53 protein-coding genes (1 of these 53 running past the window's edge) are annotated in these 57,032 nt (G+C 67.9%); 21 read left to right on the top strand and 32 right to left on the bottom strand.

From position 1 onward, the window contains the following. The 5 genes from H9I38_RS07315 to H9I38_RS07335 form a co-directional block, all read left to right on the top strand. Positions 1-292: NlpC/P60 family protein (locus H9I38_RS07315; protein WP_226338115.1), on the top strand; the 292-nt coding region annotated here is incomplete at its 5' end. Positions 293-946: 654 nt separating this feature from the next. Beyond that, positions 947-2,176, top strand: a complete 1,230-nt coding sequence (locus H9I38_RS07320; protein ID WP_226338116.1) for a hypothetical protein — start codon at positions 947-949, stop codon at positions 2,174-2,176. 133 nt (positions 2,177-2,309) lie between these two features. Then, complete coding sequence (locus H9I38_RS07325) at positions 2,310-3,551, top strand: MFS transporter (RefSeq protein ID WP_226338117.1); 1,242 nt, start codon at positions 2,310-2,312, stop codon at positions 3,549-3,551. A gap of 36 nt (positions 3,552-3,587) precedes the next feature. Further along, positions 3,588-4,694 carry a hypothetical protein gene (locus H9I38_RS07330; RefSeq protein WP_226338118.1) on the top strand — a complete coding sequence of 369 codons (1,107 nt, stop codon included), beginning with the start codon at positions 3,588-3,590 and terminating at the stop codon, positions 4,692-4,694. Between the two features lie 526 nt (positions 4,695-5,220). After that, positions 5,221-6,633, top strand: a complete 1,413-nt coding sequence (locus tag H9I38_RS07335; RefSeq protein WP_226338119.1) for a hypothetical protein — start codon at positions 5,221-5,223, stop codon at positions 6,631-6,633. A 106-nt stretch (positions 6,634-6,739) separates the two neighbouring features. Here H9I38_RS07335 and H9I38_RS07340 read toward each other — a convergent pair whose 3' ends face one another. Together H9I38_RS07340 and H9I38_RS07345 are read right to left on the bottom strand one after the other, a co-directional pair. Next, positions 6,740-7,381 carry a hypothetical protein gene (locus H9I38_RS07340; RefSeq protein WP_226338120.1) on the bottom strand — a complete coding sequence of 214 codons (642 nt, stop codon included), beginning with the start codon at positions 7,379-7,381 and terminating at the stop codon, positions 6,740-6,742. Positions 7,382-7,659: 278 nt separating this feature from the next. Then, complete coding sequence (locus H9I38_RS07345; RefSeq protein WP_226338121.1) at positions 7,660-8,121, bottom strand: phage tail protein; 462 nt, start codon at positions 8,119-8,121, stop codon at positions 7,660-7,662. Positions 8,122-8,375: 254 nt separating this feature from the next. Between H9I38_RS07345 and H9I38_RS07350 the strand changes: the two genes are divergently transcribed. Continuing rightward, positions 8,376-9,623 (top strand): MFS transporter, encoded by a 1,248-nt coding sequence (locus H9I38_RS07350; RefSeq protein WP_226338122.1) that lies wholly within the window; start codon positions 8,376-8,378, stop codon positions 9,621-9,623. A gap of 27 nt (positions 9,624-9,650) precedes the next feature. Continuing rightward, a complete protein-coding gene (locus tag H9I38_RS07355; RefSeq protein ID WP_226338123.1) occupies positions 9,651-10,799 on the top strand; it encodes a hypothetical protein in 1,149 nt (382 codons plus the stop codon). On the opposite strand, the gene H9I38_RS07360 is transcribed toward H9I38_RS07355, so the two are convergent. Continuing rightward, complete coding sequence (locus tag H9I38_RS07360) at positions 10,796-13,438, bottom strand: replicative DNA helicase (protein ID WP_226338124.1); 2,643 nt, start codon at positions 13,436-13,438, stop codon at positions 10,796-10,798. The genes H9I38_RS07355 and H9I38_RS07360 overlap by 4 nt on opposite strands. 658 nt (positions 13,439-14,096) lie before the next feature. Between H9I38_RS07360 and H9I38_RS07365 the strand changes: the two genes are divergently transcribed. Beyond that, positions 14,097-14,510 (top strand): VanZ family protein, encoded by a 414-nt coding sequence (locus H9I38_RS07365; protein WP_226338126.1) that lies wholly within the window; start codon positions 14,097-14,099, stop codon positions 14,508-14,510. A 57-nt stretch (positions 14,511-14,567) separates the two neighbouring features. Then, positions 14,568-15,122 carry a VanZ family protein gene (locus H9I38_RS07370; RefSeq protein WP_226338127.1) on the top strand — a complete coding sequence of 185 codons (555 nt, stop codon included), beginning with the start codon at positions 14,568-14,570 and terminating at the stop codon, positions 15,120-15,122. A 156-nt stretch (positions 15,123-15,278) separates the two neighbouring features. Here the strand turns inward: H9I38_RS07370 and rplI are convergent, their stop codons facing one another. From rplI to rpsF, 4 genes are all read right to left on the bottom strand, one after another. Next, positions 15,279-15,728 carry a 50S ribosomal protein L9 gene (gene rplI / locus H9I38_RS07375; RefSeq protein ID WP_226338128.1) on the bottom strand — a complete coding sequence of 150 codons (450 nt, stop codon included), beginning with the start codon at positions 15,726-15,728 and terminating at the stop codon, positions 15,279-15,281. A 20-nt stretch (positions 15,729-15,748) separates the two neighbouring features. Further along, positions 15,749-15,988, bottom strand: a complete 240-nt coding sequence (rpsR, locus tag H9I38_RS07380) for a 30S ribosomal protein S18 (protein WP_226338129.1) — start codon at positions 15,986-15,988, stop codon at positions 15,749-15,751. 87 nt (positions 15,989-16,075) lie between these two features. Further along, on the bottom strand, positions 16,076-16,621 hold the full coding sequence (locus H9I38_RS07385) for a single-stranded DNA-binding protein (protein ID WP_226338130.1): 546 nt from the start codon (positions 16,619-16,621) through the stop codon (positions 16,076-16,078). 35 nt (positions 16,622-16,656) lie between these two features. Next, entirely contained in the window at positions 16,657-16,962 is a 306-nt protein-coding gene (rpsF, locus tag H9I38_RS07390) for a 30S ribosomal protein S6 (protein ID WP_226338131.1), read from the bottom strand. A gap of 205 nt (positions 16,963-17,167) precedes the next feature. Here rpsF and ppk2 point away from each other — a divergent pair, with 205 nt between their 5' ends. Continuing rightward, positions 17,168-18,103: a polyphosphate kinase 2 gene (gene ppk2, locus H9I38_RS07395; protein ID WP_226338132.1), complete on the top strand. Its 936-nt coding sequence runs from the start codon at positions 17,168-17,170 to the stop codon at positions 18,101-18,103. Positions 18,104-18,421: 318 nt separating this feature from the next. Here the strand turns inward: ppk2 and H9I38_RS07400 are convergent, their stop codons facing one another. The 10 genes from H9I38_RS07400 to H9I38_RS07445 form a co-directional block, all read right to left on the bottom strand. Next, on the bottom strand, positions 18,422-18,643 hold the full coding sequence (locus tag H9I38_RS07400) for a hypothetical protein (protein WP_226338133.1): 222 nt from the start codon (positions 18,641-18,643) through the stop codon (positions 18,422-18,424). A 393-nt stretch (positions 18,644-19,036) separates the two neighbouring features. Next, entirely contained in the window at positions 19,037-20,680 is a 1,644-nt protein-coding gene (locus tag H9I38_RS07405; RefSeq protein WP_226338134.1) for a collagen-like protein, read from the bottom strand. 71 nt (positions 20,681-20,751) lie between these two features. After that, positions 20,752-22,125 (bottom strand): M18 family aminopeptidase, encoded by a 1,374-nt coding sequence (locus tag H9I38_RS07410; RefSeq protein WP_226338135.1) that lies wholly within the window; start codon positions 22,123-22,125, stop codon positions 20,752-20,754. Beyond that, the gene (locus tag H9I38_RS07415; RefSeq protein ID WP_226338136.1) at positions 22,122-22,853 is read right to left on the bottom strand and encodes a response regulator; all 732 of its coding nucleotides are present in this window, start codon (positions 22,851-22,853) and stop codon (positions 22,122-22,124) included. The genes H9I38_RS07410 and H9I38_RS07415 overlap by 4 nt, the downstream gene beginning before the upstream one ends. Positions 22,854-22,926: 73 nt before the next feature. Continuing rightward, entirely contained in the window at positions 22,927-24,276 is a 1,350-nt protein-coding gene (locus tag H9I38_RS07420) for a sensor histidine kinase (RefSeq protein ID WP_226338137.1), read from the bottom strand. Positions 24,277-24,284: 8 nt separating this feature from the next. Further along, positions 24,285-25,334 carry an ABC transporter permease gene (locus tag H9I38_RS07425; protein WP_226338138.1) on the bottom strand — a complete coding sequence of 350 codons (1,050 nt, stop codon included), beginning with the start codon at positions 25,332-25,334 and terminating at the stop codon, positions 24,285-24,287. Between the two features lie 14 nt (positions 25,335-25,348). Continuing rightward, entirely contained in the window at positions 25,349-26,287 is a 939-nt protein-coding gene (locus H9I38_RS07430) for an ATP-binding cassette domain-containing protein (RefSeq protein WP_226338139.1), read from the bottom strand. Positions 26,288-26,438: 151 nt separating this feature from the next. Continuing rightward, on the bottom strand, positions 26,439-27,695 hold the full coding sequence (locus H9I38_RS10975; RefSeq protein ID WP_226338140.1) for an MFS transporter: 1,257 nt from the start codon (positions 27,693-27,695) through the stop codon (positions 26,439-26,441). Beyond that, positions 27,692-28,339: a LuxR C-terminal-related transcriptional regulator gene (locus H9I38_RS07440; protein WP_226338141.1), complete on the bottom strand. Its 648-nt coding sequence runs from the start codon at positions 28,337-28,339 to the stop codon at positions 27,692-27,694. The genes H9I38_RS10975 and H9I38_RS07440 overlap by 4 nt, the downstream gene beginning before the upstream one ends. Further along, positions 28,336-29,613 carry a sensor histidine kinase gene (locus H9I38_RS07445; protein WP_226338143.1) on the bottom strand — a complete coding sequence of 426 codons (1,278 nt, stop codon included), beginning with the start codon at positions 29,611-29,613 and terminating at the stop codon, positions 28,336-28,338. Before H9I38_RS07445 ends, H9I38_RS07440 begins: the two co-directional genes overlap by 4 nt. Before the next feature lie 186 nt (positions 29,614-29,799). On the opposite strand from H9I38_RS07445, the gene H9I38_RS07450 reads away from it, so the two are divergent. The 4 genes from H9I38_RS07450 (at position 29,800) to H9I38_RS07465 (ending at position 32,991) form a co-directional block, all read left to right on the top strand. Beyond that, entirely contained in the window at positions 29,800-30,852 is a 1,053-nt protein-coding gene (locus H9I38_RS07450; protein ID WP_226338144.1) for an ABC transporter permease, read from the top strand. After that, positions 30,849-31,589, top strand: a complete 741-nt coding sequence (locus H9I38_RS07455) for an ABC transporter ATP-binding protein (protein WP_226338145.1) — start codon at positions 30,849-30,851, stop codon at positions 31,587-31,589. The genes H9I38_RS07450 and H9I38_RS07455 overlap by 4 nt, the downstream gene beginning before the upstream one ends. Before the next feature lie 50 nt (positions 31,590-31,639). Next, on the top strand, positions 31,640-32,140 hold the full coding sequence (locus H9I38_RS07460; protein WP_226338146.1) for a hypothetical protein: 501 nt from the start codon (positions 31,640-31,642) through the stop codon (positions 32,138-32,140). A gap of 188 nt (positions 32,141-32,328) precedes the next feature. After that, positions 32,329-32,991 carry a hypothetical protein gene (locus tag H9I38_RS07465; RefSeq protein ID WP_226338147.1) on the top strand — a complete coding sequence of 221 codons (663 nt, stop codon included), beginning with the start codon at positions 32,329-32,331 and terminating at the stop codon, positions 32,989-32,991. Positions 32,992-33,077: 86 nt separating this feature from the next. On the opposite strand, the gene H9I38_RS07470 is transcribed toward H9I38_RS07465, so the two are convergent. The 7 genes from H9I38_RS07470 to H9I38_RS07500 all read right to left on the bottom strand — a co-directional run bounded on the left by H9I38_RS07470 (position 33,078) and on the right by H9I38_RS07500 (position 39,378). Further along, complete coding sequence (locus H9I38_RS07470; RefSeq protein ID WP_226338148.1) at positions 33,078-34,475, bottom strand: glycosyltransferase 87 family protein; 1,398 nt, start codon at positions 34,473-34,475, stop codon at positions 33,078-33,080. Between the two features lie 2 nt (positions 34,476-34,477). After that, entirely contained in the window at positions 34,478-35,677 is a 1,200-nt protein-coding gene (locus tag H9I38_RS07475; RefSeq protein WP_226338149.1) for a glycosyltransferase, read from the bottom strand. 183 nt (positions 35,678-35,860) lie between these two features. Continuing rightward, positions 35,861-36,013, bottom strand: a complete 153-nt coding sequence (locus H9I38_RS07480) for a hypothetical protein (protein ID WP_226338150.1) — start codon at positions 36,011-36,013, stop codon at positions 35,861-35,863. Positions 36,014-36,040: 27 nt separating this feature from the next. Then, a complete protein-coding gene (locus H9I38_RS07485; protein WP_226338152.1) occupies positions 36,041-36,232 on the bottom strand; it encodes a hypothetical protein in 192 nt (63 codons plus the stop codon). A 436-nt stretch (positions 36,233-36,668) separates the two neighbouring features. After that, positions 36,669-37,145, bottom strand: a complete 477-nt coding sequence (locus H9I38_RS07490; RefSeq protein WP_226338153.1) for a hypothetical protein — start codon at positions 37,143-37,145, stop codon at positions 36,669-36,671. A 166-nt stretch (positions 37,146-37,311) separates the two neighbouring features. Further along, positions 37,312-37,917 carry a histidine phosphatase family protein gene (locus tag H9I38_RS07495; protein WP_226338154.1) on the bottom strand — a complete coding sequence of 202 codons (606 nt, stop codon included), beginning with the start codon at positions 37,915-37,917 and terminating at the stop codon, positions 37,312-37,314. Further along, positions 37,918-39,378, bottom strand: a complete 1,461-nt coding sequence (locus tag H9I38_RS07500; RefSeq protein WP_226338155.1) for a CCA tRNA nucleotidyltransferase — start codon at positions 39,376-39,378, stop codon at positions 37,918-37,920. A gap of 110 nt (positions 39,379-39,488) precedes the next feature. Between H9I38_RS07500 and H9I38_RS07505 the strand changes: the two genes are divergently transcribed. The 5 genes from H9I38_RS07505 to trxA all read left to right on the top strand — a co-directional run bounded on the left by H9I38_RS07505 (position 39,489) and on the right by trxA (position 45,348). Further along, the gene (locus tag H9I38_RS07505) at positions 39,489-40,016 is read left to right on the top strand and encodes an NUDIX hydrolase (RefSeq protein ID WP_226338156.1); all 528 of its coding nucleotides are present in this window, start codon (positions 39,489-39,491) and stop codon (positions 40,014-40,016) included. A 60-nt stretch (positions 40,017-40,076) separates the two neighbouring features. Next, on the top strand, positions 40,077-41,966 hold the full coding sequence (murJ, locus tag H9I38_RS07510) for a murein biosynthesis integral membrane protein MurJ (protein WP_226338158.1): 1,890 nt from the start codon (positions 40,077-40,079) through the stop codon (positions 41,964-41,966). A 66-nt stretch (positions 41,967-42,032) separates the two neighbouring features. Next, positions 42,033-43,781 (top strand): hypothetical protein, encoded by a 1,749-nt coding sequence (locus H9I38_RS07515; RefSeq protein WP_226338159.1) that lies wholly within the window; start codon positions 42,033-42,035, stop codon positions 43,779-43,781. Positions 43,782-43,908: 127 nt separating this feature from the next. After that, positions 43,909-44,856: a thioredoxin-disulfide reductase gene (gene trxB, locus H9I38_RS07520; protein WP_226338161.1), complete on the top strand. Its 948-nt coding sequence runs from the start codon at positions 43,909-43,911 to the stop codon at positions 44,854-44,856. 165 nt (positions 44,857-45,021) lie between these two features. Continuing rightward, positions 45,022-45,348 carry a thioredoxin gene (trxA, locus tag H9I38_RS07525; protein WP_226338163.1) on the top strand — a complete coding sequence of 109 codons (327 nt, stop codon included), beginning with the start codon at positions 45,022-45,024 and terminating at the stop codon, positions 45,346-45,348. Between the two features lie 1,454 nt (positions 45,349-46,802). Here trxA and H9I38_RS07530 read toward each other — a convergent pair. The 8 genes from H9I38_RS07530 to rpmH all read right to left on the bottom strand — a co-directional run bounded on the left by H9I38_RS07530 (position 46,803) and on the right by rpmH (position 54,324). Next, a complete protein-coding gene (locus tag H9I38_RS07530) occupies positions 46,803-48,140 on the bottom strand; it encodes a ParB/RepB/Spo0J family partition protein (RefSeq protein WP_413463536.1) in 1,338 nt (445 codons plus the stop codon). A 1,853-nt stretch (positions 48,141-49,993) separates the two neighbouring features. Further along, the gene (locus H9I38_RS07535; RefSeq protein WP_319002217.1) at positions 49,994-50,896 is read right to left on the bottom strand and encodes a ParA family protein; all 903 of its coding nucleotides are present in this window, start codon (positions 50,894-50,896) and stop codon (positions 49,994-49,996) included. Positions 50,897-51,198: 302 nt separating this feature from the next. Beyond that, complete coding sequence (rsmG, locus tag H9I38_RS07540; RefSeq protein ID WP_226338165.1) at positions 51,199-51,876, bottom strand: 16S rRNA (guanine(527)-N(7))-methyltransferase RsmG; 678 nt, start codon at positions 51,874-51,876, stop codon at positions 51,199-51,201. A gap of 8 nt (positions 51,877-51,884) precedes the next feature. Continuing rightward, a complete protein-coding gene (locus tag H9I38_RS07545; RefSeq protein WP_413463532.1) occupies positions 51,885-52,427 on the bottom strand; it encodes a protein jag in 543 nt (180 codons plus the stop codon). Beyond that, on the bottom strand, positions 52,424-53,401 hold the full coding sequence (gene yidC, locus H9I38_RS07550) for a membrane protein insertase YidC (protein WP_226338166.1): 978 nt from the start codon (positions 53,399-53,401) through the stop codon (positions 52,424-52,426). The genes H9I38_RS07545 and yidC overlap by 4 nt, the downstream gene beginning before the upstream one ends. Then, on the bottom strand, positions 53,402-53,767 hold the full coding sequence (gene yidD / locus H9I38_RS07555) for a membrane protein insertion efficiency factor YidD (protein WP_226338167.1): 366 nt from the start codon (positions 53,765-53,767) through the stop codon (positions 53,402-53,404). Further along, a complete protein-coding gene (gene rnpA / locus H9I38_RS07560) occupies positions 53,764-54,129 on the bottom strand; it encodes a ribonuclease P protein component (protein WP_226338168.1) in 366 nt (121 codons plus the stop codon). Before rnpA ends, yidD begins: the two co-directional genes overlap by 4 nt. A 57-nt stretch (positions 54,130-54,186) precedes the next feature. Next, complete coding sequence (rpmH, locus tag H9I38_RS07565) at positions 54,187-54,324, bottom strand: 50S ribosomal protein L34 (RefSeq protein ID WP_226338169.1); 138 nt, start codon at positions 54,322-54,324, stop codon at positions 54,187-54,189. 282 nt (positions 54,325-54,606) lie between these two features. On the opposite strand from rpmH, the gene dnaA reads away from it, so the two are divergent. Both dnaA and dnaN read left to right on the top strand, forming a co-directional pair. Continuing rightward, entirely contained in the window at positions 54,607-56,085 is a 1,479-nt protein-coding gene (gene dnaA / locus H9I38_RS07570) for a chromosomal replication initiator protein DnaA (protein WP_413463533.1), read from the top strand. 541 nt (positions 56,086-56,626) lie between these two features. Then, positions 56,627-57,032: the 5' portion of a DNA polymerase III subunit beta gene (dnaN, locus tag H9I38_RS07575; RefSeq protein WP_226338170.1), read on the top strand. 722 nt of this gene lie beyond the right edge of the window; only the first 406 of its 1,128 coding nucleotides appear in the window; the start codon lies at positions 56,627-56,629; the stop codon falls past the right edge of the window.

Consider the following 57,032-nt stretch of genomic DNA (forward strand, 5'->3'; position numbering starts at 1 on the left):
CTCCGGCTTCACCCGCTGGGTCTACTCCAAGGCCTACGGCCGCGACGTCCTCGGCTCCGGCAGCGCCAAGACCCAGACCTACAAGGGCGCCATCACGAACAACCCGCAGCCGGGCGACCTCGTCTACTTCTCGCACGCCGGCCAGAGCGTCCACGCGGCTTACCACACGGCGATCTACCTCGGAAACGGCCGGATCGCCCAGGAGTTCCACACGGGCACGGTCATGCAGTACAACACCATCACGATGAGCAAGCGCTCCACCGACAAGGTCTACTACATGCACATGCAGTAGCCGGCGTCGGGGCGCCTGGCGCAGGCGGCCGCCGCCCGACAGCCGCCTGCGCCCCGTCCGCCTCACCCCGCCAAGAATGGAGCGATCCGTGCAGTCCCAGCCTCGGGATTGCACGGATCGCTCCATTCTTGTGTGGCCGCCATGGCTGCGGGCAGACGATGGGGCCGCTGCGCTCGGCCTCGGTTGGGACCGCTTTGGATGCGAGGGGAAGAGACTGGTCTCCGCAGGGACTCGGGCTCCGCGAAGCAAGTTTTCATTGACTGTCGTCGGGGCGCTCGCCCCGGTGTCCCCTTGGGCCGGGGAATGACCCCATCTGCGGCAGACAGTCCCCAGCGGCTCCCGAGGTGCCGTTGAACCCCTAGGGGCCCTGTCTTCAACTTGGGTTGAGGAATGAATTGGAGCAAGGACTCACCTCTTGACAGCCCCTTCCCACCGGACTAGCCTCACAGCAACAGACAAGACAAAACACTCGTTAGCAAGAGGCGCGCATGTCCATCACAGCCCCGCTCCCGCCCCTCGCCTGGGCCAAAACCGACTACCCCAACCCGGGCGCGGTTCTGGATTGGGCCCCTCAGCACTCTCTTGAATTTGCTCAGCGGCTGCCGGCGCTCCTTCGCTCCGAGTCCGCCCTCGTCGCAGAGAGGGATTCTCACCATGAGTGACCCCATCGACGTCGTCCTCTTCCGCTATTCACCTCGACCGGTCGAGCTCTGGCACCTGAATGATCTCAACGTGCGCATCCTGACCCTGGAGTCTGGGCGGGATCGGTACTTCACCGAGCCCAAGGTCGATGAGGAAAAGGTCACCTTCCTCGAGGACTTCGAGGTCCACACGCTCTTCCGGACGATCCGCTCAATTCGGGAGGAAGGGCCGATCCGGTCGATCTCCACCCTCGGTGAGGATGACATGGACATCGCGGGCCTGCTCCAGGAATTCTTTGTCTCCGGCCTGTCGGATTTCGCCGTGGGCACCCTGTTCAAGGACAAGCTGCTCATGCGCGCGGCGCTCGAAGGCGTCGTGCCTCAGCCCAGCTTCCGTGGGCTCAGCGAATTCACCGGCACCCGTACCGACCTCATCGACGCCGGTTTCGGGATCATCAAGCCGCGGCGCAGTGCGGGCGCCCAGGGCGTCGCCCGGCTCGAGGACCTGACCGACGAGGAGTTCACCGCCCTGAACCTTCGGGAGCTGCTGGCCGAGAGCTTCGTTGACACCCCTCGCATGGTGACCGGCGATGGCTTCGCAGTGGGCCACGAGATGCAGCGTTTCTGCGTCCACGAGTACGATGCCGGCGTCCTGAGCTCCTTGAAGGAGCGTCGGCACGGTATCGCTCTGGGCACGTCGCGCCTCTACGACGAGTCGGTCGAGACGGTGAAAACCCTGTTCGACCTGTCTTCGCGGGTGATCGAGACCATCGGGAGCAGCACAAGGGTCACTCCGTTCCACTTTGAGTGGTTCGTCCCGGCCGAGGGAGACCCCGTCTTCTGTGAGGTGGGGCTTCGCTTCGGCGGCATGTCCATCCCTCGCATGGTCAGCTATGCCTTCGACTGCCCCCTGATCGAGGAGTACTGGGCTGCGATGTTCTCGGGCCGCAAGGCCGAGCAGCCTCTCGATCGAGACCACCTGGACATGCCAGTCCGACGCGCCATCTGCTACGGCCGCTACCGCCGCAGCGGCACGGTGGTCTCGGCTCCTGCTCGCGAGGACTTCCCGATGGCGCACAACGTATGGATCTGGGTGAAGGCAGGCGACGAAGGCGGTCGCGACGCCTCCGTTGTCAGCGACAACGCCGGCATGGTGGAACTCATCGGTGACAGCCATGAGGATGTCCTCGCGAAGCTGGCGATGGTCGAGGCCATCATGGACGAGAAGCTGGTCGTCGAATGACCGGCTCCCGCCAGATCCGGTTCCCCATCGCGGCCCGAGCCTCCAACGCCACCCTGGCTTGCCGCTTCCGCGACGACGACGTCGGAGTCCGTCATACCGCCGATCACGCCATGCTCCACGGATCACTGCCTGCATGACGACGGCGCTGAGATCTTTTGGGCGTGCTCCCTGGCTGATCGCCGCCATCGCTTTGTCGAAGGCGGGCACGCTGGCATACACGACGGTCATGCTGTGGGCGGTCAACCAGTACGCCGGCGCCGGCGGGGTAGGTCTTGTCAACGCGTTGGGCGGCCTGACGTCGGTGCTCGCCGGGATCTCCGCGACGGTCTGGATCGATCGGTTCGACCGCCGAATGATCCTGCTGGTCCTCGATGGGATCACTGCGGCGTTGACCTTCCTCGCCGTGGGGGTCCTCGTGCTCACGCCATGGAATAACGTGACCGTGATCGCGGCCACGATTGCGATGGTTACTGCGGCGGCCGCCAGTCTCTATTCGCCGGCCAGTCGGTCGTTGGTGCCGGCGCTGGTTCCTCAGAGTTCGTTGGAGCAGTACAACAGCTTCTACACCTCCTTCACAGAGCTGTCGCGCGCGATCGGGCCGGCGCTCGGAACGATTCTGCTGGCAGTGGGAGGCTCTGATGCTTTCGCGCTGAGTCTGCTCGTCAACGGGCTCTCCTTCGCTTTCTCGTTCCTGTTCACCATGAACCTTCCAAGGGTGGAAGGGCACCGCGTCGAGGATCGGCGGCATGACCGGGCCTTCTCTGCGTACGCCTACCTTGCCGGCCAGCCTCATCTGCTCGGCGACCTGGCTGGTGCAATGGGCATCAACTTCGCCCTCTCCAGCCTCACGTATGTACTGCTGGGGCGACTCGCCGAGACGGGCTCACCCGCTTCGATGTTCGGTCTCGCCCACTCGATCGAGGCGATCGGGGTGGTCGTCTCCGCGCTGCTCGCGGCGAGACTGGGGGACTCTCTTCGGCTGATGCGAGCCCCCCAGCTGCTGGTGCCGGTCGCCCTCAGCCTTCTGATCGGGCTGTTGGCCGGCCCCTGGACCGTGACGGCCGCGATCACCGCAGCCGCGATCCTGGTGACGTTCTTCAACATCGTGCTGTTCAGCAGGCTTCAGCGCGAGATTCCTCGGGAGATCATCGGCCGCGTCGTCGCCGTGGTCACAACCAGTTCAGCGGCGCTCATCCCGCTCGGGAACCTCGTGTTCGCCTTCCTCGCCTCCCGGGTGACCAGCAACACGCTCATCCTCATCACCTGCGCTGGGCTGGTCGCGCTGCGGTTCATCGCCGCGCACTTGGGCCGCCGAACCCTCAAGGCAGGATCACCTAGCCTGCAGAATGGGAGCGCAGGGGCGTCGACGTCGTGAAGCGCCTTCAATCGGACATGGTCTGGAGTCTCTATCGTGTCGCGTGATCAAGACAGCTTCAGCTTCATCGAGGGCTGGGCTGAATGCGCGGGGGTCCACTGGGCGCCATCCCCGCCAACCCTGCGGGACGGATGGTTCTTGGGGTCGGCACTGCAGTTGTACGACCTCAAGACGCTCGACGTCCCGAAGGGGATGTGCCGGTTCGTCGACACGATCTGGACCCGGCACATCGATCTCCTGCCGCCTAACCTTTACTGGGAACTCCACAACGAGCTCTTCCACTCCATCTGGACGGGTCCCGCGCCGGCTTTCGCAGCGGTGGCCGAGTTCGTCGCCGGGCTTCGCTCGGCCTTCTCCATCGCCGCCGACGACCTGGTCCTCGTGAGCGAAGACGGTGATCTCTCCCGCATCCTCAATCCGGGGTCCGTCGTGCCTGCAAGCGTGCCGTTCGTCTTGAGCGGCGTGAAGGTGGGTGCCTACGCCAAGTTGTTCGTGCGTCGTCCAGACGGAACGTTTCCCCTGCTGGACCTGGTTGTCTTCGAATTCGGCGGCGGCGTCTGCACCGAGATTCACCTGAACGTGGCGCACGTCCGCGTGGCTGCGGGAGAGATCCCCACCATCTACTCGATGGCCTCCAAGCGGCCCACGATGGTCGCGCTGCGCCTGTCCGAGCAGCAATCCGCCTTGGCACGCAGCTCGCGAACGGTGCGAATCATCGCCTTGGCCGATGCGCTCCGCCACGCATCCGCGGAGGGCGCCCAGTTCTCGGGCACCAGGGCCGGCCACATCTACAAGCGGATGGCCAAGTCGTTGGCGGAGGACCTCATCGTGACTGAGAACGAGGGTGCGCTCGACACGCTTGGGCTTGCTGCTGGGGCGACGGCCTTCGTCGGGCGGGAGATGGACCAGATCCTACGGCTCGATGTGAACAAGCTGCGGTCGATGGCCCCCGAATACCGACGCGAGACTCTCGGGGTCTCCGACGCTCGCCTGGACGTCGCGGCCGGTTCTGCTGCGGATCCTGCGATCCGCCTCCCCGCAGCCAGAGCCCGCTACTTCACCGACCTGCCTCTGCTCGGGGCACGGCCTCGGGATGAGATCGAAGCCAATCTCGCAGAGCTCGTCGCTGCCCGCACGAACTGAGGCAGGGAGTCATGAAGACCTGATGCTGGGCGGCGGCTTGATGGCGCCCGGCGTGGCGAACAGTCTCACCCGACGCCATGACGTCACGGCGCCCAGTCTATTTCTAGAGCCGGATGCCCGGGCGCTCGAGGTGATCCACGTTCTCGACTCAGTGGGAGAAGGTCCTCACGCGGCGGTCATGTCTTGCGTAGCGGGCGGTCCCCGTCGCCGCGAATTCCGGAGTGGTGAACACATGCGGAAGCTGAGCCAGTTGGACGGTGACACAGACACCCGCCTCGCTCAGATCCGTCAGGAGTATGAGCGCCGCATGGACGCTACGTCTGCCGCGCTGGACTTCTCAGCGGTCACTCGTGCGGGTCGGCCTGAACGCGGCTCTTGCACACGTGCGGTAGAGAATGAGGTCTCTCCGCGGTCCACCCCTCCCACAAGGCCAGGTTTCTGCCAAGACAAATCACTACACCGTCCCGGAGATACAGAGTTGGCGAAGTTCTTCGCACATCTGAAGTGAGAGTGAAATTGGAAACGCGTGAATAAGCAAGAAAAACACCTCCCAGGGGTCCCCCGGGAAGCCAAGCTCGTCATCGCCATCGGCCTGCTCGAGGCATTCGCCGCGAACTTCTCCATGATGGCCTCCTTCATCTGGCTCACCACGCGCTTCCTTCCGCAGACCCAGTGGGACCCGGCCACCGCGTCCACCCTGTTTCTGGCGGTGACGGGGCTTTCGATCTTCCTTCTCATGAAACAGGTCGGCTCCCTTGTGGACCGCTTCAAACCGCATGGGCTGTTCCTCTCCGTCCAGGCCGCGAATCTCATCATGCTGCCCTTGATGGCGCTGACCATCGCCCTGGCCGATCCTCAGCGCCCATGGCTCACCCTGGCCGAGCTGTTCGTGTTGGACCTGCTCATCTCCGCCCGCGCCTCCACGTACAACAGCGCCGTGGATGTGCTCATCGCTCACGTCGTCCCCAAGGAGCACCGGGCCGACTACTACTCGCTGGACTTTCGCATCGGCCTCATCGCCGTCTTCCTCGCACCGGCGGCCGCATCCTACGCCGTGGAGCAGTCTGTGTACCTGGGCCTGGGCATCGCCGCCGCAATCACCGGGCTCAGTCTCGCGCTGCTGCTCACCCCGCCGTACCGCGGCCTGGAGGCCCTCTCCTACGGGCGCCGGGTCTCCTGGACGCCGCGCCTGGCTTGGCGAGAACCGCTCACAGCCCTGCGCCGCGTCGTCGCGCTCTTGAGGATCACGCGCGGACGTTCGCCAGATCCATCCACCGCTCCCGCGCCCCCGGCCAAACCCCGCCGGGGCACCCAGCGCAGGGGTCTGCGGTCCCTGAGGTACGTGAAGCACATCGGGATCATCCTCACGCTGATGACCACCGAGGCCTTGGGCAACAGAGCCCGCGAGTCCTTTGACATCTACTTCGTCACGGACACTCTCGGACGGACCGCGGGCGACTTCGGCCTGCTCGCCGTCGCCCTCTCCGTTGGGCTGACGTTCGGGTCTTTCGCCGCCGGATGGACGCGGCGGAAGATCCGCTGGCGGCTCTGGCCGAGCGCCTGCTACATGGGATTCGGGCTGTGCTTTGCCGCGAAAGGGCTGGCCCCGACGTGGGAGCTGGTGCTGCTGACCACCGCCGGGGAAGGGCTCTGCCTGGGCCTGATGTCCGGGATCTTCCAGGCCGCCAAGGTCCAGTTCACGCCACGCGCGCTCCTGGGCAGCACGTCGGCGGCTCTGGGGGCGGTGTTCCAGGGTGTGTCGACGGCGGGGCTGGCCTTGTGGGCCGCGTACGCCTGGGTCGGCTCCCGCCTCGGCGAGGAGTTCATGGGCGAGACGGGGTACAGGACGGCATTCGTCGTCGGCGGCGGACTCATCGCGTTGGCCGGCGCGCTCAGTCCGAGGTTCTACGCGGCGGCGCCGTGGAGGAAGGGGGCCTAGCTTCCCGCCCCTCAGCACACAGAACAGGCCCCGGAGGGACCCTCCGTCCCTCCGGGGCCTGCCCGTTCAGGCGGCTCCCCGCACGAGGCCGCCCGCTTCGGTCCCGCTACCGGATCGACTCGAGCGTGTCCGTCAGCGGGATGCCCTCCTCGGAGTTCTTCCACGCGTCGAGCATCTGCCGCTTCTCTGCGGGAGTCTTGCCCTGGAGCCCGTCGGCGGCCCTCGTGAACGTGGCCATCGCCCGCGTGCCGTCCGCCGTCGTGAAGGTCTGGCCGTCGCCGCTGCCGTCGGTCGCGAAGGCCGTGATCGCGCTCTCGCCCGAGCGGAGGGTCTCCCAGCCGAAGGCCATCCGAGTGCCGGGCACCGCGCTCTTCGGGAGCTCCGCGGTCCGGAAACCGGTCTCGTCCCACGTCACCGGGCGGTGGCCGCCCTCCTGCACGAGCGGCTGGTGCGTGGACACCGTCAGCGAATTGCCGCTCGGGGCCGTCAGGTAGAGCGTGTTCTCGTGCCGCTCCACGGTCCAGAGCCTCGGAACCTCCACGGAGAGGTGGCCGTCCTGCGTGCTGACGCGCGTCGGCTCCTTCATCGGCGCCGAGGGCCCGGAGTCGTGCGCCGCCGGCTGGGCTGCGCTCCCCGTGTCCGCCGGTGCGGTCGGAGCCGCGCCCGCCGTCGGCGCGGCCAGAAGAGCCCCGCCGGCCAGGGCGAGCCCAGCGGCCGTCGTCGTCATGGTCTTCGTGAACTGTCGCATCGTTGAGTCCTCCTGGGAGAATCGCGTGATGGAACGCGGTGAGACTTCCCCGTCACCGGGGCCTTCCGCGCCGCCTCAGCGAACGACGCCGCTCGACGGCGCTCGGGCCGGAAGCCGCTCGGCCGGTGGCCCGATGTTCTCCACGCTAAGAGGATTCACAGGAGATGCCGGTCACAATGCGGTTTCGATTCTGGGGCCGTCTCCCGGCTCGGACCTGCTCCCTCGGCTCGCGGCCGCCCGCAGCCCAGACCGCCCTTCAGCCCACACCGCCCTTCAGCTCAGTACTCGCCCTTGATGACGAAGTACGAGCCGCGGATCTCCCCCGCCAGCTTGGACTTCTGCCGCGCGAACTTGAACGCGGAGAGCTCCTCCGGGACCTCCATGCCCTGCGAGAGCTTGAAGCCGACGGCGCGCTTGCCGCCCTCCTCAAGCGTGTAGAGGACGTTGATGCTGAGGCCCGACTCGTAGAACACGTGCACCCACTTGATGCCGTCCACGTTGTTGAGGCTGATCTCGAGCGGCGTCGAGGCGATCTCCATGTCCCGCTCCTCCTTGAGGATGCGGTTGACCCAGGCGAGGAGCACGGGCTCCTCCTCTGCGGGCGAGACCTCGAACGGCTGCTTGTACTTGGTCCAGAAGTAGCGGGCCTCGTTGGCGCGCAGGCCCGCGAGCGCCTCTGAGACGGGCGAGGACTCGAGGCCCTCGGTGCTCACTTCGGCGAAATCGACTGGCTGGCCCATGGCGGCTCCTTCGGTTGTGTGGCCGCGGTCCCGGGTCTGCCGGGCGACCGCGGCGGGGATGTTCTGGGGCCATCCTCTCAAACGCCCCTGCGGCCCTGTGGTGTCTCTCGGCCCACATTCCGGGCAGCGCACTCCCCCGCCGAGGGCCGCATGTGATGGTCTGGAGGGGATCAGACACTCGGGCCGCCGCGCCTCCCCCGGAGCGCGCCCTCAGCACACGCGGCCCCAACCGGACAGCCGGAAGCGGAGGTGGGATGAAGAAGGACGTCAGGCACTGGCTGGCACCGGCCTACGGCATGTTCGCCGTGGCGTGGGGCGGCAACGAGTTCACGCCGCTGCTCCTCATGTACAAGGCGAACGACGGCCTCTCCCAGGTCGCCGTCAACGTCCTCCTCTTCGCGTACGTCCTCGGCATCGTCCCGGCGCTGCTGCTCGGCGGCCCGCTCTCGGACCGGTACGGCCGGCGCCGGCTCATGATTCCCGCCCCGGTCATCGCGGCGCTCGGCTCGCTCGTGCTCGCCGTGGCCCACGGCAGCGCGGGGGTCCTCTTCGCTGGGCGGGTGCTCTCCGGGATCGCGCTCGGGCTCGTCATGGCCGCGGGCAGCGCGTGGGTCAAGGAGCTCTCGGGGCCGCCCTATGAGGCCGCCCGCTCCGGGGACCAGGCCGTGGGCGCGCGGCGCGGCGCCATGTCCCTGACCGCCGGCTTCGGAGTCGGCGCGGGCGTCGCGGGAGCCCTCGCGGAGTGGGCTCCGCTGCCCGAGGTGCTCGCATTCCTCGTCAACGCGGCCGTCACCCTCCCGGCCGCCGTCCTGCTCCGGCGCACCCCCGAGACGGTGACGCTCAGCTCCTCCCGGCGCCTCGTCGACGACCTCAAGATCCCCGCTGTCGCCCACCGCCGCTTCCTCTTCGTCGTCCTCCCCGTGGCACCGTGGGTGTTCGGCACGGCCGCGTGCGCCTACGCGGTCTTCCCGTCCCTCCTCGCCTCGAAGGTGACCGCCGCGCCCGTCGCCTTCTCCGCACTGCTGTGCCTCGTGGGGCTCGGGTGCGGCTTCGCCATGCAGTCGATGGGCCGCCGGATCGACCGCCCGGGGACCGCCCGCGGCGTCGTCGTCGCCCTGGCCGCCGTGGCGGGAGGGATGGCGCTCGCCGCCGGCGTGGCGCTCGAGCGGAACGTCCTCCTCACGGTCCTCGGCGCGCTCGTGCTCGGCGGCGGGTTCGGCCTCTCGCTCGTGGGCGGGCTGACCGAGATCGAGCGGATCGCCCGGCCCTCGGATCTCGCGGGCCTCACGGCCGTGTACTACAGCGTGACGTACCTCGGCTTCGGCGTGCCGGCCGCGATGGCGGCCCTCGCCCAGGCCGCCGGGATCCGCTACTCCGCCATGTTCCTCGCGGGGGCGGTCTTCGCGCTCCTCTGCCTCGCGGTGGTCCTTCTGCACGACCGCCGCTCCCGGATCACGACGACGGCGGACGGCCCTGCCGGAACCCCTGTCCGGCGGCGGTGAGCGCCTCGCACGGTTAGGCTTCCTTCCATGGCGCATCTCGGCGAACCGGCCTCCGACTTCCCCACCCCGGGCGAGCTCCGCCTGACCCGGGAGTTCGATCCCCGGCAGACGCCGATCCTCCAAGGGATAACTCCGCGCATCGCTCTGAAGCTCACAGTTTTCCTGATCTCCGAGGCCTTCGGGAAATACCTCCCAGGGATCTGGCGAGGCACACGGATCAGCACGAAAGCGCTCATCGCGGTCACATCCGTCTTCGTCCTCCTCTCCGTGCCGGTGGCCTTCGGCACGAAGAGCTGGATTCCCCTGCTCATCGCCCTCGTCCTCTTCCCGGCGCTCCGGGCGGCCCTCGCAGTCTTGACGGCCACGGCGCTGCTGCTCGCGGGCCTGGTGCCCCTCGTCCAGTGGCAGTGGAAGCCGCGCGCACTGACGCTCCCGCCCGGAACCGTGAGGATGGACGTCTATGACCGGGCTCTTGTCCTCTCACAGAAGGGCACCCGGTGCCTGTGGAGCGGCGTCACCCGTGTCCGCAGAGGATCGCGGGACCGAACGCTTCTGAAGATCAGGGACGAAGTCCCTCTCCTCTTTCCCGCCTCCCTTCTGGCCGTCACGGACATCGAGCATCTCGAGGGAGGGCCCGCCCCCGTCCTCTGGCCCTCCGATGGCGGCCCTGAGGCACTGAAGACTCCGGCATGGGGGCAAGCACAGGCCGAAAGCATGCCGGACGATGAGATCGGGCGGCTCCTTGCGGAAAGCCTCGGACGCTCCTTCGAAGGACCATCGCCGAAGAGATGGGCCAGAGAACCCTCGGCTGCACGCTACGATCCCGCGCGATCAGTGCTGTGCGGCATTCGGGACAGGACCCGGATCGACATCGAACGCGGCACCACGCTCCTCGGCCGGAGAAGCGTCGTCCGCATCAGCTCCCCGCATTCCGACATGAACTGGATGCTCAACGTGGGCGAGTTCGTCCCGGAGGACCTGCGCCGCCTCGCCCGCGACCTCGGGCCGCACCGCTGCAATCTGGACATCGAGCTGGAGGGCGAGCGGTTCGTGTTCGGCGACAACCTCCCCAGCTTGCCGCCGTACTCGGACTACGAGGGAGGCAGGCCTCCGAGTCCGGCCCGCACGCATCTGGACGCGATGCGAGATCTGCGCGCCCGCCGCTGGAAGTTCTAGAACCCTCCGCTGTCCACGGCCGGGGACATGTTGTTGAACCGGGAGTAGTGGCCCTGGAACGCCACCGTGATGGTCTTCGTGGGGCCGTTCCGGTGCTTGGCCACGATCACGTCCGCCTCGCCGGCCCGCGGAGACTCCTTGTCATAGATGTCCTCGCGGTGGAGCAGGATGACCATGTCCGCATCCTGCTCGATGGAGTTGTGGACGGTGATGCCGTTGGCCACGAAGTTGTGGTGGCCGAGCACGGTGGCGTCGAACACCTCTTCCTCCCCCTCGTACTCGATGGAGGCCACGGAGTCCCAGAGGAGGTCATTCACGGCGAGCATCTCGAGCTCGGCGGATTCGAGCACCGTGGCGATCTTCGCCATCCGCTGCCGGGACGGAGCCCGCTTGAAGAGCGCGCTTTCGCAGTACTGCGTTCCCAGAGAGGCCTGAAACTGCCGATGGGTGACCTTCCGCTCCTGCAGGATCTCCTTGACGTCCTGCCAGACGTCCACGGGCACGGTGTCCACGTTCGTGTTGGAGACCACCGATTCGAGCGCGTCCAGCAGGCGCTGGCACTGCTCCCCACGCATGCCGTGCACGCCGATCTCGCGCAGGAAGCGCAGCTGCTCATCCCGTCCGGAGACGTCCAGGGTGTAGCCGGCGCGGTACTCGCCCTTGGGGCTCGCGGTCCGCAGCCTGGTGCTGATGCCGAACCGCAGCAGCAGAAGGGAGAGCCCTTCGAGCATCTGCTTGGAGGTGGAGCCGAAGTACACGCGGCCCGCCCGACCGTTTCGGCTGACCGTCACGGAGCCGTCCGTGGCCCAGATGTGCCGGAGGAACAGGGCGATCTGCGCCTTGGGGAGGGCGAAGACCTCGTCAGGGATGAACTTCTCCCAGGAGCGGAGCCCGTACAGCCCCAGCCCGTCCAGCCACTCGGCGATCGGATTGCGCCGCCCGCGGGCAAGTCTCTCCGGCGCAGGAAGCCGCAGAGTGATGCGCCGCGCGGCGGGATGCTCGTCACGGATTGCGGTGATTCCGAAGTGACGGGCAGCGTCAGTCACCGCCTTGACGTTGAGCTCGTCCTGGGTGGCGTAGCGGATCGGCTGCCGTCTCACGTCGGACCCGTCTCCGAGCATGTGGGCGAGCAGGATGACCTCGGCGTCGTTCCAGCACGCCCGCCGAGACGGTCCGTTGACGTGACGCGGCACCCCGAGGCGATCCCCTGCAGAGAGCTCCCCGAGAGGCGTCCATCCGCCGTACGTGTAGAAGGGGTGATTGGCTGTGGCCCGGATGGACTTGCCGGAGGCCAGCGTCAGTCTGTAGACCGGCTTCACTCCGGTGGAGAAGACGTGAGTGAGGTGGCGCTCCACGAAGCGCCCGTCCTCGCCGAGGGACCACACGGGCACGTCCTCGGCTCCGCTCGCGAAGAGTTCGCCCATCGTCGTCTCCGCGCCGGTGTCCGCCCGCAGCACCCTCGCATCCGCCGTGAGGCAGCCCGACTCGCGGAGGTCGCTCACCATCGGCTTCTTGTCCGTGCGCTGCTCCGAGCCGCGGTTCAGCTGCGAGAGCGCGATGAGCGGGACGTCCAGCTCCTTGGCCAGCAGCTTGAGCGAGCGGGAAAACTCCGAGACCTCCTGCTGACGGGACTCCACGCGCTTGCCGGAGCTCATGAGCTGGAGGTAGTCCAGCACGATCAGCTTGAGGTCGTGCTTCTGCTTCAGCCGGCGGCACTTGGCGCGGATCTCCATGAGGGACATGTTCGGGGAGTCGTCCACATACAGCGGCGCCCGGTCCAGCTCGCCCATGGTCTGCGCGATCTTGGACCATCCGTCCTGGTCCACCGTGCCCTTGCGGAGGTCCTGCAGCGGAATCGAGGCCTCGGCGGAGAGCAGGCGCATCGCGATCTCGTTGCGCCCCATCTCGAGTGAGAAGAAGACCGTGGTCATGTTGTGCTTGATCGCCGCCGAGCGCGCGAAGTCCAGCGCGAACGTGGACTTGCCCACCGCCGGGCGGGCCGCGATGACGATCATCTGGCCGCCGTGGAGGCCGTGCGTCAGCTCGTCGAAGTCGTAGAACCCCGTGGGCACGCCCGAGACCTCTTCACCGCGCGAGCCGGCCGCCTCGATCTCGTCCACGGCGCCCTCCATGAACTCGCTGAGGCGCACATAGTCCTCCGAGGAGCGGCGCTCCGCCACCTGGTAGACCTCCGCCTGGGCGCGGTTGACGATCTCCTCGACCTCGCCGTCCGTGCTGTAGCCCATCTGCACGATCCGCGTGCCCGCCTCCGCGAGCTTCCTCAGCACGGAGCGCTCCCGCACGATCTCCGCGTAGAAGTTGGCGTTCGCCGCCGTGGGCACGGACTGGATCAGCTGGTGCAGGTACGGCGCACCTCCCACCTTGGACAGCTCCCCCATCTTCTGGAGCTGGTCCGCCACGGTGACCGCGTCCGCGGGCATCCCGTGGCCGTAGAGGTCGATGATCGCGTCGAAGATCGCCTCGTGCTTCGGCAGGTAGAAGTCATTGCCGCGCAGCGTCTCCACCACGTCCGCGATGGCGTCCTGGGAGAGCAGCATGCCGCCGAGCACGGACTCCTCGGCATGGATGTCCTGCGGCGGCGTGCGCACCGCCTGGCTGCCGCCCTCGTACTCTGCCATGGTCTCCTCCGCCTGCTCGCTGACTGCTCGCTCCCCTGCCGTGTGAGCCTTCTGACAGCTCAGCCGCCCGCCGGTTCGGCCGTCTTCCGGACGGCCTTCCGCCGGCGCTTCTCCGGGGTGCCCATCCAGTCTAGGGGTCGCTCCCGCCCTCCGCTTTGGGCCCCTGCACTGCCGACGACGACGGCGCCCGTGCGTCCGCCCAACCCGGTGCGCACAGCAGACAGCCCCGCTTGTCCACGGAGTTATCCACAATCGCCGCCGGGCGTGTGTGAACAACGCGGCGTGTCGTGTGCACAACGATGGTCACTGCGTGTGGACAACATGATCACTTCACACCTCTCCCCCGAAATCATGCGGATGCACGCGCACGCCCACTGTGGACAACGCACGAGTTACCCACAGTTCGCTCTCGCCGCCGCTCGGTTGACAGCCGCTCTGTTCACCCACTACCCACCCGTAATTCACTCTGCTACAGAGTTATCCACAGGCCCTGTCCACAACTCTTCCCTTCGGCGGGGACAGCGGCTCCGAAGGAGGTCCTCCGAGCTCTGCGAGCGCGAAGGCCGGGGAGACAAACACCTTGTGGGTTGCGCCACGGCCGACGTCGTCGTCGCCCTCCCGAACGCCGCTCCCGAGATGAGCTCCATAAGATGGATGGATGCGCCACCCCGTCCTCTTCCGCTCTCCCGTCCGGATCGCCTTCCTCCTCCTGGCGGCCTGGGCCACGGTGCAGCAGGGGATCTCCCTGTACGGGCCGCCGAGCGACACCTCGGGTGTTCCTGAGATTCCCGGCATTCCGCTGGACAAGGCGGGGCACGTGGCCCTCTTCCTCATCCCCGTCTTCCTCTTCCGGTGCGCCGGCATCGGCTGGCGCCCCCTCGCGGCGGCCTTCGCCGTGCACGCCGTGGTCTCGGAGTTCGTTCAGGGCCTGTTCCTCCCCGATCGCAGCGGGGATCCGCTTGACGCCGTCGCGGACGCCGTCGGCATCACCGCAGCCCTGCTGGCGGCCGTTCGGCTCCCTTCGGTGTGGCCGGCGCCGAGGCGCCGAGCGGACAAACCGACCTCGCACTGAGCGTCCGTTCAGGAAGCAGTGAGATCCGACTGATCTCCTGTCCATATCGTGGGAGACATGACGCTCCGTGACGACTCCGCCAGCGCCAGCATGCCCGCCGACCTCCAGAACGCACCCTCCACAGCTCCCGCACCGGCCGCCAGCTCCGCCGCCGATCCCTCCGCGACTCCCTCAGACTCCGCTCCCCGCCGCCGCCTCCGTCTTCCCTTCGCCCTCCTCGGCGTCGCCTCCCTCGCCGGCCAGGCGTACGGTCTCTTCGGCGTCGAGAGCGTTCCCGATTCCGTGGGCCGCCTCAACGCGGACAAGCTCGCCCACGCCGTCCTCTTCGCCCTGCCCGTGGCCCTGTTCATCCTCGCGGGGGTCCGGCGCAGCGTGACCGTGGCCCTCGCCCTGGTCTTCGCCGTCGCCTCGGAGTTCATCCAGGGCGTCTTCCTTCCGCACCGCAGCGGGGACCCGTGGGACGTCGTCGCGGACACCGCGGGCGTGGCGCTGGCCCTCCTCGTGACGGCGCTCCCCGCTCTCGTCACGCAGCTCTCGCGGTGGGCCTCCCGGCAGAATATGCGCGAAAGCTCCGCGCCCCGGGCCGCCCTCGAGCCCTGCACGGCCCGCTGACCGAGTCAGCGGACCGCGTCGGCTCCGAGCCGCGCTCCGCGCCCGCTCCGCCGTCCTGCCCCACCGTCCTTCCCCCGGACGCGAAGAGGCCCCCTCCCGCCGAAGCGGGAGGGGGCCTCTTCTGCTCACCCGGCCTGCGCGGCCGGATGCCTCGCCTTACTTGGAGGCGATGACGTTGAGCTTGATCGTCGCGGAGACGTCCTCGTGGAGGCGGACGCTCGCCTGGTGGGCGCCGAGCGACTTCACATCGCCGAGCTCCACCTTGCGCTTGTCCAGCGTGCCGAGACCGGCGGCCTCGACAGCCTCGACGACGTCGGCCGGCTTGACCTTGCCGAACAGGCGGCCGGACTCGCCCGCCTTGACGGAGATGTTGACCGGAGCCTGCTGCAGCTTCTCAGCGAGAGCCTGGGCCTCCTCGAGGGAGGCGACGGCGCGGGCCTCACGGGCTGCGCGGATCGACTCGACCTGCTTCTCGCCGCCCTTGGTCCAGATCAGGGCGTAGCCGCGCGGGAGAAGGTAGTTACGGGCGTAACCGTTCTTCACCTCGACGACATCGCCCGGAGTGCCGAGACCGGTCACTTCGTGGGTCAGAATGAGCTTTGCCATTGGTGTTCTCTCCCTTTCCCTTAGCCGCGGCCCGCACCGGAGTACGGAAGAAGCGCGACCTCGCGGGCGTTCTTGATCGCCGCAGCGATCTTCCGCTGCTCCTGGACGGACACGCCCGTGACGCGGCGTGCACGGATCTTTCCGCGCTCGGAGATGAACTTGCGCAGCAGCGCGACGTCCTTGTAGTCGATGACGGTGACGTCAGCGGCCTTCAAGGGGTTGGACTTTGGTTTGGGCTTACGGAGTTCAGCCTTAGCCATCGTGGTGCTCCTCAATCTGGTTGGAGCCCGTGGATCTGTGTCCACGGGATGGTGGAACGGGGCCTCGAGTGCCCCGGGTGGGTGTGTTTAGAAGGGAGGCTCGGAGACGTCCGGGCCGTTGCCCCAGCCGCCGGAGTTCCCGCCGGGCGTGGCCCACGGGTCGCTCTGCGGCTGCTGCTGGCCGCCGCCCCATCCTCCGCCGGAGTTGCCTCCGCCGAAGCCGCCGCCCTGCTGGCCTCCGCCTCCGAAGCCGCCACCGCCGCCGCCGCGCTGAGTGCGCTTGACGGACGCGGTCGCGTACCGGAGCGAGGGGCCGATCTCGTCGACATCGAGTTCCATCGACGTGCGGCGCTCGCCTTCCTTGGTCTCGTAGGAGCGGCTCCGGAGACGGCCCTGCGCGATGACGCGGGTTCCCTTGGTCAGGGACTCTGCGACGTTCTCGGCAGCGTCGCGCCACACCGACGCGCGGAGGAACAGGGTCTCCCCGTCCTTCCACTCATTGGTCTGGCGGTCGAACGTCCGGGGCGTCGAGGCGATCGTGAAGTTCGCGACGGCGGAGCCGGACGGGGTGAATCGGAGTTCCGGATCGGCGGTCAGGTTGCCGATGACGGTGATGACGGTTTCGCCTGCCATGGTCTGCTCCTACTGAGTGGTGGTCAGAAGACGTCCTACTTGGAGGAGATCTTCTGGTCCTCCGGGCGGATGATCTTGGTGCGCATGATCATCTCAGAGAGCGAGAGCTGACGGTCAAGCTCCTTCGCCTCCGCCGGCTCGGCGGTGAAGTTGACGACCACGTAGATGGCCTCGTTCTTCTTCTGGATGTCGTAGGCCAGGCGACGACGGCCCCACACGTCGATCTTCTCGACAGTGCCGTTGGCCTTCGTGACGACGTTGAGGAACTTCTCCATCGTCGGCTGGACAGTGCGCTCGTCGACCTCGGGGTCGATCAAGGCCATAAGCTCGTATGCACGCATGTGAACCCACCTCCTTCGGGCTAAGCGGCCGCGGTCTCTCCGCGACAGGAGGTTCATGGTGTGCTGGCGCGACCGCCTCGGGGCCATGGGGCCTCAAGGCATGCGGACACGCCGGTCGTCCAGTCTATCAGCTGTCAGACGTTCACGGCTCGTTCACGCGGCCCGCCTAGGATTGGAGGAGACGCAGAGAAGCGAGGGGTGCACCATGAAGGACAAGGACCTGACCGCCGGCAGCCTGTCTGTGAACTCGAAGAAGGAGAACCTGCGCGAGTTCATCGACAAGCTCTTCAACGAGGGCTACTCCGTCCGCGAGGGCCACACCAACGACCCCGACCTCATCGACCCGATGGGCCGCGCCGTCGAGACCTGGCAGGAGGGCTACCCCTACGACGAGCGCCTCAGCCGGGACGAGTACGAGCTGGAGAAGTACTACCTCCAGATCGAGCTCCTCAAGTTCCAGTACTGGGTGGAGGACACCGGCCAGAAGCACATCATCGTCTTCGAGGGGCGCGACGCCGCGGGCAAGGGCGGCACCATCAAGCGCTTCACCGAGCACATGAACCCGCGCACCTCCCGCGTCGTCGCCCTCAGCAAGCCGAGCGACCGCGAACAGGGCCAGTGGTACTTCCAGCGGTACATCGACCACTTCCCCACCTCGGGCGAGATGGTCCTCTTCGACCGCTCCTGGTACAACCGCGCCGGCGTCGAGCGCGTCATGGGCTTCTGCTCCGACGACGAGTACGAGCGCTTCATGAACCAGGTCCCGAGCTTCGAGAAGATGCTCGTCGAGTCCGGCATCCACCTGACCAAGTTCTGGTTCTCCGTGACGCAGAAGGAGCAGCGCACGCGCTTCGCGATCCGCCAGCTGGACCCGGTGCGCCAGTGGAAGCTCTCTCCCATGGACCTCGAGTCCCTCGACCGCTGGGACGCCTACGGCGAGGCCAAGGAGGAGATGTTCAAGCGGACGGACACCGACTGGGCGCCGTGGACCACGGTCAAGTCCAATGACAAGAAGCGCGGCCGCCTCAACGCCATGCGCTTCTTCCTCAACCAGTTCGACTACCCGGGCAAGGACGAGAAGGTCGTCTACCCCGCGGATCCGCTCATCGTGCAGCGCGGCCGGGAGGCCGTCGGCGACTGACGCGGCGCCCGCCGCCGTCGCCGTCGTCCCCGCTTCCGCGCACCGCCGGGCCCACTCGCACCCCCGTCGCCGTGGTCCCTGCCGGGTCGTTCGCACCCGGTTCCGAGCGCTCCGTCCCAGGCTCCAGCCCGTTCGCACCCGGTTCCGCACACCGCAGCGAACCGCACCCGATTCTGCTCAAAATCCTGCTCGAAAACGGGTGTATTCACCCAAAACCGGGTGCGATGGCGAAAACGGGTGTCTCAGCCGCCGCCCGGATCCACTCCACCCCGAGTCCGGGCGCGCCAGCAGCGGTCAGGAGCCCAGCCGCCGCCCGGCTCAGCGCTCCGTCATCGTGCCGGGCTCGCCCATCTGACGGCCGCGGCTCTCCTCGTCCTCCGGGACGTCGCCGGGCTGGCCGAGCTGCGGGTCCGACGTCGCCGGCTGCCCCATGCTCCCCGGCTCGCCGAACTGGCCCTTGCCGAGCCCCATGCCCATGCCGCTGCCGTGGGTGCCGCGGCCCTCGTCGTCGAGCGATGCGTGCTTCGGATCCTCTGCCATGACTCCTCCTGTGACGGTCTGCCGATGACGGCCTGCCTGTCACGGTCCGGCCGCGCGGCCTCAACGCCGCACCGTCAGGCTAGACCACCCGGCATCCCGTGGCCAGACTCTCCTCCGGGGAACGACGACGACGGCGCCGTCGGCCACTCCGCAATGAGGGACGGAGCCTCGCGCTGCTCAGGGGAAGGGACGCGAGCTGCGCCAGGGGGTTTGCTCGGGGCTGTCCTCGGGAGTGGCGGGACCGCGAACCGTGCCCCACCCCCTTGAATGGGAAAGCGGCCGGGCAGCCCCCGCAGGGACCGCCCGGCCGCTTCACCGTGAAGACGTGCTGGCCGGAGAGCGCCGAGACCGAGAGGACTCAGCGCTTCACTGGCTCCGAAGAGCCGCGCCGGATCAGTAGATCTTCGCCTCCTTGACGCTGCCGTCCGCGGCGAGGACCACCGAGGCGATGACGCTGAGATCCTCGTCGTCGCTCGTGGGCTGGCCGTCGAGCTTGGCGTCGTAGTGGATCGAGCCGTCCTTCGTCGTGTCAACGCTGTAGCTGTTCGGCGTCGTGTCGTTCTTGATGGACAGCTGCGGCATCTTGCCGATGCTCACCTTGAGGTCCGTCAGCTTGCCCTCCGTGGAGTAGGCGTTGAACTTGCCGGAGCCGCAGGTCTTGGTGTCCTTGTCGGCGGCGCACTTCTTGAGCATGCCCTCGATCGTGGACTGGACCTTGGAACGGGCCTTCTCGCTGGACTTCACGGTGATGTCGCTCGTCTGCGAGTTGCCCTCGTCCGTGCCGTCGACCCACACGGTCTTCGTCACCTTGTTGGAGGTGAAGTACTCGTTGCTCACGCTGGAGAACTCGTAGTCGCCCGGAAGCAGATCGGAGACCGACGACGACGAGGAGGACTTGAGCGTGGTGCCGTTCATGATGAGCGGGAAGCCCTCCGGGCTGCCGTCGATGTTCGGGGCCGTCATGTAGGCCGACTTCGGAGAGACCTTCCACTCTCCGCCGACCTTGCGGACCGTGTACTCGGCGTCGAGGTCCTTGTTCTTCTGCTTGACCTTGCCGGTGACCTTGACGTAGTCGTCGCTGATCTTGTCCACCGAGGACTTCTCAAAGCTCTGCGGACGGTTCTTGGCCTGCGAGTAGACCTTGTCCGAGTACTGCGGCGCAGCCTTGTCGAAGCCCGACATCGAGGACGTGTCCATCTTGCTGATGGCGTCCTGGGCCTTGCCGTCCTTGAGGGCGTTGATGTAGTCGTTGACCGCGTTCTCGGCCTCGCCCTCGGGGCCGCTCGCCGCGGAGCCTCCGCCCTTGCCTCCCTTGATGGCCATCGGGATGAAGATGAGGAGGAGGATGAGCGCGAGGATGCCGGCGCCGATGCCGATCCACAGGCCCGTCTTCTTCTTTCCGCCCTGCTGCCCGTTCATGCCCGTGGCGCCGAACGCGCCCGGCTGACCGGGGCGGCCCTGGCCGAACTGGCCGTTCTGCGGCTGGCCGGGCTGGCCCGGACGGCCCTGCTGCCCTGCCCCGAAGGCGCCGGCCTGACCTGGCTGGCCCGGGCGGCCGTTCTGCTGACCGGGGAAACCCTGCCCCGGCTGGCCGTGGCCCTGCTGACCGGGCTGGCCCGGGCGGCCCTGGCCGAACTGGCCGTTCTGCTGACCCGGGAAGCCCTGGCCCTGCTGCGGCTGACCCTGACCCGGCTGACCCGGGCGGCCGTTCTGCTGTCCGAACTGGCCCGGCTGGCCCGGCTGCTGGCCCTGGCCCGCGCCCGGCTGCCCGGGACGCGCGTTCTGGCCCGGCTGGCCGTACTGGCCCCAGCCGCCCTGCGGCTGGCCCTGCTGCGGCTGACCCGGGCGGCCGTTCTGCTGACCGGGGAAGCCCTGACCCTGACCCGGCTGGCCGGAACCCGGCTGACCCTGACCCGGCCCCTGCTGGCCGAACTGGCCCGGCTTGTTCTGGCCCTCGCCCGGAACGCCCTGCTGGCCGTTCGGCGGGGTCACACCGTCACCGTTGTCTCCGCTGCCCGGAAAATCCTTGTGTGCCATCCTCATTCCCCCTGCCCCGCCACTGGTGTGGCCGATCTCTCACACGGTACTCAGACGACACTTAGGTTAGCTCAGGAAAGTGGCCGCCTGAAAAACTCTTTCACCATGTGAAGCAATTGCCAGAGGTCGTCCACAGCGGCCATTTCCCGAGCCGAGTGCATGGACAGCAGGGGAACGCCGACGTCCACGGTGCGAATGCCGAGCCGCGTCGCCGTGATCGGACCGATCGTGCTGCCGCACGGAATCGTGTTGTTGGAGACGAACTCCTGGTACGAGACACCGGCCTTCTGCGCCAGGTCCGCCACCTTCGCCGCGCCCTGCGCGTCCGTCGCGTAGCGCTGGTCCGCGTTGATCTTGAGGAGCGGCCCTCGCCCGAGCAGGGGCCGCACCGCCGGATCGTGGTGTCCGGGGTAGTTCGGGTGCACCGCGTGGCCCGCGTCCGAGGACAGGTGCCACGAGCGCGCCGTCGCCCGCGAGAACTCGGGCCCGCGCTCGCCGATGATCCGCACCAGAACGTCTTCGAGGAACGGACCGCCCGCGCCGGAGCGCGTCGAGGAGCCCACCTCCTCGTGGTCGAACGCCGCGAGCATCGGCACCCGGCCGACCCGCGCTCCTCCCCGGGAGCCCTCCTCCGCGGCGGCCGCAAGCGCGACGACGCCCGCGTGCACGCTTGAGAGGTTGTCCAGCCGGCCGGAGGCGAGCAGCTCCTCGGAGACGCCGAAGAGACGCGGACGCTGTCCGTCCGCGAAGGTCAGGTCATAGCCGCCCACCTCGGCGGGGTCCACGTCCGCGCGCTCGGCGAGCAGTCCGAGCAGGTCGGCGTCGTCGGCCGCCCCGAGGCCCCAGACCGGCTGGGTGTGCTGCTGCCGGTCCAGCCTGACGCCCTCGGCGTTGACGCCGCGGTCGAGGTGGATGGCGAGCTGGGGGATGCGGAAGAGCGGCTCGGTGGCCACGAGGTGCTCGCTGCCGTCGCGGAGCACGAGCCGCCCGGCGAGGCGCAGCTCGCGGTCCAGCCACGAGTTGAGCAGCGGCCCGCCGTAGACCTCCACGGCGGCCTGGAGGACGTTGGCGGAGCCGGTCGTGGACTGCGGCTTGAGCTTGAACCCGGGGGAATCGGTGTGGGCGCCGAGGATGTCGAACGCCTCGGCCCCGCCCTCCGGCTGGATCCACGCGATGAGGGCCCCGTCCCGGACCACGAGCTTCGGGCCAGGCGTCAGCTCCCAGGCGTCCTCCTCGCGCAGCCGCTCGAAGCCGGCGGCCTCGAGTCGCTCGGCCGCCGCGGCGGCCGCATGGAAGCTGGACGGCGAGTCCGCCGCGAAGTCCCCGAGGTCCAGCGCATGCCGCTGCTCGGGACTGAGACCCTCGGAGGTGAGATCGCGGCTCGGGCCACCAGACTGGCCGCTGCTCCGCTTCTGTGAAAGACCGGCTTCAGAACTCTGGCTCATGGCTCCATCCTAGGCTCGCCCTGTCCGGGCGTCACGAGGCCGTGCTCGTAGGCGAAGATGACGGCGTGCACCCGGTCCCGCAGCCCCAGCTTGGAGAGCACGCGTCCCACGTGCGTCTTCACGGTGGCCTCGGACACGAACAGCTGCCTCGCGATCTCGGCGTTCGAGCATCCGGAGGCGATCGCCTGGAGCACCTCCGCCTCCCGCCGGGTCAGGTCCTCGAGCAGCGCCGGGTCCCGCTCCGGCGCGGCGCCCGCGTCCCCCGGCTTCCGCACGAACTCCTCGAGCAGGCGCGCGGTGACCCGGGGCGCGACGACGGACTCCCCGCCCGCCACCACCCGGACCGCCCGGACGAGCTCCTCGGGGTCCACGTCTTTGAGGAGGAACGCGGACGCGCCCGCCTGGAGGCCCTCGAAGGCGTACTCGTCCAGGTCGAAGGTCGTGAGGATGATGACGTGCACGCCCGGCAGGTCCTCGCAGATCCGCCGCGTGGCCTCGATCCCGTCCATGGCCGGCATGCGGACGTCCATGAGCACGACGTCCGGCCGCAGCTGGGCCGCCATGGCCACGCCCTCGACGCCGTCGGACGCCTCGCCGACCACCTCCATCTCGTCCTCGCCCTCGAGGATGAGCCGGAAGCCGTAGCGCAGCAGGGGTTGGTCGTCCACGAGCATCACCCGCGTGGGCGCACCGCTCGCCTTCGCCTCGGGTGCGGTCTGCTCTTCCATGCCGGGTTTCCCTTCTGCTCGTCTCGCCGTCGTCGTCCCCGGACGCCCCGCCGGGTGTCCGCGCGGACGCGGCTCAGGCCTTCCTGCCGCCGCGGGACGCATCCACAGGCAGGACGGCTTCCACGAGCCATCCGCCCTGCGGGCACGGGCCCGCCGTGAGCGTGCCGCCGAACGCCTCGGCGCGCGTGACCAGGCCCTGGAGCCCGTTGCCGGTGCCGGGGATGGCCGCACCGGGCGCGTGGGGCGGACTCGCAGCGCCGGAGACTGCGGGGCGCCGCCGCCCCGATGCCGTCTCCTGCCCGCTCAGACCATTGTCCCGGACGGAGACCCGAACCTCCCGCAGGTCCGCGGAGATGAGCACCTCCACCGAGCTCGCGCTGCGCGCGTACCGCAGCACGTTGGTCAAGGACTCCTGCACGATCCGGTAGACCGTCTGCGCCATCGCGGGATCGGAGGGAAGCCGCCGGCCCTCCTCCGTGAGGACCACCGGAACGCCGGCGCGCCTGAACCCCTCGACAAGCTCTCGGACGGCCTCCTTCGCCGCGAGCGGCGAGCGCGGAGCCTCCTCCTCGCCGCTCGACTTCAGGATGCCGAGCACGCGGCGCATGTCCGCGAGCGCCGCACGCCCCGTCGTCGAGACCTCGGACATGACCTCGGAGCCGCGCTCGGGGTTCTTGCGGTTGACCACCCTGGCCCCGTCCGCGAGCGCGATCATGACGGTGAGGGAGTGCGCGACGACGTCGTGCATCTCCCGCGCGATCCGGGCCCTCTCCTCAAGCTGGGCCCGTGCGTTGTGGGCCTCCGCCCAGGCTTCGAGGTCCAGCTGGTGGAGGCGGTCACGGCGGACGGAGAGGCCCAGGATGATGCAGATGACGTAGACCGCCACGGTGAGGATGGCCGTCACGATCATGAGGGAGGGAAAGTCTCGCGGCAGCGAGCGCCCCGGGAGCATGACCAGGCCCGAGCCCAGCACAAGCGTGACGGCCACCGCGCCGAGAGTCCACGTGGTCCGGGGCCGCTTCCACTTGGCCACGGAGTACATGGCCACGAGCCCCGAGAAGGTGCCGGTCAGGTTCTCGCCGGGGCTCAGGAACTCGGTGTAGAGGACCAGCGAGCAGTCGATGGCGAGGATCGTGACGAAGATCCCGAGCGGAAACCGGTTCCGCCAGACGATGAGGAGGATCTGGAACGCCTCGAGCCCGAGGACGAGCAGCCACGGCCAGCCGCGCGGCTGGGTGGCGCTGACGTAGTCGAGGAAGGCGAAAAGGCCGCTCTGGAGGATGAGGAGGCCGAGCAGCACCGCGGTCCGGGCCGCGGGCCGCTCGACGAAGAACCGGGCAACGGGATTGCGCCGCCGGTTGATGAGCTCGCGCAGGGGGGTCTCCGGAGAGACCCCCCTGCGCGGCTCGGGAGTGCGGGACATCCCGTCCTTTAGACGTCGCGCTTCTTGGCGACGAGGAGGCCCGCGAGGAACACGACGAAGGACTCGATGCAGAGCCACATCGCGGCGATGTTCCAGGAGATATCCTTGGGACCGCCGTCTCCGCCCGGGGTGTCCAGTCCAATGGAGGAGTCTTCCACCGCACCCATGATGTTGCCGAGCCTGTTCGGCAGGAAGCGGGCGGCGTCGGCCACCCAGTCCAGCTGTCCGGCCATGAGCGCGACAATCGGCAGCGCGAAGAGAATGCCGATGATGGTGCAGATGCCGCCCGCGGAGTTCCGCAGAAGCAGGCCGAGCCCGAAGCCCATGATGACGATGAGCATGACGTACACCGTGTTCATGAGGATCACGCGCATGACATTGCCCTCGCCGAGACCGTAGTGGAGCCGCGGATCGAGGAGAGCCTGCCCCACGAGATAGGAGACGAGCATCGCGGCAAAAGCGACCGCGCCCGCAAGAATCGTGGCGACGAGCAGCTTGGCCACAATGGCGCCGATGCGCTTCGGCGCCGCCGTCATGGTCGACCGGATCATGCCGGTGCCGTACTCGCCGGCGATGACGACGACGGAGAACGCCGCGAAGATGAGGATGCTGAAGAAGATGCCCCTCATCGGCACGCTGTAGGCGATTTCCTTGACGGACTGGATCAGCTCGGCCTGATTCGCCGAGGGAAGCTTGTCCAGGCCTTTCTCCTGAAGGATCTTGACACTTTCATTGGGGACGAAAGCGAACAGCGCCGCCATGCCGACGGTCAGCACGAACGCGATGCCGAGCAGCCAGTACGTGCTCGCGAGCGAGAAGATCTTGATGACCTCACTGCGGACCAGCTTGAAGAAGCCGACCTTGTGGTCTGCGTACTTCGACCGGAACTCGCGGACGCCACCCTCTCGCGCGTGGCTTTCGCGGCCGGCAGGGCGGTTCTCCACTGCAGTGGCGCCGGCCGGCTCAGGGGCCGCTGCGCCGTGAGTGGTGTGAGCGGCCCGGCGCGGCTCGGCCTCGTGGCCTCGGCCGCCCGGGGTGCTGCCCTGGGGAGGAGTCATGGAGTGCGACATGGTTACTTGGCCTCCTGCGCGCCGTGGATCATGTTCGGATTGCCGGACTGGTACTCGACGGTGTTCTGGGTGAGGCGCATGTAGGCCTCCTCGAGGGAGAGCTCGCGCGGCGTCAGCTCGTAGACGAAGACGCGGCTGTCGAAGGCCGCCCGGGCGACCTCGTGCCCCGTCACGCCGGCCACCTCGACCGTGTTGTGGTCAAGCTGCTTGATCTGTGCCCGGCTGCCCGCGAGGGCCTGGGAGAGCGCCTCGACGTCGTCGGTGCGGACGAGCGTGCGGACCTCGCCCTGCCCGGAGATGATCTCGTTGATCGGGCCCTTGGCGATGATCTCGCCGCGGCCGATGATGACGAGGTCGTCCGCAGTCTGCGCCATCTCCGACATGAGGTGGGAGCTGAGGAACACCGTGCGGCCCTCGGAGGCGAGGAAGCGGCAGAGGTTGCGGACCCACGTGACGCCCTCGGGGTCGAGGCCGTTGACGGGCTCGTCGAAGATGAGCGTCTTCGGGTCGCCGAGCAGTGCGGAGGCGATGCCGAGGCGCTGCCCCATGCCCAGCGAGAATCCGCCGACCTTGCGCTTGGCCACGCGGTCCAGGCCGGTCATGGAGATGACCTCGTCCACGCGGGAGTTCGGGATGCCGTGCGTCGCGGCCATGGCGCGGAGGTGGTTCCGCGCGCTGCGGCCCGTGTGGACGGCCTTCGCGTCGAGGAGCGCGCCCACGGTGGAGAGCGGGGAGGCGCTGTGGGTGTAGGGCTTGCCGTCGACGAGCGTGCGGCCCTCCGAGGGGGCGTCGAGCCCCAGGATCATGCGCATCGTGGTCGACTTGCCGGCGCCGTTCGGGCCGAGGAAGCCCGTGACGCGGCCGGGACGGGCCTCGAAGCTGGCGTTGTTCACCGCCAGCTTCGAGCCGTACCTCTTGGAGAGGTTCTCTACCTGGATCATGGTTCCCCTGTCCTTGCGTGGGTTGCGGATCGGGATGGTGCTTTCAGTCTAGGAAGGCGAGGAAACGCGTGCGATCGCCCGAGGGGCGGATATTTGCGGCTCTGCCTCGAGCCCGGGTCATCCTCAGGGATGACCCAGGGGCGCGCCGGCGTCAGCTCCGGGCCGCCGTCGTCGCCCTGCCCGAGGGCGGCCGCGTGACCGGAGCCAGAAGGAACGCCGCGAGCACGGGGAGCGCGATGACGCCGAGCGCGGGGCGCACGCCCCACTGGTGGCCGAGCCAGCCGATGACCGGCGGCCCCAGGAAGAACGCCCCGTAGGCGATGAAGGAGACCGTGCTGACGCGCGCGGCGGCGCGGGCGGGCTCGTCCGAGGCCGTGGAGATGCTGAGCGGGAACCCGAGGGCCCCGCCCACGCCCCAGAGGAACGCGCCCGCGGAGAGGAGCGCCGCGTTCGGCGCGAGGACGAAGAGCACGAGGCCGGCGCAGCACACGGCCAGGCAGACGCGCAGGCTCGGCACGCGCCCCCATCGGTCCACGAGCCGCGTTCCGAACCAGCGCGTGAGGGTCATGGCGACGACGAACACGGAGAACACGAGCGCCGCCTCTGACTCGGAGGCCCCGAGGCCGTCCGCCGCTCCCTTGGCGACCCAGTCCATGGCGGCTCCCTCGGTCAGGGCGCAGGCGAAGGCCACCACGCCGATGAGGAGCGTTCGGCCCTCCCGCCAGGGGCTCTTCACAACGCCGGACTCCGCCTCGGACCGCACCCCCTGCTTCCCGCCGGCGGTCTCGGCCGGCACCGACGCCTCCGGCACGGGCTCCGCGGACTGGTGGGAGTCCAGGAACCGCGGCGTGACGGCTATGACAGCAATCAGGCATATAACGCCAATAGAAATCAACCCGACGGGGATCGGGACGTCTGCCGCCGCGAGACCCGCTCCGAGGAGGCCACCCGCCACCGTTCCCAGGGAGAACCCGGCGTGGAAGCGAGGCATGACCGTCCGCCCCAGGCGGTGCTCCACGTCGGCCCCCTCGACGTTCATCGAGACGTCCCAGAAGCCCAGGCCGCAGCCGAGGACGAACAGGCCCGCCCCGGCGAGCGCCGGCGATGTCGCCCACAGGGAGAACGAGAGCAGAACCGATCCCGCCAAGGCGGTGATCGAGCCGATCCGCGTGGCCCAGCCGGTCCCGAGCCGGGGAATGAGGCGGCCCGCCCGGGCCATGGAGACGAGCGACCCGAGAGCCAGGCAGAGAAGCAGGAGGCCGAGCTGGTCCGGGCTGAGCCCGAGCCGGCTCGAAACGCCTGGAATCCTCGCCGTCCACGAGGTCAGGACCAGCCCGTTGCAGACGAAATGGATGAAGACCGCGGGAAAGGCGCGCTCCGGGCTCGTCACACGCTCCGCACTTCTCACACGACCCCCTCCTCCCGCAGGGCCGCGACCGCCGCCGTCCGGTTCGTCGCCCCGAGCTTGCGGTAGATGTGGATGAGATGGGTCTTCACCGTGGCCTCGGAGATGAACAGCTCCCGCGCGATCTGCCGATTGCCTGCGCCCGTCGCGAGCAGCCGTCCCACCTCGAGCTCCCGCTCAGAGAGCAGGGGCGCCGCTGTCTCCTGCGAGCGCACCGCCGTCGCCAGGGCCACCGCCGCCTTCGGCGCGTAGTACTGCCCGCCTGCCTGGACGGTCCGCAGGGCCTCCGCGATGACCGCCGGCTCCGAGTCCTTGAAGAGGTATCCGCGAGCGCCGGCGTCGATGGCCGCCACGACGTCCGCCTCAGCGTCGAAGGTGGTCAGGACGATCACCTTCTCCGGCGCCCCCGGCTTGGCGATGGCCCGCGTGGCCGCGATCCCGCCGAGCTCGGCGCTCGTGGAGGGCATGTTGAGGTCCATGAGGACGATGTCCGCCGGCTCGCCGGAGTCCCTGAGCCGAGCCGCCGCCTCGACGGCCTCCGCGGCGGTTCCGGCCTCGGCGGCGATCTCCACACCCGGAAGCGTGCCGAGCAGGGCGCGCACGCCCGCCCGGACGATGGGGTGGTCGTCTGCGAGCACGATCCTCATGCCTCGAGTCCTTCCTGCTTGTGCGTCTCGGCGCCCACCGGGATCCGGACGTTGACGGCGGTTCCCTCGCCGGGCTCGCTCTCGACGACGAGCGCGCCTCCGAGCCGCTCCACCCTGTCCCTCAGCGAGGACAGCCCGAATCCGGGCACGACGGCGGAGGGGGTGAAGCCGCGGCCGTCGTCGACCACGTCCATCGCGAGGACTCCGGGGTCGGGGGACCCGAGGGTGATGACGGCGCGGCGGGCTTCCGCGTGGCGGACCACGTTGGCCGCGAGGGAGGAGGCGGCCAGCACCACGAGGCGCCGGACGGCGGGGTCCAACGGGACGGCGGCCGCCTCGCGGGGGCGCTCGTCCCGGATGAGGAGGTCGAGCCGGCCCACGCCGACTCTCTCGATGGCGGCGCGGATGGCGTGCTCGAGCGAGTCGTCCTGAGCGCGCGGGCCGAGGGCCGCTGAGCCGCGGACGATGTCCCTGGCTTCGGCGAGATTGGCGGAGGCGAGCTCGAGGATGCGCTCGAGCGCCGCGCTCTGCGCCGAGGCGGAACCGCTTCCCGGCGAGGCCTCGGCCGCGAGCCCCGCGCGGGCGGTGAGCACGATCGCGTTGAGGCCCTGCGCGAGGGTGTCGTGGATCTCCCCGGAGAAGCGCTCCCGCTCTGCGGCCACCCCCGCTGCGTGGTGGGCGGCGGCGAGCTCGGACCGCGCCGCCTCGAGCTCGGCGAGCGCGCGGCGCTGCTCGAGGGAGTCCCGCACCAGCGCCTCGTAGACGATGAACACCACGACAGCGAAGCCTGCGCCGATCGTGGGCCCCACGACGGCCCCCGAGGCAAGCTGGCCCGAGGCTCCGAACGCCGCCACGAGCAGCGCGAGCAGGCCGGCGATGCCGAGGACCCCAGCGCCGAGCGGCCTCACCAGGTGCAGCACCACGAAGAAGAGGGGGAACGCGCAGTACGCGAAGCCGGCGTCGTGGAAGACGAGGACCGCCCACAGCAGCACCACCGCCGCGAGCCAGCTGACCCAGTGCCGGGCCGGGATGACCGGCCGCGCGCCGTATCCCGCGCGCACCGCGAGCCGCCGCTCCACGGCCGTCCCCGCCACGTACACCGCCGCGAGGACAGCGGAGACCGCCACGACGGTCCAGCGCTCAGCGGGGCCTCCGTGCGCGACGACGAGGTGCTGCACCAGCGCGAACCCGAGCAGCACGGCGAACGCCACGTGCACGCCGACGCGCAGGCCGCGGACGAGCAGATCGGTGGCGGAGTCGGGCGAGGTCCTCATCCCTCCAGCCTAGGGGCCTCGGCTCTCGCGCGCGCCCGTCAGACCAGCCCCCGGACCTGTCCACGCCCCGAGGCTCCGCCCCGCTCAACCGTTCGGTTGACCCAAGATCAACCCGCTGCGGGATCCCGCGGAACCGCCTGGAAGAGGAGTCTTGAAGAGTCACATCCCCTCGGTCCAGGAGGAATCATGCTGCTCGCTCGCCGCGATGCCGCGTTCGCATGGGGGCGCTTCGCCCTCGTCGGAGGCGTGATCGCCCTGCTCACGCTGCTCGTCTCCCTGCTCTCCGGCCTCACGGCCGGGCTCGGCTCCCAGTCCACCTCCGCCCTCGAGGATGCCGGGAAGAACGGCGTCACCCGCGTGCTGACCTCGGGCGAGAACCTCGGCCTCTCGACCGTGACCGCAGACCAGGCCAAGGCCGCCGAGGCGGACGCCTCCCGGGACGGGAAGCAGGCTCTTCCGCTCACGGTCGGCATGACCCGCCTCGAGCGCAAGGGCGCCCCGTCCACCGAGACGCCGCACCAGGCGGCGGTCTTCGCCGCGCCGCGCACCTCCTCCTGGGCCGCGAGCGTCCCCGAGCAGGGGCTGGCCCTTCCGGGCGCGCTCGCCGGGGAGCTCGGCGTGAAGACCGGGGACACGGTCCTGGTCAACGGCACAGAGATGACCGTCTCGAAGACCGACGCCCCCGAGACGAGCTACGCCCACGCCCCCGTCGTCGGCCTCCCCGAGGCGAAGGCGCGCGAGGTCCTCCACACGGAGAACGCGAACGCCCTCCTCACCGACAGCGACTCGCTCTCCGTCGACGGCCTCACGAGCCGAACCGTCAAGGACTCCTTCAACGCCATCCCGGGGTACCGCTCCGAGCACGGCTCGCTCCTCATGATCCAGGTGATCCTGTACGTCATCGCGGGGCTCGTGGTGGCCGCGTTCCTCACGATCTGGACCCTGCAGCGCACCCGCGACCTCTCGCTGCTGCGCGCCCTCGGCGCCTCGGAGGGCTTCCTCTTCCGGGACGGCCTCGCGCAGGCGGCCATCGTCCTCATCGGCGGCACGCTCGTCGGCGGCCTGGCGGGCTGGGGGCTCGGCGCCCTCGCCGCGAGCGCCGTGCCGTTCGCCCTCACGCTGCAGGCTCTCGCCCTGCCGGCCGTGCTGGTCCTCGCCGTCGGCTTCCTCGGCTCGCTCGGGGCAGTCTCCCGCGTCCGCACCGTCAACCCCCTCGCCGCTCTCGGAGGCAACGCATGAGCACCGCAGTCACCGCTCCCCAGAACCGCGCCTTCTCCGCCCCGGCCCTCGAGCTCGACGACGTCACGCTCGTCTACCCCGACGGCGCCTCCACCATCACGGCCGTGGACCACGCCTCGCTCACGATCGCCCGCGGCGAGTTCGTGGGCCTGACCGGCCCGTCCGGCTCCGGCAAGTCCTCGCTCCTCGCGCTGGCCTCGGCCCTCCAGAAGCCCTCGAGCGGGCGGGTCGTCGTCGACGGCGTGGACCTCAGCACCCTGCGCACCAAGCGCCTCCTCGAGGTCCGCCGGGAGAAGATCGGCATCATCTTCCAGCAGCCGCAGCTCATCAACTCGCTCACGGCCCGCGAGCAGCTCCTCATCACGGACGCGGTCCGCGGGGCCAAGGGCCGCTCCGCCAAGGAGGCCGCGGCCCGCAAGGCGGCTGACCTCCTGGACCGCGTGGGCCTCTCCGCCCAGATGGACCGCCGCCCCGCAGAGCTCTCGGGCGGACAGCGCCAGCGCGTCAACATCGCCCGGGCCCTCATGGGCGAGCCGTCCGTCCTGCTCGTGGACGAGCCGACGAGCGCGCTGGACCAGGAGCGCTCGGCCGCCGTCGTCGCCCTCCTGGACGAGGTCACGCGGGAGTTCCGGACGGGCACGCTCATGGTCACCCATGAGACCGAGACCCTCGGCGCCGCGGACCGCGTCATGGAGATGCGCGACGGCGTGCTGCGCGGACCGATCACCCTGGGGTGATTCTGCGATAACTTAAGACGGACGTTTGTCTCTTCTCGAATCGAGGCTTCATGTCCGCCGCCCACATCGCGCCGCAGCGCAGCCCCCGCCCGCGAACAGCAGCCCGAGCGGTCCAGGTCTACTGGGCCTCGCTCGGGCTGCAGGCTCTCTCCTCCGTGCAGGACCTGCTCAACCTGCGCGAGCTCGCGCGGATCGAATTCGAGGCGGCGTCCAAGGATCCTGAGATCGCGCAGCTGGGGCTGACCCCGGACCTGGTGGAGGCGGTGCTCCTCGGCTCCTCCCTGTTCAACGCCGCACTGACGGCGGTCCTGCCCGTGCTGTTCGTATGGCTGTTCGGACGCGGACGGGCGTGGGCGCGGATCGTCCTCACGGTGTTCGCCGTGTTCGCCGTCGTCTCGATTCCGGTCCAGCTGCTCTCGCTTACACCCGCCTCCGCCCTGTCCACCGCGGTGTCGGCCCTCGGGTTCGGCCTCTTCGCCGGCGCCACGGCACTCGCCTGGAGCAGGGAGGCCTCCGCCTGGCTCAAGGACTCACAGGCCGGTTCGGCGTGAGTCATCCGGCGTGAGCCAGGAGACGGTGAACGCAGGGTATTTCAAAAATGAATTCTCTCGGCAGTGAGGCCCGGATCTCCCCCTTTGGTCGGATATTCGCGGCCCTGGTGGAATGCGGAATTCCATTGCCATAGGGTAGAAGACAGGCTTACCGCTTGTTTTCATCATCCACACTGAGAGGCACGACAATGTCTGACTCCCTGAACAACCCGCGCAACGAGGACCTCAACGGTCGCCAGGAGGGCTTCCCGCAGGCTCCCAGCCATGAGGGCCAGGGCGGGTTCCCCAACGCTCCGCAGGGCGACATGAACCACCAGGGCGGCCAGTTCGCGGGCCAGCCGGGCTACGGCCAGGGCGGTTTCGAGAACGGCCAGCCCGGCTACGTTGATCCGGCCGTGGCGCCGAAGCAGCACCGCACGAGCGTCATGCTGTACGTGGCCTCGCTGGTGCTCAGCCTCATCTCCGGCATCATCGGCTTCTCGATGCTGGGCGACCTCTCCCAGCAGGTGGCCCAGGATTCCGGCGGCCAGGTGACCACCGAGCAGGCTCGGGGTGTCATGACCGCCGCCCTCGTCGGCGGTCTCCTTCTCGGCCTCGTGCTCAACGGCATCTTCATTCTGTTCTGGGCCAAGGGCCACGGTTGGGCGCGCATCGTCCTCACCGTCCTGGCGGTTTTCACCTTCTTCGGCCTGTTCTCTCAGTTCGGCCAGCTCGGCAACCAGCCGGTCAGCTCCATCCTCTCCATTCTGAGCGGACTTGCATTCCTCGCCGCCACGGTCATCGCCTGGCTCCGCCCCGTCTCGGAGTGGCTGAAGGCCAAGAAGGCCGCCAAGTTCCAGGCCATGCGCTGATCTCCTGCTGAATCCAGCACCCGAGAGGGCCCCGCTCGTTTCCGAGCGGGGCCCTCTTTCCTTGTCTCAGTCCGAGGCGTCCTGCCTCAGGCCGCCTTCGGAGCCGGCCGCGCCGCCTCCCAGACCACCACGTACGCACAGAGCGCCAGCACCGCGGCCACATGCGCCACCACCGCCAGCGAGTACACGCCGTCGGGAATCGCGTGCTGCGACTGAACGCCGGGAGTGCTCCACTTCGCAAGCGCCTCCCACACGGCCCACCAGTGGAGCAGCTCCACGACCTGCCAGGCGATGAGCCACCGCCACGGAATGCCGGCGAGCGCCGCGAGCGGCACGAGCCAGATGACGAACTGCGGCGAGTAGACCTTGTTGGTCAGCACGAACGCCGCCACCACGAGGAAGGCGAGCGCGGCCGGCTGCACCCGCTGCGGAGCCTTCCACGCGAAGACCACGATCCCCGCGAGCGCCGCCAGGAGCAGCGCCATGCCCGCCGTGTTGATGGCGCCGGGGCTCATCTCGGGCAGGCCGCGAGCCCGCGCCGTGAGGTTGTAGACGAACCACACCGAGGAGAATCCGGCCTCCCGCTCCCGCGAGAAGGAGAGGAAGTAGGACCACGCCCCGAAGTCCCGCACCATCGCGGGCACGTTGACGGCGAGCCAGGCGAGGGCGGCCGCCGCCGTCGTGATCCCGAAGCCCTTCCAGTCCCGCCGGGGGCTGTCCGAGCGGAGCGCCCCGAGGAACACCACCCCGAGCAGCAGCAGCGGGTAGAGCTTGAACGCCGTGCCCAGGCCGATCATGACGCCCGCGAGCGCCCAGCGCCGCGCCACCACCGCCCACAGCGCAACCGCCGCGAACAGGACCGCATAGACGTCCCAGTTGATGTACACCGTGGCGATGACCGCGGGCGAGAGGGCGACGACGGCGCCGCGCTCGAGCCCCGATCCCCAGCGCGGCCGCTCCGCGGCGGTCCCGCGGAAGGCGCCCTGGGCCCGGAGCCGCTCCGCTGTCGCGGCGGTGACGAGCACGAGGGCTCCCCACGCGATGGCCGCGAGCACGGCGTTGATCTCGAAGAAGAAGAGGGTGCGGCCGGGTGAGTCGCCTCCGCCCGGCGTGAGGAAGGCGGTCAGCCCCGCGAACAGCCCGAGGAGCACCGGGTACTCGACCCGGGCGCCCGGGGTGATGAAGGGGAAGACTCCGTCGTCGAGACCGCGGCCCGTGAAGATGACGGGCCAGTCCGAGTAGCAGGCGCGGGAGAAGACGTCCGGCGAGCCCCAGTTGATCCCGAAGCAGGGCTGCTTGACCGCGTAGGCCAGCAGGGCGGCGAGTGCCGTGAGGAGGACGAGGACCCTCCGGTGCGTCAGCCAGGCGAGCGCGCCCGCCGTGCGCCCCGCGAACCGTCCGCGGGGGCCGCCGGCGAGCTCCGAGGCGTCCGTCCAGACGCCGTCCTCTGGCACCGGCTCGTGCGTCTCTGCTGTGCGCGCCATGCCTACAGCCCCGCCGCGACTCGATAGGACTGCAGCGTGAACATGGCCGTCCGCTGCCACCCGAACGCGCGGGCGTGGATCGGGGCGGCGTGGGTGAGCTGCTCGCGGAGCGCGCCGTCGGCGGCGATGCGGACGATCGCGTCCGCCCACCTCTCCGGGTCGTGATCCGGCAGGAGGAGCCCGGTGCGGCCGTCGCTCACCGACTGCGGCAGGCCCCCGACCTCCGCCGCGATGACCGGCGTCCCGCAGGCCTGGGCCTCGAGGGCCACGAGACCGAAGGACTCCGCGTACGACGGCATGGCGACGACGTCCGCCGCGCGGTACCAGTCCGCGAGCCGGCGCGCCTCGACGGGCGCGTGCAGGCTGACGCGGTCCTCGAGGCCGAGCTCGGCGATGCGCCCGGCGAGATCCAGCTCGCCGGCGCCCGAGGCCGCTCCCACGATCGAGAGCCTGATCGGCGCGGTCTGCGGGATGCGGGACATCGCCTCGACGAGCACCTGCGGACCCTTGAGCCGCTGGATGCGGCCGGCGAAGAGAACGTGGAACTCCTCCTCCGCGACGCCGAGGCGGGCGCGGGCCTCGCGGCGGCCCTCCGGCGTGAAGACCCCCAGGTCCACGCCGGGCGCCACGATGTCCACGCGGTCGGGATCAGCCCCGTAGAGCTCCTCGACGTCCCGGGCTTCGGCCCGCGTGTTGACGATGAGGCGGGCAGCCCGCTCGATGAGTCCGCGCTCGGCGCTCGCACGGCCGTCCGGCTCCGAGGGCTCTCCGGAGCCTCTGCCTCGCTCCTTCGCGAGCGCGAGCGTGTGCATCGTGTGGAGGAGAGGCGCGCCCCAGGCCTCGGCAAGGCGCTCGCCCGCGAGCCCGGACAGCCAGTAGTGCGCATGCACCACGTCATACGGCCCGAATCCCTGCGCGAGCACGGCCTCCGCGAACTCGCCGGCGTGCGCCGCCAGCTCCGTCTTGGACGCCTCGGGGGCGACGTCGAGCGAGACCACCCTCGCTCCCGGGGCAAGCTCGGTCACTCCCGGACCGGTCTGCGCGTCGGCTCGGGTGAAGATGTCGACGGCGACGCCGAGGGCCGCCAGCTCACGCGCGACGTGCGCCAGGTACACGTTCATGCCCCCCGCATCGCCGGATCCCGGCTGGTGGAGCGGGGACGTGTGCAGGGAGATGAGGGCTGCGCTCCTCACCGACGTCATCGATGCCCTTCCTCTCTGCGCCCGGCGCGGCCGGACGCGGGTGTCCGCCTCGGTTCCGGGCGGTCCGAACACGCAGAACCCCCACACCTTGACCTTACAGGCGTGGGGGTTCTGTCTCCGGTGCCGCCGCACGGCCTCGCTGTCATGAGGTCCGCGTGCGGCGCTGTGCCGCGGGGCACGGGTCTACCGGAGGTTGAACGGAACGGCGCTGCCGTGTCCGTGCGAGCCGCGCGCCCAACGGGCGTGCTGCTCCCGGACCTCCTTCCGCTGGCGATCCCGCTCAAGGGCGGTCTCGGCAGAGGTCTCTCGGCGGCCGAAGCTGAAGAACGCGGGCATGGGGAACTCCTTCTCTGAATCGAGGTCTCATCGGATGGTCGAGGCGGGCGAGGTCAGCGAACCGGCCATGACGAACTCGCCTCGGCCGGGCTTGCTGGTGGCGCGCGAGGGCTCGGCGAAGCCGCAGTGCACTGCGGCGGAGTGGTTCGTCGAGGGGCGGGCGCCGTCTCGGGTGACGGGTGCGGGCTGGGGAGCAGTGTCCGTGTGATGGAGCTGCACGAGTGTTCTCCGGTTCAAAAGTTCTGTACACAGGGCCCGTGTGGGCGGGAGGCGGATACCCCGTGATGACGCCGGAGCTGGTCTCAGACCGGCGTGGAGGGGAGTCCGCTGGCTCGGAGCGCCGGACTGAAGAACCGGCGCGGCGTGGCTCTGCTAGGAGGCCGTCCGAGCGGAGGCGAGGAGGTTGAGCGCATGGGCTGCGCCTGCGAACGACCGCGGGCGAATGCGCTGTCCTGTCCACTGCGTGTGCATGGTGAGGATTCCGGTGTTCATGTGTCTCGCCTCCTTTCCCTGTGAGCCCGGGCAGATTCCTCTGCCGGGGAGAGCTTTTGATTGAGAACTGTCAACCAATGCTTCGACTGTACCCGGCCAGGGCGAGGAAGTACAGCGAATTCAGAGAAATGTGGCGGATGTCAAGCCGGGTCGTCTGCCCGGATCAGCTGTCCCTGACCACTGTGACGAAGTCTTCGCAGACCACCCGCCGGGTGTCCGCCCCGCCTGAGCTGGCCATGGTCTTGAACTGCACCTGCTCGTCCCCGCCGGCCTTGACGGCGAACAGGTGGGAGGCCGTGCCGAAGACGGCTCCGTTGTCTCGGTTGGCCACGGTCACGGAGACGCTGTAGTGGCTCGTGTAGCGGGTCTTGTTGCGCAGCGTTCCCGTGAAGGTCCAGGCGCCCGAGGAGTCCACCGTGCACTGGACGTCGTGGAGATCTTCATCCCCCACCTCGGCGGCATGCTGCTCCTGCTGGGCCTTCTTGTACTCGGCCGAGGTGCGGGCCGCGGAGCCCTGCGAATCGCCCGAGGACTGCACTGCAGAGCAGGCCGAGACGGAGAGCACGGAGACAAGGCAGACGAACGCCGCTCCGATGCGTCTCGGAGCGGAGTGGAACGCAGTGTGCACGGCCGCTGACACGGATTCCCTCCCTGGTCTCCTCGAGGTGCGGCCCCGGGCGTTCACCCGGGAGTCATCCCAAAGTATGACTCGGGAGGTTGGGATTTGCCTGCAAGCCAGCCGAGGCCCCCGTGTGCACCGGGAAGGAAGCGGACCGCGCAGGTCCGCCACCGCTTCAGTCCGCCCCTCAGAGCCCCCAGCCCTGGATCGCGGGATCTCGCTTGTCCCAGCCGAGGTGGCAGAGGCGCGCCGTCTCGAGGAGGAAGTTCCGGCCGTGGACCGGATCCAGTCCGATCCACCGCGCCGCGAGGATCCGGGAGAAGTGTCCGTGGGCCACGAGGACGGCGTTGCCGCCTTCCGGCACCTCCGCCCGGACCCGCTCGATGATCCGGTCCGCCCGCGCGCCCACCTCTGCGAGCCTCTCCCCGTTCGGCACGCCCGAGTCCCAGAGGACGTAGGAGGGGTTCTGCTTGCGCAGATCCGCGCTGCGGAGGCCTTCGTAGTCTCCGTAGTCCCACTCGCGGGCGTCGTCGACGATCTCCGGCTCTCCGAGCCCCGCGAGCTCCGCCGTCCGCCGCGCGCGGGACATCGGAGAGGAGAGGACGAGGTCGAAGTGAAGGCCCATCGCGCGGATCCGCTCACCGGCCTCCTCGGCCTGGCGCACGCCGGTCTCCGTGAGATCGAGGTCCGTGCGACCCGTGTACTGGCCCGACTTGGACCATTCCGTCTGCCCGTGCCGCAGCAGCCAGAGGGAGGGGTAAGCGGGGATGCCGGGGTTGGGGTGGTCGTTCATCTAGGACTCCTTCTCCTGCCTGTCCTGCTCCTGCGCTTCCGGCTGCTCGGCCCACCAGGCCCGCAGGCGGCGCGTCGCCTCTTCTTCTCCGAGCGGGCCCTCGTCCAGGCGCAGCTCCAGCAGCCAGCGGTAGGCGCGCCCCACCAGGGGACCCGGCCGGAGGCCCAGCAGCGCCATGATCTGCTCGCCGTCCAGGTCCGGGCGGATGGCGGCGATCTCCTCCTGCTCGGCGAGCTCGGCGATCCGCCGTTCCAGGTCGTCATAGGCGGCCGCGAGGCGCGCCGCCTTGCGCTGATTGCGCGTGGTCACGTCCGAGCGCGTCAGCCGGTGCAGCCGCTCCAGCAGGGGCCCCGCATCCGTGACGTATCGGCGCACGGCGGAGTCCGTCCAGGACTGGTCCTTGTAGCCGAAGAACCGCATGTGCAGCTCCACGAGCCGAGCGGTGGCCTTGATGGTCTCGTTGTCGAAGCGCAGGGCCCGCATCCGCTTCGTGACGAGCTTGGCCCCCACGACGTCGTGATTGCGGAACGTCACCGCCCCCGAGGGCTCGAACCGGCGGGTGGCCGGCTTGCCGACGTCGTGCATGAGCGCCGCGAAGCGGAGCACGAAGTCCGGGCCCGGCACGGGGCCGTCCGCGTCCGTCTCGAGGTCCGCCGCCTGGCGGAGGACCGTCAGGGAGTGCTGGTAGACGTCCTTGTGGCTGTGGTGCTCGTCCGTCTCGAGCTTGAGGGCGGGGATCTCCGGGAGCACCTGGTCGGCGAGACCGGTGCGGACGAGGATGTCGATCCCCGTGGCCGGGTCCGCGCCCTTGACGAGCTTGACGAGCTCGTCTCGCACGCGCTCGGCGGAGATGATCGCCAGCCGCTGCGCCATGGCCGTCATGGCCGCCTCCACCTCCGGCGAGATCTCCACGCCCAACTGGGAGGCGAAGCGGGCGGCGCGCATCATCCGCAGCGGGTCGTCCGAGAAGGAGTCTTCCGGCGCTCCGGGCGTGCGCAGGGACTTCGCCGCGAGGTCCCGGACGCCGCCGAACGGGTCCACGAGCTCGAGGGAGGGCAGGCGCAGGGCCATCGCGTTCACGGTGAAGTCCCTCCGGAAGAGGTCGTCCTCCAGCGAGTCCCCGAACCGGACCTCCGGCTTCCGCGAGTCCTCCCGATAGGCCTCCGCCCGATACGTGGTCACCTCGATCTGAAGGCCGGACTTCGTCAGGCCGATGGTCCCGAACTCCCGGCCGATCTCCCAGACGGCGTCCGCCCAGCCGGAGACGACGTCGAGGATCGCATCCGGCCTGGCGTCCGTGGTGAAGTCCATGTCTCCAGAACTCCGGCCCAGGAAGAGGTCCCGGACGGGCCCTCCCACGAGGGACAGGGCATGACCCGCGGACTCGAACCGGCGGCCCAGCTCGTACACCACGGGCGGGAGAAGGTCTTCGTCCGCCGCCATCTGGAGAATGTTCGCCATAGTCCTCTCAGTCTTTCATCTCGCCCCCGGACCGCGTGCCCAGTCCGCACGGCTCCTGACTGTGCAGGCGCACAGAGGCGGCCTCCTGGCTCCCCGATAGAGTGGGACGCATGCACAGGCCTCACTCGACACCCAAGCGCACGCCGCTCACGGTGTTCCGGGGGCTTTCCCTTCCCCAGCAGGCGCCGAACAGCTCCGGCGCGGTGGACGAGGTCTCGGCCGGGGGCATCGTCATGAACTTCGAGACGCCCACGCTGGACGTCGCCGTCATCGGACGCCTCAACCGGGCCCGGCGGCTCGAGTGGTGCCTCCCCAAGGGCCACCCCGAGGGCCGCGAGGACCTCCAGGCCGCCGCCGTTCGCGAGATCGCGGAGGAGACGGGCATCCTCGGCGAGATCCTCCAGCCGCTCGGCAGCATCGACTACTGGTTCTCCGCCTCGGGCCGGCGCATCCACAAGACCGTGCACCACTACCTGCTCCAGGCGGTGGGCGGGATCCTCACCACAGAGAATGACCCGGACCACGAGGCCGTGGAGGTCGCCTGGATCCCCCTGAGGGACCTCGGCGCCCGGCTCTCGTTCCCCAATGAGCGGCGGATCGCAGACCACGCCCGCGCCGTCCTGCCCCAATACCTGTGATGCCGTGCGCGCCGGACCCCCGGATGTCCGCACCCATCTCGATTTGATTGAATGCACGGTATGACTGATCCCTATGCGCCGATCTCGGGCGGCCGCACTCTGACCGACTGGACGGGCGGCTCCGACTCCCGTTTCGGCCTGGACGAGGACGCCGCGGGAGAGACGCGCGGGCGCACCGGCTCCCGCCGCGCCGGATGGGTCGTCCCGGAGCAGGGGGAGAAGGCCGCGGGCGCCGCGGGAGAGGCGAGCGGCGAGACGGACGGCCAGACCGCCGGCAGCCCTGCCGAGGAGCCGTCCGGGGCCCGCGCCGTCCGGTCAACCCGTGCCGGACTCGTCATGGCCTCGGGCACAGTCGCCTCCCGCGTGCTCGGCCTGGTCCGCACCGTGGCCCTCGCAATGGCCATCGGCGCCACCGGACACATCTCGGACATCTGGGATCTCGCCAACGTCCTGCCGAACCAGATCTACGGCATGATCGCCGGCGGCGTGTTCAGCGCCATCCTCGTCCCGCTCATCATCCGCGCCTCCAAGGCGGCGGACCGGGGCGCGGACTACCTCTCCCGGCTCACCACGCTCCTCATCACCTTCCTCGCGATCGCGACGACGCTGACCACGCTCGCCGCCCCCTGGATCATCAAGGCGATCGGGCAGGGGTACAGCCCCGCGCAGGCCGCCGTCGCCACCCAGCTCGCCTACTTCCTCCTGCCGCAGATCTTCTTCTACGGCATGTACGCGATCCTCGGGCAGATCCTCAACGCCCACGAGTCCTACGGCCCGTTCATGTGGTCCCCGGTGCTCAACAACCTGATCGCCCTCGCCACGCTCGTCTTCTTCATGGTCATGTTCGGCGCGGAGAAGAACGGGATGCACCACACGCTGGAGAACTGGTCCTTCCAGAAGAGCCTCGTGATCGGCCTCGGCTCGACCCTCGGCATCGTGGCCCAGGCCGTGGTGCTGCTCATCCCGCTGCGCAAGCTGCGGCTCGGGCTGCGGCCCAACTTCAAGTTCCGGGGCGTGGGGCTCCGCCATGCCGCCAAGCTCGCCGGCTGGACCGCCGCCACAATGGTCATCGGCAATATTCCGTTCTTCGTATATAACCGAGTCGAAGCAACAGTCACGAGCTACCGCGACACGCTCCAGGACAAGTCGCAGGTCATCGCCGGCGCCACGGCGCTCAACAGCGCCTCGCTCCTGTACGTGCTTCCGCACGCCGTCATCGCCGTCTCGCTCGCCACGATCCTCGTGAACCGCCTCTCTCATGCGGCGGCCGACGGCGACCACGCCCGCCTGGCCAACACCCTCAACGCGGGCCTGCGGACCCTCGGCCTGCCCATGATCCTCTGCTCAGCCGCGATGATCACGGTGGCCGGCCCGCTCGGATTCGTCTTCGCCTCCGGCGTGCCCCGGGCGGGAGCGCTCATCGGCATCGCCACGATCATCCTGGTGTTCTCGGCGCCGGTGTACTCGGCCTCGATCTTTCTCGGCCGCACCTTCTACACGCTCAACGATGCGAGGACGCCGTTCTTCATCGCCCTCGGCGTCGCGATCTTCGCCATCGGGATGTCCTTCGCCGTGTACTTCGTGCATCCGGAGCACAGGATCTTCGCCATCGCCCTCGTCACGAGCGTGGGCAATGGCCTCGGCTTCCTCGCCAACCACTTCTTCCTGGTTCGGATGCTCGGCTCCTACCGCCTCCGGACGGTCTTCGACGCGTGGTGCAAGTACACCGTGGCCGCCCTGGTGGCCTCCGTCTTCGGCGTGGGCCTCATGTGGCTGCTCGGCGGCTACGGGGAGGGCGGCTTCGCCTGGAGCGGCATCCTTCCCGCCCTCGCGTCCTGCGCGCTCGTCACGGTGCTCATGGGGCTCGTCTACCTCGGCATCCTCAGGATCTGGAAGACGCCTGAGCTCAACGACGTGCTGAACCCTCTGCTCTCGAAGCTGCGCCGGTAGCATAGGGGGAACAGCGTGCGCTCTCTTCCCCGTCACGGGCGCCCGTCTCACGGAAAGGCTTGATCTGTGACCAACTCCCTCGAGGTCGGCTCAATCATCGGCGGCCGCTACAAGGTCACCGGGCTCATCACCTCCACGTCGGACGGCGATGACGTCCTCTCCGGTCTGGACCAGGTGCTCAACCGCAACGTGAGCATCCTCGTCGCCTCCAAGCGCAATGCCAGCCAGGCGTCCCAGTCTGGCCGCGAGCTCGCCACGGGAGAGCGCCACAGCCCCATCCAGGTGCTGGACATGGTCATCACGGACGGGCGCCCCGCTCTCGTGACCAACCGCGCACGGGCGGACGAGCTCCTGGAGCTCCTCGTCAGCCAGGATGCGCCGTACGTGGAGCCCTTCTTCACCGAGTCCCTGGGGTCGGAGATCTTCGGCCAGAAGCGGGAGGCCACCCCGCAGGAGGACGAGGAGTGGGACGAGCACTATTACGACGTCGAGAGCGAGCGCCCTCTCATCGACCTGTCCTCGATGTCGGAGCGGGCCCGCGCTCGCGCCGCGGAGCGCGCCGTCGCCCGTGATGCCGCCGCGGCGCAGAAGGCTGAGGCGGCCCGCGCCAAGGAGACGGAGCAGAGCCGCGCCCGCGAGGCGGAGAACGCCCGCTCGCGCGAGGCGGAGAGCGCCCGTGAAGCGGAGCGCCCTCGCGTTGATCAGACGGAGGACCGCCGCTCCGCAGGACGGGGATACGACGACGAACGCCCGGCGCACCGGGACGCAGACCTCTCCAGCGCAGCGCCCGCAGCCGCCAAGCGCCCTTCGGTCCGCCCGCTCGGTCCCGAGGACGGTTCCTTCACTGATCCGGACGCCACCCGCAGCCATCCTGTCGCTCGTCCGGAGAGGGACTCTCATGAGCCCTCCCGCGTGGAGGACGCTGCCTCGACTCGCAGCGGGGCCCAGGAGCGGGGACGCCCCGGTGCCGCGGCCATGGCAGGCACGGCTGGACTCGCCGGCGCCGGCGCGGCCGCTGCCTCGGCAGGACGCGGTGGCCGCACCGGCCGTGAAGACCGCTTCGAGCAGGACGGCCGCCGGGACCGCCGGGCGGAGGCTGAACGCAGGCGCCCCGTGGCTGAAGACGAGGCAGGACGGCGGGGCCGCGGCTCCTACGCCGAAGACGGGGGCGAGGACAAGCGGGGACGCTTCTTCTCTCGCGCGCTCGTCGGCGTCCTGCTGGCCGCGCTGCTTCTGGGAGCGGTCTTCCTGGCCGTGACCCAGTTGAGCACGCTGTTCTCGAAGAACGGGGACACGTCCGCCAAGGACTCCGGTACCAGCGCCTCGCAGAGCGCCTCGCCGTCGCAGTCCGCGAAGCCGGGGCCGAAGCCGCAGATCTCCGAGATCCAGCGCCTGGTGCCCAGCAACCCCACCCTCGACGCGGGCTCGGACGGCACGCTGGGCCGGATCATCGACGGCAACAAGCAGAGCTCCTGGGGATCGCTCGTCTACACGAACCCGCAGTTCGGCAACCTGACCCAGAACTTCGCCCTCGTGTTCAAGCTGAAGGACCCCGCCTCGGTGAAGTCGTTCAACCTGAGCCAGCAGTACGGCAGCGGCGGCGCGTTCCAGGTCTACGTGAACAGCCAGCCCAGCCTCGAAGGCGCCACGCAGGTGGGCCAGGGCGGCTTCACCTCGGACCAGGTCAAGGTGAACCTCAAGGACAACCAGAAGTCCCAGTACGTCATCATGAACGTGACCGAGCTGCCCCGCCTCAACGGCGTCCAGGCGCAGTACCCGTGGGGCATGGTCATCTCCGAGGTGACGCTGGACTAGCCCGCCCGGCGTCGCGCCTGCCCGCGGGGGCGGGAGGGTGCGGCCGCGCTGACCGAGAGCCCGGGGAATACGGTTCCCCGCCTCGCTGTTGTGAGAACCTGACACGATCGAGAGAAAGGCTCATTGAGTGAGCGCTGAGACCACTGACAAGATCCACGATGTCGTCATCGTCGGCTCCGGTCCCGCCGGGTACACCGCCGGCATCTACACGGGCCGCGCCAACCTGAACCCCGTCATCCTCGCGTCCTCCGTCAAGGCGGGCGGCGAGCTCATGAACACCACGGACGTGGAGAACTTCCCGGGCTTCCCGGAAGGCATCATGGGTCCGGATCTCATGGCCAACCTGGAGCAGCAGGCTGAGCGTTTCGGCGCGCAGATCGAGTTCGAGGATGTGGTCGAAGCCGAGCTCGAGGGCGAGGTCAAGACGCTCACCACCGGCTCCGGGGACGTCTACAAGGCGCGCGCCGTCATCATCTCCACGGGGTCCGCCTACCGCGAGCTCGGCCTGCCGCGCGAGAAGGAGCTCAGCGGCTACGGCGTCTCCTGGTGCGCCACGTGCGACGGCTTCTTCTTCAAGGACCAGGACATCGCCGTCATCGGCGGCGGCGACTCGGCGATGGAGGAGGCACTCTTCCTCACGAAGTTCGCCCGTTCCGTCACTCTGGTCCACCGCCGCAACGAGTTCCGCGCTTCCCGTGTCATGGTGGACCGCGCCACGGCCAACGAGAAGATCCGCTTCGAGCTCGACGCCGAGGTCGCGGAGATCCTCGGCGAGAACAAGGTCGAGGGCCTCGTTCTGCGCAGCACGGTGGACGGCTCCACGCGCGAGCTGAACGTCACCGGCATGTTCGTGGCCATCGGCGCGGACCCCCGCACGGATCTCGTCAAGGGCGTTCTCGACCTCACCCCGGAGGGCACCATCGCCACCCAGGGCCGCTCGTCCAAGACGAACGTCTCGGGCGTCTTCGCTGCGGGCGACGTTGTCGATCCCACCTATCGTCAGGCCATCACCTCCGCCGGCTCTGGCTGTGTGGCCGCGATCGACGTGGAGCACTTCCTGGCAGACCAGAGCTGATCTCCCTCCGCTGTGCGCGGAGGAGAGTTGAGCCTCGGGGAGGGGTCCGGAAGACTCGTGGAATCCGTCGGACCCGTTCCCTCCGAACCTACGACGACGGCGCACGCAGAACCGGGCCGTCCGAACAGATGTTTTATGAATACTTTTGAGGATAAGGAGCAGACGATGAGCGCAGCACGCGACGTCACGGATGCAGATTTCAAGGCCGAAGTCCTTGAGAACGCGAAGCCCGTCATTGTGGACTTCTGGGCCGAATGGTGTGGCCCGTGCCGCAAGGTCGGACCGATTCTCGATCAGATCGCAGAAGAGCATGCGGAAAAGGTTGATGTTGTGAAGGTCAACGTCGACGACAACCCGGCAACCGCCGCTCAGTTCGGGATCACGTCCATCCCTGCAATGTTCGCCTTCAAGGACGGAGAGGTCGTGGCCCGTGCCCTCGGCGCCAAGCCGAAGCAGGCTCTCGAGCAGGAGTTCGCGGCAGTTCTCTCCTGACTCTGATGCTCTGACACGAGCACACCCAGGGGACGGGTCGAGGTTTAAGCCTCGGCCCGTCCCTTTTTGTTCTCAAGACCTGGCCTCGCGTGATCTGGCGTTTCACGTGAAACGGGCCCTCGAAACGAGGGCGGGCAGCTGTCTAATGTCTAGTGGCTCCTGGCAGCTGTCACTCTCTGGCCGATGATGTACACGCGCCCGGACACCCAAACATGCGTGGGCCCGACAAGATGACCACCCAGGCACTCGATGGCCATGCTCTCCCCACAGAGAGGGCAAACGCGGACGAGGTGTGCGCAACAGCGGAGACATGAACAAGGTCCACACTTCTCACGCCGTGGGGAACTTCGCGACTTGTCGTGTAGCGGCACCCTGAGCGCCATCCGAGGGCTAGCGGATTTACAGCATCGCAACCTCCCACTTTTCAAGTGCACGAAGATGAAACAGATCTGCGCGATGGTACGTACGTGAGCCCAGCGATCTTCTCGCCGCACAAGCCACTGCCCGGTTTCACGTGAAACGGTGGTGACCCCGCGCAGATCGAAGGTCGTCTATGAGCGGTGACAGTTTGCCGTGCCCCTCGAGACGTCGTCACGCTGGCACATACGCCCAAAGAGGCGGGACCTGGCTTCACCAGAGTGTGTTCACTCTGCAACCCCGCGCGCCAGTAGACGGGGGGGGTGAGCTGCCCAGAAGCACCGCGCCATCATGTGAGCGAACGACTTCCATCCGGATGCAGGCTCCCCTCTCAGCCAAAGCCGCAGCTCCCGATGACCGCAGAGGGGAAGAGGACCAAGACCTGCTCCGATTCATCGAGAACAGTGCTAGTTACCGCAGGCGCTTTCACGTGGAACGCACCCCTGTCATCTCAGCGCTACCGAACGCGATGATGGGGCACGTTGGATCACATCCAGCGCTAGGCCGAGTTCTACACAGCGCTATCCACACTGTTGACAACTGAAATAATGCGTACTCTCGATGGGCTTTATGGATAATGGTGATGTTCTACGTGAAACACATGACGCGGCCATGCTTCGAACAACGGATAAGCAATAGCGTCCGGCATCGAGGCAGCAGACGAGGGCAACGGAGGACTCGACCGAGTCCCGACCAGGAGTCCAGTGTCCGCCACTAGAGCGACACAGGTGACTCTGGACATGCACAAGCTGCATGAGGCAGACAAGGCAAAGCACGCACGGCACTCACATACGCCGATTCGATGCCCGCCTTGCCTGCCGACAAAAACCCTGAGACAGAGAGGTCAACGCCAGAACTCAGAGCGGCACTGGGGCGTTGCCCCATCGATGCACACCAGCGGTCCTTTTGTCCTCAAGCCCTTGATGACAGCGAACCTACGAGACACGCGTTCCACGTGAAACACAGTCACGGGCAGCTACACATAGAGAAAGGGCGACGCCTCCACAGAGAGGCGCCGCCCAAGAGCGAAACCAGGATCACTCGTGACTGATGATGTCCATGATTCGGTTCAGATCTTCGACCGATGCAAAGTCGATCTGGACCTTGCCCTTCCGCGCCCCCAGCGTGATTTTCACATTGGTATCAAGGCGATCCGACAGCGAGTTCGCCAGGTAGTCGAGACGCTCGTGCCTCGGCGTCTCTCGCTTTGGCTTCTTGTTGGGATCCGGCTGACGCAACGCGTCCTGTTGTGCAACCAGTTCCTCTGTCGCGCGTACAGACAGTCCCTCGTTGACAATCCTCTGGGCCAGCTCAACAACCTGGGACGGATCGCGGACACCGAGAAGGGCACGCGCGTGGCCGGCTGAGATGCTTCCAGCAGCAACCTTCAGCTGCACAATGGGCGGAAGCTTCATCAGCCGAATCGTGTTCGAAATCTGAGGACGGGAACGGCCAATCCGCTGTGAAAGCTCCTCCTGCGTACATCCAAACTCGTTGAGCAACTGCTGGTATGCCGCGGCTTCTTCCAACGGGTTCAGCTGGCTCCTGTGAAGGTTTTCAAGGAGAGCATCACGGAGGAGATTGTCATCCGTCGTCCGGCGGATGATCGCGGGAATACGCTCCAGTCCTGCCTGCTGCGTCGCTCGCCAACGACGCTCACCCATCACCAGCTCGAAGTCGGCAGACCCCGATTCGTCAGGGCGGACGACGACAGGCTGAAGGATTCCAATCTCGCGAATCGAGTGGACGAGCTCGTCCATCTCCTCTTCATCGAAGTTCGAACGCGGCTGCTTGCTGTTCGGCCGGATCGAGGCAACTGGAATCTCTGCAAACGTCGTGCCCGGCACCGGCATCAGTTGCTCGTCTGTCCCCAGGTCAGCGTCTCCCGCCCCAGGAGCATGTTGCGCACTGTCCGATGCAGGCTTCGTCGTCTTGGACCGCTCACCGGCCACAGACGCTCCGTGAGCGTCCTCGGAGGACTGAGAGGACCCACGGGCGGGTCGTGCCTCTTGGGAGCTGTCCTGAGGGCCCTGAGAGGTCTGAGTAGTCGACCCGTCCGTCCGAGTCGACTCCGGCGCTAGCGTCTCCTCAGTTGCTCCCGCCTCCTGCGGACTACGCTGATTCTTCTTCCGTGCTGTAGGCGTCTGCTTGGAGACGCGTAGCCGGTCCAGATTGATTCCGCTAGAGCTAACCTCTTCGGCGGCCTCAATCTCCTCTTCGGAGCGGCCGGGTGTGAAGAAGAAGTCAACCGGTCGGCCAGCCCTGGAACGAGGGGTTCGCCCGCGCGTTTCACGTGAAACGGAACCGCCCCCTCGAGCGGCGTCCCGGCCCTCGGAGGTGGCCTGTTCATCCTTTTTCAGGTCAACAGCAGACATGGATTTGGTGGCCCCAACGTCGTCCATGGCCTTCTCGCCTTCACTAGGACTCGAGGAGTTCCCTTCGCCGCTCCTGCGAGACGGCTTCTTGGCCCGATTCGCCTGGCCCTTCGTCTTCGAGCCAGCTTCCGGCGATTCGTCTGAGCCGACGGAGGAAGCCGGTGACTGTCCTGCGGAGGCTGCCTTGGCCTTTTCGGCAGCTGCTCTGGAGATCCGATCCGCGGCAGCCATGGTCGATTCGCTTGGTGTGACTGTCTCTTCGTCACCAGCGACGCTTGCGCTGCTGGGGATCAGGGCCCCGAGCCCCCGTCCGAGACCACTACGACGGCGTTCACTCATGAAGATCACTCCAGCTGTTTCACGTGAAACGGACACACGTGTCCGTGAAGGAAGTCGTTAATCATTTTAGGGCCTCTTTGGGCGACGTGGGCGCGAAGCGAACGCTCTGTGGACAACCTAGGGCAGGCGTCTCTCCGGATTGCAACCTAAGTGACTAGCTGCGTGCTTATTCATCCACCTGGAAATTTGTAGGGGGTCAATGCCCAGCTCAACGTCATGCTCCTTTCGCTCGGAGAAGGTCCACTTCAGGTGCGGCAGCGCATCTACTGCAAGGGCCGTTCAGACTCCGCTCCTCTGGCGACACAGCTATGAGGTCGGGACTCGGGCGACGATGACGGATTCCTACGCTACGCAGGCTCGAGGTATGGATGCTATCCAGATCTCCTACTTCACTGCACTGTGCCGGCATCCTCCTGGTTCCTGTCCTCATGGGCTACTCGACCTGGCAGTACAGCGCGTGTTTCACGTGAAACGTCGTCCTGCACCTCAGCCCCCTGCTCGTATGAACTCTCTTCTGCCGATCCCCAGTAGGTGCGACACCTCCTGGGCATGCGAGAGACCGCTCTCGGGTTCGACAAGTTCCCTCCCAGTCGCCGCGACAACGATTCCCTACGTTGTAGCTTCAGCAATTTGAGCTGTCGTAGAGACTCGACACAGCGGATTCAGTAAGAGGACCGCGCTTCTAAGGGTGATTGTCGCTCACTGCGTGCGCCTGAGTGCTGCACTCAGAAACTCCTATCTTCAAGCGCCTTTGGCCGGCGGCCAGAGGGTCGTTTGCTCCTCAGCTGCGGCTTTGAACTGAGAACGTGCCTTCGGGTGGGCATAGCTTTGGCATCGGTGAGTGAATGTCTTCCGGACCCTCTCCTCTTGTCCAGCTGGAGGGCCGGGTTTTCTATCCGTCACCAGAGCGGCGCGATGACCCGGCATGAGTTCCTCCGGACCTATACGCGCCTCCGCCTGCTATCCAGGCTCAGCCACGTTGCCGCGGTTCTCAGGACCGAGCTGACGTATGCCTCTACTCGACACTGTCGCGCTAGAGCGCGAAGGGGAATAGTCGCCGCCCACCTTCGGCACCCGTTGTGATCACTTCGGCGTTTCACGTGGAACGCCGTCCTCGGTCCAGGCAACGTTTCACGTGAAACGCTGCCAGTGAAGCAGAAGATTGGTTCGTTCAGTGGCACAGTCTGGAGAAGACCAACTTAGTTGGGTTGCCAATCATCCCGGGATGCCCCGAAATTGAGCAAACAGACCTCCTACCCAGCCACTGAGGAGTCACATCAGATCGACGAAGCCTCTCCAAGACCCTCGCGGACAGCTATGACGACCGGGCTACGCTCCACACGACGCCAGCACGCTCGATGCGCCGCACACTGTTCTCGCACAAGCGGAGTCAACCGCGGGCTCACACATGCAACCCTGCAGACCTGGGCAACGTGGAAAGGGACTCGTATATGTGTTTGCCTGCTCGTCGCCTGTTGGCCGGCCCCCACCTCCCCCAGGGGAGAACGAGCATTCTAAGCCGGCCGCTTCGCGCCCTTCTTGGCGATTTCCGCGGCGGCCTCCTGGTAGGAGAGAGCACCCGTAGAGCTGGGGTCATACGAGATCACCGTCTGCTGATAGCTCGGCGCCTCTGAGATGCGTACGGAGCGAGGCACAACAGCCTGCAAGACCTCATTAGGGAAGTGTTCACGCACTTCTTGCGCCACCTGGGCCGCCAGGTTGGTTCGGCCGTCGTACATCGTCAGCAGAATCGTAGACACGACGAGCTCTGCATTCAGATGCTTTTGGATCATGGCGATGTTGTTGAGCAGCTGGCTCAGTCCCTCGAGGGCGTAGTACTCGCACTGAATGGGGATGAGCACCTCTCGTGCGGCCACGAAGGCGTTCACCGTGAGAAGGCCAAGGCTCGGGGGGCAGTCGATGAAGATGTAGTCAAGCCGCGGGAGCCCCTGCTCTTCCCGGTACTCGGCATACTGATCGATTGCTCGCCGAAGACGCTGCTCTCGTGCCACGAGGGACACCAGTTCGATCTCCGCTCCCGCAAGATGGATCGTTGCCGGGGCGCACACGAGCGACTCGAGATCCGGGCACTGTTGGACCACGTCGGCCAATGGCATGTCGTCAATCAGAACGTCGTAGATGCTGTCCACGTCGGCATGGTGCTCGATGCCCAAGGCCGTCGATGCGTTGCCCTGCGGGTCAATGTCCACCACCATGACGTTCATGCCGGCCTTGGCCAGGGCAGCCGCGATGTTCACGGTCGTCGTCGTCTTGCCGACACCGCCCTTCTGGTTGCTGATGGTGAAGACACGGGTGTTCTCCGGCTTGGGCACCGGCTGCCCCATGAGCTTCTTCCTCCGCTTGTTCTCACTGGCGAGCTGCCGTGCAAGGGGAGTCGAATCGTCCATCGCTTCCATGAATTCCTATGCCTTCCATTCAGGCGTGAGAGCAGAGTCGTCGTCGCCCACCCATGTTTCACGTGAAACATGCGATGTACGACGGCGCCTCAACTCCCTTTGGTTGATAAAGCCGCAATGCACCCACACAAGGGGATGCACGGCTCAATGCGCTCCTTCAAGCCTAACGTGTCGGGTGCATGCGCTCCGCTTCGCGCTTCCAGCTGTGGACAGCTGGGGCGGACCGCGTCCAGCGTGCACCATCCGACCGACCCGCCGCCCACCGAAGCGGCCCTCCAATGAGGCCCCTTCCGCCGAAGAGGCTACTCCGCCGGAGCGCTGTCCTCCGCTGCGGCGGTCCCGAGGTCGATCTGCACGATCGTCGTCGGCTCGGCGAGGAGCTCGTCTCCCACCGTGTAGACGCGTGGGTTCCGGCCCTTGAGCTTCTTGATGTTCTTCCGCGCCTTCTCGATCTCCTCGGCGGCGCTGCGCCCCTTGAGCGCCAGGAGCGATCCGTTCCCGTGCAGGAGAGGCAGAGTCAGATTCACGAGGTTGGCCAGGGCGGAGACGGCCCGCGCTGTCACGATGTCCGCGTTCACGGATTCGAAGAACTGCTCGCTCCGGCCCCGCATCACGGTGACGTTCTCCAGCCCGAGATCGTCGATGACCTCCTGCAGCCAGATGCAGCGGCGCTCCAGAGGTTCGATGAGGACAAAGGAGACGTCCGGCCGGGCGATCGCCAGAGCCAGTCCCGGAAGGCCCGCCCCGGAGCCGACGTCCGCCACGGTCTTCCCCGCGGGCAGACACGGCCCGAGCGCCGCGCAGTTGAGGACGTGGCGCTCCCACAGACGGGGAACCTCGCGCGGGCCGATGAGACCCCGCTCGATCCCGGACGTCGCCAGGTGCTCCACATACACACGCGCCAGGTCCAGCTGTTCGCCGAAAAGCGCCTCGGCGGCGGCGGTCAGCTCCTCCGGAAGCGGTGCGTGCTCCGCGTTCACGCCAGGCCTCAGCTCGGCAGGACGACGACGTGGCGCTTGGAGCCCTCGCCCTCGGACTCGCTCGTCAGGCCGGCTTCGGCCACGACGTCGTGCACCTGCTTGCGCTCGTAGGGGGACATCGGGTCCAGAGCCACGGACTCGCCGGACTCCTTGACCTCGGCGATCGCCTTCTCTGCGAGCTTCTTGAGCCGTCCGCCCTGCTCCGCGCGGTGTCCGGCGATGTCCAGGATGAGGCGCGATCGCTCGCCCGTCTCGGCCAGGACGGCCAGTCGGGTCAGCTCCTGGAGCGCGTCGAGCACCTCGCCGTCCCGGCCCACGAGGGAATCCAGGGCGTGGTCCTCCTCCGCCACCACGGAGAGATAGGTGCGGCCGTTGCGGACCTCGATGTCGATGTCGCCGTCGAAATCGCCGATGTCGAGGAGCTCCTCGAGGTAGTCCGCGGCGATCTCGCCCTCGTCGACCGCCTCTTCCTCGGCCTCGAACTCCACGGCGTCCTGGGCCTCGGGGGCCTCGTCGTCGAGCACTTCGTTCGGAGTGGAGGTCTCGCTCACTTCTTCTTCCTGTTCTTTCGGACCGGCTGGTTGCGCACGGGCTTCGGCGCCGGCTCCTCGGCGCCGGCCGCAGCCTCGCCGTCGCGGTTCTTCGGCGTGCCGAGCAGGACCTTCTCCGGAAGGCCCTTGCGCTTGCGGCGCTCGGCCAGCTCACGGGCCGCCTGGGAGCCCGGGGTGGGCATCCGGCGGATGACGTACCACTGCTGCACCATGGTCCAGAGGTTGGTCACGGTCCAGTAGATGAGGAGCGCGATGGGGAAGTTGATGCCGCCCACGCCGAACACGACCGGGAGCACGTACAGAAGCATCTGCTGCTGCCGCATGAAGGGGCTGTTGAGCGCCTCCGCCGTCATGTTCTTCGACATGATCTGCTTCTGCGTGTAGAACTGCGTCGCGATCATCGCGAGGATCATGAGGATCGAGAGGACGACGACGGACACGCGGTTGTCGCCCGGCTGCGGGTGCAGCAGCGCGGAGGAGAGGAACGCGTCGAAGATCTTGGAGTCGTCGAACTGGCGGACCTGCTCCGGGTTGAGCAGGAAGATGGCGTGGCCCGCGTCGCGGCTCTTCGAGACAGAGTTGAGCACCTGGAACAGGGCGAAGAAGAACGGCATCTGGATGATGAGGGGCAGGCACGCCGCGAAGGGGTTGGTGCCGTGCTCCTTGTAGAGCGCCATCTGCTCCTCCGCCATGCGCTGGCGGGAGACCTGGTCCGTCTTGCCCTTGTACTTGGCCTGGAGCTTGACGATGTCCGGCTGCATCGCCTGCATGCCGCGCTGGGCCTTGATCTGGTAGAAGAACACCGGGATCAGCAGCGCGCGGATGACCAGCACGAGGCCGATGACGGCCAGCGCCCACGTCCATCCGTTCGAGGGATCCATCCCCAGCTTGGTCAGCCCCTCGTGGAACACCCACAGGATGGCCGACACAAGCCACTTGAACGGGGCCAGGATCGTGTCGAAGAAGTTGCCCATTTATTGCTCCTTGGCGGCCGCAGGGCCGTCGATGTAGTCATCAGTCCGCGCGTGATTGAGGACCAGAATGCGGGGAAGATTCTCGGGGGACCACCGGCGCGAGCCCGGCGGAACGTGGTCCACGCCGCCGGAGTTGAAGGGATTGCACCGCAGCACCCGCCAGACGGACATCCCGGTTCCCTTGACCGCGCCGTGGACGGTCACTGCCTCCAAAGCATAGGCGGTGCAGCTGGGATAGAAGCGGCAGACCTGGCCGTAGAGGGGTGAGATGAGCAGCCGGTAGAGCTTGAGCGCTCCGATGAGCACGAGGCGCGGGATGTCGACGACGAACGCCGCGGCCCGGCGCACAGCCTGCCCGGCCGTCATCGCCGCCCCCGGCGGCGCTCCGCCTTGGAGACAGCGCCGCGGAGCATCCGCTCGAAGTCTGCGGCGAGCTCCTCGAAGGTGAGCCCGGCGGCCGGCGGCAGGGCCCGCACCACGAGGCTCGCCCCCGCGGGGCGCTCCGCCACGAAACCGGCGGCCTTCTCCCGGAGGCGCCGCTTGACGCGGTTCCGGGTGACGGCGTTGCCCACCTTCTTGGAGACGAGGAAGCCGACGGTGCTCGGGGCCTCGCCGTCCGGGAGATCGGCCAGAAAAACGACTAAGTTCCGGCCCCCGAAGCGGGCGCCGGAACGTAGTGCGAAGCCGAACTCTGACGAGGTCCGGACTCGGTGCTGCCGCGGAAGCACGTCAGAGCCGCGCTGTGCCCGATTGGCTCACGCTGTCCCCGACTGGCTCAGCAGGGCTCAGGCAGAGAGGGCTGCGCGGCCCTTGCTGCGGCGGCCGGCGAGGATGGCGCGGCCTGCACGGGTGCGCATGCGAAGACGGAAGCCGTGCTTCTTGGCACGACGGCGGTTGTTCGGCTGAAAAGTCCGCTTGCTCACGGTGATTCTCCAAAGACTGGTGGAATGGGGCCACTCGCCCGCCAGACGGGGGAAGGGCGCTCATTGCTCGGCCTTCAGCACACGGCAGACGCGACGGTGCGCAAAAGACACATAGGACTGAACAACATTAGGCGGGACGGGTCGGGCCGGTCAAATCCGCCACGCCGTCGGCAGGCATGATGCCACTTGCCCACAAGTGGGGACAACTGTGCACAACCCTGTGGACAGCCCTATACTGGGAAGTCCGACCCCGGCCCGATCCCGACGCTCCAAGGACTGCCCGTGACTGAAGAACTCGTCGATGATCTCGGCAACCAGTGGCGCACCACAGTGCACTCCCTGGAGCATCACGTCACCCCTCGCCAGTACGGCTTCCTCATCCTGACCAAGGCCCAGGGCCTCATGGGGAACACGATCCTCGTCGCCGTGGCCAATGAGCTGACGCGGGAAGTCCTCCAGTCCCAGCTGCGGGACATCCTCGCGGAGAAGATCAGGGACGTCTTCGGCCAGGACCTCCAGTGCGCCTACGTCATCGACCCGTCGATCGAGCCGATCCAGCGCGAGGCCCCCGCCCGCCCTGCCGCGGAGGAGCCCGCGCAGCCGCCGTCGTCGTCGGAGCCTGCGGACGCGGAAGCGGGCGGCGAGCCCGAGGCGGAGGAGCACCCGGCGCCGGAGTCCTCGGCGGCCTCCCCGGTGCCGGCGCCCCCGAGCACCAGCCAGGAGTTCGGCCGGCTCAATCCGCGGTACATCTTCGACTCGTTCGTCATCGGAGCGTCCAACCGATTCGCGCACGCGGCGGCGTTCGCCGTCGCTGAGGCTCCCGCCAAGGCATATAACCCGTTGTTCATCTACGGTGACTCCGGCCTCGGCAAGACGCACCTCCTCCACGCGATCGGCCACTACGCCCGAAGCCTCTACAGCGGCATCCGCGTGCGGTATGTGAACAGCGAGGAATTCACCAACGACTTCATCAACTCCATCAAGGACGACGAGGGCTCGAGCTTCAAGCAGCTCTACCGCAACGTGGACATCCTCCTCATCGACGACATCCAGTTCCTCGCCAACAAGGAGGGAACGCAGGAGGAGTTCTTCCACACGTTCAACGCGCTGCACAACCACAACAAGCAGATCGTCATCACGTCCGACCTCCCGCCGAAGCAGCTCTCCGGCTTCGAGGACCGCCTGCGCTCGCGCTTCGAGTGGGGCCTGCTCACCGACGTGCAGCCGCCGGAGCTGGAGACACGCATCGCGATCCTCCGCAAGAAGGCCATCCTCGAGGGCCTCAAGGTGCCGGAGGAGGTGCTCGAGTACATCGCCTCCCGCATCTCCACCAACATCCGCGAGCTCGAGGGCGCGCTCATCCGCGTCACGGCCTACGCCTCCCTCACGCGGCAGCCGGTGGACGTGGCCCTCGCGGACCAAGTGCTCAAGGACCTCATCACCGACTCGGACGCCGAGAAGATCACGGTCCAGCAGATCCTCACGACGACGGCGGAGTACTTCGGCCTCACCGTGGAGCAGCTGTGCGCCAAGTCCAGGAAGAAGAACCTCGTGGACGCGCGGCAGATCTCGATGTACCTGTGCCGCGAGCTGACGGACAAGTCGCTCCCGGACATCGGTGCGGCGGTCGGCGGCCGAGACCACACCACGGTCATCCACGCCACCCGCAAGATCGGCTCCCTCATGGCCGAGCGGCGGCAGATCTTCGACCAGGTCACAGAGCTGACCAACCGCATCAAGCAGCAGCAGCGCGAGTCCTGACGCCCGCCGGAGGACCCCCGTCGGCCGCGCATGGCAGGGCACGAGGGCAGATCCCTGTCATGCCGGGCTTTTTAACAGCTGTGCACAAGGCTGTGGACAACTCGTCTTAAAACCGGCCTCGATCGGTGGACAACTCGAGCCGCGCTGTGCACGGCGTTCAAGGGCCCGAATCCTGTCCACACCGCTGAACACCGCTCAACGGGAGCTGCACACATCCTCGCTCACAGGCTCACGGGCCCCGGATCCCAGGCTCCACGCCGAGAGAGGCCAGTTGTCCACAGATTCAACAGGGGTTGTTAACACTCCCCTTCCTTGAATCCTTCGAATCCAAATAACATGTCACTCCCTCGGACGAACCGGCTGACGAGCCTTGCGAACCGCACTCCTCTCGGACAAACGTCGGACAGACGGGGGTCTGAGAACCTTGTCCACGTTCTCCGATCTCCGCCCTGCACGGTGTTCTGCAAGCGGGATAAGCTGTCACCTGGTAACTCTCGAACCACAGACCGCGGTCCCACCGCGCTCGAAAGGCGGAACGCGCGTGAAATTCACTGTCCAACGCGATGTCCTCAACGACGCCGTGTCCTGGGTGGCCAAGTCCCTGTCGCCCCGTCCGCCTGCGCCGGTGCTCTCCGGAATCCTCATCAAGGGCGAAGCGGGAGTGCTCACGCTCTCGAGCTTCGACTATGAGACGAGCGCCCGTCTCGAGATCGAGGCGGACATCCAGGAAGAGGGCACCATCCTGGTTCCCGGCCGCCTTCTCGCAGAGGTCATCCGCAGCTTCCCGGCCTCCGCCACCATCACGGCAGAGACCGAGGGCTCCAAGGTGCAGCTCACGTGCCGCTCCAGCCGCTTCGCCCTGGCCACCATGCCGGACGCCGAATACCCGGAGCTTCCCGCTCTCCCGGATGTCAGCGGAACCGTGGACGGAGCGGACTTCGCCACCG

Source organism: Arthrobacter sp. UM1 (assembly GCF_020483305.1).
Taxonomy (GTDB): domain Bacteria; phylum Actinomycetota; class Actinomycetes; order Actinomycetales; family Micrococcaceae; genus Falsarthrobacter.

Excerpts from the sequence above, each read along its gene's own strand:
- H9I38_RS07415 (WP_226338136.1), bottom strand. The coding sequence starts at position 22,853 with ATGGAAGAGCAGACCGCACCCGAGGCGAAGGCGAGCGGTGCGCCCACG.
- H9I38_RS07430 (WP_226338139.1), bottom strand. The coding sequence starts at position 26,287 with ATGATCCAGGTAGAGAACCTCTCCAAGAGGTACGGCTCGAAGCTGGCG.
- H9I38_RS07445 (WP_226338143.1), bottom strand. The coding sequence starts at position 29,613 with ATGAGGACCTCGCCCGACTCCGCCACCGATCTGCTCGTCCGCGGCCTG.
- H9I38_RS07530 (WP_413463536.1), bottom strand. The coding sequence starts at position 48,140 with ATGTCTGCTGTTGACCTGAAAAAGGATGAACAGGCCACCTCCGAGGGC.
- H9I38_RS07425 (WP_226338138.1), bottom strand. The coding sequence starts at position 25,334 with ATGACTCCTCCCCAGGGCAGCACCCCGGGCGGCCGAGGCCACGAGGCC.
- H9I38_RS07500 (WP_226338155.1), bottom strand. The coding sequence starts at position 39,378 with ATGGCGAACATTCTCCAGATGGCGGCGGACGAAGACCTTCTCCCGCCC.
- H9I38_RS07325 (WP_226338117.1), top strand. The coding sequence starts at position 2,310 with ATGACGACGGCGCTGAGATCTTTTGGGCGTGCTCCCTGGCTGATCGCC.
- H9I38_RS07405 (WP_226338134.1), bottom strand. The coding sequence starts at position 20,680 with ATGGCACACAAGGATTTTCCGGGCAGCGGAGACAACGGTGACGGTGTG.
- H9I38_RS07535 (WP_319002217.1), bottom strand. The coding sequence starts at position 50,896 with ATGGAAGCGATGGACGATTCGACTCCCCTTGCACGGCAGCTCGCCAGT.
- yidD (WP_226338167.1), bottom strand. The coding sequence starts at position 53,767 with ATGACGGCCGGGCAGGCTGTGCGCCGGGCCGCGGCGTTCGTCGTCGAC.
- rpsR (WP_226338129.1), bottom strand. The coding sequence starts at position 15,988 with ATGGCTAAGGCTGAACTCCGTAAGCCCAAACCAAAGTCCAACCCCTTG.
- H9I38_RS07365 (WP_226338126.1), top strand. The coding sequence starts at position 14,097 with ATGCGCCACCCCGTCCTCTTCCGCTCTCCCGTCCGGATCGCCTTCCTC.
- ppk2 (WP_226338132.1), top strand. The coding sequence starts at position 17,168 with ATGAAGGACAAGGACCTGACCGCCGGCAGCCTGTCTGTGAACTCGAAG.
- yidC (WP_226338166.1), bottom strand. The coding sequence starts at position 53,401 with ATGGGCAACTTCTTCGACACGATCCTGGCCCCGTTCAAGTGGCTTGTG.
- H9I38_RS07495 (WP_226338154.1), bottom strand. The coding sequence starts at position 37,917 with ATGAACGACCACCCCAACCCCGGCATCCCCGCTTACCCCTCCCTCTGG.
- H9I38_RS07385 (WP_226338130.1), bottom strand. The coding sequence starts at position 16,621 with ATGGCAGGCGAAACCGTCATCACCGTCATCGGCAACCTGACCGCCGAT.
- H9I38_RS07345 (WP_226338121.1), bottom strand. The coding sequence starts at position 8,121 with ATGGGCCAGCCAGTCGATTTCGCCGAAGTGAGCACCGAGGGCCTCGAG.
- trxA (WP_226338163.1), top strand. The coding sequence starts at position 45,022 with ATGAGCGCAGCACGCGACGTCACGGATGCAGATTTCAAGGCCGAAGTC.
- murJ (WP_226338158.1), top strand. The coding sequence starts at position 40,077 with ATGACTGATCCCTATGCGCCGATCTCGGGCGGCCGCACTCTGACCGAC.
- H9I38_RS07420 (WP_226338137.1), bottom strand. The coding sequence starts at position 24,276 with ATGTCCCGCACTCCCGAGCCGCGCAGGGGGGTCTCTCCGGAGACCCCC.
- H9I38_RS07465 (WP_226338147.1), top strand. The coding sequence starts at position 32,329 with ATGTCTGACTCCCTGAACAACCCGCGCAACGAGGACCTCAACGGTCGC.
- H9I38_RS07455 (WP_226338145.1), top strand. The coding sequence starts at position 30,849 with ATGAGCACCGCAGTCACCGCTCCCCAGAACCGCGCCTTCTCCGCCCCG.
- H9I38_RS07460 (WP_226338146.1), top strand. The coding sequence starts at position 31,640 with ATGTCCGCCGCCCACATCGCGCCGCAGCGCAGCCCCCGCCCGCGAACA.
- H9I38_RS07470 (WP_226338148.1), bottom strand. The coding sequence starts at position 34,475 with ATGGCGCGCACAGCAGAGACGCACGAGCCGGTGCCAGAGGACGGCGTC.
- H9I38_RS07370 (WP_226338127.1), top strand. The coding sequence starts at position 14,568 with ATGACGCTCCGTGACGACTCCGCCAGCGCCAGCATGCCCGCCGACCTC.
- H9I38_RS07400 (WP_226338133.1), bottom strand. The coding sequence starts at position 18,643 with ATGGCAGAGGATCCGAAGCACGCATCGCTCGACGACGAGGGCCGCGGC.
- H9I38_RS07505 (WP_226338156.1), top strand. The coding sequence starts at position 39,489 with ATGCACAGGCCTCACTCGACACCCAAGCGCACGCCGCTCACGGTGTTC.
- H9I38_RS07450 (WP_226338144.1), top strand. The coding sequence starts at position 29,800 with ATGCTGCTCGCTCGCCGCGATGCCGCGTTCGCATGGGGGCGCTTCGCC.
- H9I38_RS07350 (WP_226338122.1), top strand. The coding sequence starts at position 8,376 with ATGAAGAAGGACGTCAGGCACTGGCTGGCACCGGCCTACGGCATGTTC.
- rplI (WP_226338128.1), bottom strand. The coding sequence starts at position 15,728 with ATGGCAAAGCTCATTCTGACCCACGAAGTGACCGGTCTCGGCACTCCG.
- rpsF (WP_226338131.1), bottom strand. The coding sequence starts at position 16,962 with ATGCGTGCATACGAGCTTATGGCCTTGATCGACCCCGAGGTCGACGAG.
- H9I38_RS07475 (WP_226338149.1), bottom strand. The coding sequence starts at position 35,677 with ATGACGTCGGTGAGGAGCGCAGCCCTCATCTCCCTGCACACGTCCCCG.
- H9I38_RS07320 (WP_226338116.1), top strand. The coding sequence starts at position 947 with ATGAGTGACCCCATCGACGTCGTCCTCTTCCGCTATTCACCTCGACCG.
- H9I38_RS07440 (WP_226338141.1), bottom strand. The coding sequence starts at position 28,339 with ATGAGGATCGTGCTCGCAGACGACCACCCCATCGTCCGGGCGGGCGTG.
- H9I38_RS07340 (WP_226338120.1), bottom strand. The coding sequence starts at position 7,381 with ATGCGACAGTTCACGAAGACCATGACGACGACGGCCGCTGGGCTCGCC.
- H9I38_RS07480 (WP_226338150.1), bottom strand. The coding sequence starts at position 36,013 with ATGCCCGCGTTCTTCAGCTTCGGCCGCCGAGAGACCTCTGCCGAGACC.
- H9I38_RS07410 (WP_226338135.1), bottom strand. The coding sequence starts at position 22,125 with ATGAGCCAGAGTTCTGAAGCCGGTCTTTCACAGAAGCGGAGCAGCGGC.
- H9I38_RS07360 (WP_226338124.1), bottom strand. The coding sequence starts at position 13,438 with ATGGCAGAGTACGAGGGCGGCAGCCAGGCGGTGCGCACGCCGCCGCAG.
- H9I38_RS07355 (WP_226338123.1), top strand. The coding sequence starts at position 9,651 with ATGGCGCATCTCGGCGAACCGGCCTCCGACTTCCCCACCCCGGGCGAG.